Raw genomic sequence first — 55,962 nt, forward strand, 5'->3', positions numbered from 1 at the left:
CTATTTAAATAATGCAGGAAATGCAGAAGGAATTCAGAAACTGGAGCAAGACTTTTTAAGAGAAAATAATACGTGGATTACGACATTAGATAAGAACGGGAATTTAAAACATGCAGATGATTTTTATTTTGAAGTAACGATAGATCGTAGGCAACAGAAGAGCTTTGGACAACAAATATTCAAGATTCCCTTAGGTAATCTCGTTAATATAGAGGAGATTGATAATAAATTATCAGAGCAGTTTTTAGGACAAGAAATTTATTTTTCTGGAGTGAGAAAAGAAGATAGTTTTATTCCGTTCTCTTTTTCTTTAGCTAAGCAGAATTTAAGCGGATCTAATAAACCGCTAGAAAAAGCATTTAATGAGAAAATGAAATTAGATGAGGAGAAAAGGAGCGCAGCTAGGGAGCAACTTGTTAAGGAAAAGAGGCCGGCCGTCCAGGAACAAGCTGCCGAAGAACCAAATGTTTATATAGGGGGGCGTGTTACGAAAGTACAGTTCCCAGATGTAAACGGGCCTGTGAATCCAATTTATAAAAATGGCATCTTCTTAGATAACATAAAAGAATTTCAAACTGATTTATTATTAAAAGAGAACAAACACATACAATATACAACACAAACAATGGACTATGAAAAAAATGATATAAAATATAAATTATTAATTAAACCAATAACAGATAAAGACGGATCAGTGACATATATATATGCAATGGCATCTTTGCAACCAGTCGATGAGGCTGTACAAATGGTGCAAGATTATTACATTTACATTATTGCGTTTGTAGTCGTTCTTATATTTCTAGCTTCGTTCTATTACTCAAAACAAATTGCAAAACCATTACTAGTAATAAATGATACAACGAAGAAAATAGCTCATTTAGATTTCACAGAAAAAATACCGATTACTTCAAAAGATGAGATTGGTGATTTATCACAAAATATTAATACACTATCTAATAAACTACATTCACATATTGGACAGCTTGAACAAGATATTGAGAAGGAAAGAAAATTAGAAAATACGAGAAAAGAATTTATTTCAGGTGTTTCACATGAATTAAAAACACCGTTAAGTATTATGAAAAGCTGTATTTCTATTTTAAAAGATGGGGTAGCGGAGCATAAAAAAGAGTACTATTTTCAAGCGATGGAGCGAGAAGTAGACAAGATGGATACTTTAATTTTGGATATGCTTGAGTTAGCAAAATTTGAGTCCGGCACATATAAAATGAAAAAAGATTCATTTTATATTGATACAGTAATTGAAGACATATGCGAACAGCTTTCCGTGGAGATAGAGAAAAAAGAACTTCATGTTCATAAAAATATATGTTCAGTTGAAGTAATTGCAAATCAAAATCGTATTGAACAAGTCATCGTGAACTTCATTACGAATGCAATACGTTATACACCAAATAAAGAAGATATTATTATTTCCACAATAGACGAGACGAATCATATAAAAGTGTGTATTGAAAATAAAGGTGCTCACATTGAAGAAGAACAATTAGATAAAATTTGGGAGCGTTTTTATAGAGTGGATGCAGCTCGCCAGCGTTCACAAGGTGGAACGGGGCTTGGGCTGGCCATTTCTAAAAATATTTTAGAATTGCACGATGCTGAATATGGGGCAAAGAATACAGAAGATGGTGTGTTATTTTACTTCTATTTACCGAAAAAAGCGTAGATGATACAATCTACGCTTTTTTAATTTAATTTCATATTATCTTTACTTAATCTTTATTTTTAAGCGATATAATCGGGTTAGAAAAAGAGGTTATGTAAGGAGTAGATTAGCCGTGAATAGCAATTTACTAGGTGTGATGGTATTTATTTTTCTTTGTGCTTTTATTGTATTTATTATTGATATTACTCATTGAGAGCTTTGATAAAAAAAGAGCGCTAATTAAGCGCCCTTTTTTTGTGAATTCATTTGATAAGCACCAATGCTTTTGAATAAGCGTGGTGAAGTTGTAAATAAAAGAATTAGTAACACAGTACATAATATGAAAGAACCGATCATTGTACTGCCGTTTACAATTAATGAATATAAAACAGCTGATTGTCCTTTCGGCGCGTATTGTCCCCAAAAAATAATACCAGCAATAAAGTGACAGAAATAACGTGCAAAGCTACCGATAAATGTCGCAAGGATAATATATACGAGTGCTTTTTTTCCATTGTTTTGTTTTGATGTAGGTTTATCTTTGCGACTGCCAAAACTTGAATGTTCTGCATTACTGTTGTTTGAAGCAAGAGCTTTTTGAATTGGACGATAGAATAATCCAGCAAAGCCGATAAATGCAAAGGCTATGAAGTATTCAATGAATGCTTGCACTGGCGTTAAAATGTAAGCATCACCTACGACAATTTGTAAAAGTCCCCAAATTAACCCTCCTAAGAAAGCCATTTTGAAGCCCCAGCGGTATGCGATAATAAAAATAGGAATCATAGCAAATGAAATGGAACCGCCTGTTGGAAGTTTAATTGATAATGGTAAAATATCGATAATCAAGGCGAAGGCTGCAAGAATTGCAGATTCGATCATCGCTTGTAAATTGGTGTTACGCATGTTGTCTCCCCCTAAATCCAAGTTACACAAAAAAGAATAGATATCATAGGAGGATACGAAATACGTAAATAAAAAAGAGGTATGTATTTCGGACGTTTGCACAATCCCTGCGTTAGCATTAACTAACAGGTTCGAAGGGTCGGAACGAAGTGTTCCCTCTCAGCGGCAAGGCTCCCCCTGTGATAACGAGATTCTTTATTTGCTATTGTTTATTGTAAGCGAAATGGATGAGAATGGCAAATGAACCTTGTATGACAATAATTGAAATATAATTGTATTGAAATGTTAATAAATATGAAGCAAAAAGATATAGTCCAAATGAAATAGAGTATGATATAATTTTCTTGAAAATAATTATCATTCTCTTCTGAGGGGGAAGGTTATGAGCTTAGTAGATATTAAAATTGGTGAGAAAGTGTTAGTACAAAGTATTCAGTCGCTAGATAATTTACTAAAGAGAAGACTGGCTGCTTTCGGTCTCGCGGAAGGAAGCGAACTTCGCCTGAAACAGAAAGCGATGTTTAAAGGTCCTTGTACATTGGAGTGTCGTGGACAGCTAATTAGTATTCGTCATTGTGACGCGAAAATGATAAAGGTGGAATTAGCGTGAATAAGGTTGCTTTGCTAGGGAATCCGAATACAGGGAAAACATCATTATTTAATGCGCTCACTGGTTCTTATGAATATGTAGGGAACTGGAGCGGTGTAACAGTAGAAAAGAAGGTTGGTAAATTAAAAGGTAAGCAAGGAACATTAATTGATTTACCAGGCGTTTATGATTTAAATCCAGTTTCACGTGATGAAGGTGTCGTTACGAATTTTCTACTAACAGACGAATTTCATCATATGTTAAATATAGTGGATTCTTCGCAATTTGAGCGAAATATGCATTTAACATTACAATTACTTGAATTTGGTAAGCCAGTTTCAATTGGTTTAAATATGATTGATGTGGCAAAGCAAAGAGGAATTGTTATTGATGTAAAACGATTATCAGAAATATTAGGTGTAACAGTCGTTCCTGTCGTTGCAAGAAGCGGAAAAGGCTGTGAAGAATTACTTGCTACTCTTCATGAAGAGAAACAAAAAGAGAAAAAGCCATTCGTTATTTCATATGGTGTACAAATGGATGAAGGAATCGGAGAGGTAATCGCTCTTTTAGAGACAGCGAATTATGAGCATCCAAGATGGTTAGCCCTTCAATTTTTAAGCAATAACGAAGTAGTAGAAAAAGAAATGAAAGCATTACCAATTTATAAGGAACTTATAGCCATTCGATCTCGTTTAGAAGGAAAACTTGATTGTACGTTGGAGGAACATATTTACAAGACTCGTGAAGCGTATATTGAAAAGTTAAAAACAAATGTCATTCAGCATGAGAAAGAAGGAAAAATTCCTTTTTCGGAAACAATCGATAAGTTAATTACACATAAAATTTTAGGACTTCCAATCTTTTTAGCAGTTATGTTTTTTATTTTTCAAGTTACGTTTACGTGGATTGGTACACCTTTATCTGATATGCTTGATGGATTTTTTGGCGGGCAACTTACTGATTGGGTTACAGCTGGTCTCGCAAGTGTTGGGGCTTCTGACTTTATTCAAGCGCTCGTTACAGAAGGTATTATTGCCGGTGTTGGTGCGGTATTAGTATTCGTTCCACAAATCTTTGCACTATTCTTCTTTATTTCATTATTAGAAGACTCAGGATATATGGCGCGAATTGCAGTTGTTATGGATAGAATTATGGAGTTTTTCGGCTTAAACGGAAAAGCATTTATCCCGATGATTATCGGCTTTGGATGTAACGTTCCAGGTATTATGGCAGCGAGAACGATTGAACAGGAGAAAGAACGTTTACTTACAATTTTAGTAACACCATTTATGTCTTGTTCAGCACGTTTACCTGTATATGCATTATTTGCGGGAGTTTTCTTCCCTCATAGTCAGGCGACTGTTGTATTTTCTTTATATGTTGCAGGTATTGTTCTTGCGTTACTCGTTACAAAAATTATGTCTCTTACAATTTTAAAAGCGGAAAAGTCAATTTTTGTAATTGAACTACCTCCTTACCGTGTGCCACAAGCGAAAACACTATGGCTGAGCACGTGGGAGAAAGGTAAAGGATTTGTTCGTAAAGCAGGTACATTTATCTTCGGTGGTTCTGTTGTCATTTGGTTATTAAATTATGCAGGTCCATCAGGATTTGGTGTTGATATGGGAGACAGTTTCTTAGCGATGATTGGTGGTTTTATCGCTCCACTATTCGCACCGCTCGGCTTTGGAACTTGGCAAGCTGGGGCATCCCTTTTAACAGGATTTTTGGCAAAAGAAGTTGTCGTTTCAACAATGGCGATTATTTATGCGGTTAAAGAAGATGTGCTAGGAAATGTAATGGGAGCGCATTATACTGCTTTATCAGCGTACGCATTTATGTTCTTTGTTTTATTATATGTTCCGTGCTTAGCGACAGTAGCTGTTATTAGACGTGAAACAGGATCGGTAAAATGGACAATTTTCTCTGTCGTTTATCCACTTGTTGTTGCTTATGTATTAACGCTCATTATATACCAAGTTGGATCCTTACTCGGATTCTAGAAGGAGATGTATTACAATGATGGTCAATATTATAATTGGAGCTATCATTTTTGGCTATGCAGCATATACGTTAGTTAATTTTGCAAAGAGAAGTAAAAAAGGAAAATGCGCAGCATGTTCTTTAAATAAGTCATGTCAGTCGCAAACTTGTAGTCCAGATATGGAGCAAATTGCTCATAAATAGAAAAAAAGCTTTGCGGATTTCGCAAAGCTTTTTCTATTTATTTTTTAATTGTAACAAGTTGAGCTCCTTCTACACCATTTTTTCCAGGGAATTCTTTACTAGGATCCTTATCGAATTTTAGTACGCCTACAGATTTTTCTTCACCTTTTACATTTCCGTAAGTTGCATCGTCAACGATTGCGAACATATCAGCATATGCGCGGCCACTTCCGATAATTGTGTTACCTTCATAGCTTAATTTTGCCCCATCAAGTGTAGCATTTTCTACCTTCTCTTTTGCAAATAGTACGCCTTGCTCTGCTGTTACAGCTGGTAATTTATCAATTGCTTTTGTGTCGTCATTTTTATCAACTTTTCTAAGTAGTTCTTTCTTAACAAGTTCTTCGCCAGTTTTCTTATCCATTACAAGAACCTTTTTATCTTCAAGTGTTGTAAGTTTCATTTTATACATATCTTTTTCTTTTACTTCTTTTTTATTTTTATCCGCAATTTGCTGAACTTGCTCTTCTGTTCCGTATAATACAAAGCCGTTCGCTTTTTCTCCTAATAAAGAACAACCTGATAATGCTCCAAATGAAATTGCTGCTGCCAATCCGATTCCTACTAATTTTTTCATGATGATTTCTCCTTTTATATGTTTTATAGTAAATACCGTTTCTGTATTAGTCCTGAAATTATGAGAAGCTTTTTTGTTATTCCGTTGCTTCTGGTATTAGTGTATAAGAAATATGGAGATGCAACTATCGAGTTAGCTTACAGTAACATTACAATGATGTAATTTAGTGAAAGTATGTAAAAATAAGTTAATTTCGAGAAAAGAAATAATAAGAATATAGTAGGAATACAATATTCTATCTAGAATGTCATATTATATTGGATGTATTTTGGAAATAACATGTAAGGATATCTTAGTTTTGTTATAATAAACACATAGGTTGTAAAAATGAATATTCTTACTGTAAAGGGAGATTTTTAATTTTTCTAAGTAGTAAATTTGAAATATGAGGTATATCATAGGAGGAATTTGAATGTCTGTATTTAAACGATTACGAGATTTAACAATGTCAAATGTGTATTCATTAATTGAAAAAGCTGAGGATCCAGTTAAGATGACGGATCAATATTTACGTGATATGCAAGCGGATGTACAAGAAGCTGAGAAAAGTGTAGCTGCTCAAATCGCACTTGAGAAAAAGTTCAAGTTATTATTCGAAGAGCAAGAAGCACTTGTGAAAAAACGTGAAGAGCAGGCACATATGGCTGTTCAAGCTAGTAACTTAGATCTTGCGCGTCGTGCTCTTGAAGAAAAACAAAATGCAGAGCAAAAGATGAATGAATATAAAGCGAGCTATGAACAAAATAAAGCTGCTGCTGATAACCTTCGTGCGAAGCTAGAAGAAATGCGTAAGCAATTAACAGAGCTGAAAAATAAACGTGAAACACTTGTAGCACGTGTAAATGCAGCGAAAGCACAAAAGAATATTAATCAGGCGATGTCTGGATTTGATGCAAATACAGCAAAAGCTGGTTTAAGCCGTATGGAAGAGAAAGCTCTTCAATTAGAGGCTGAGGCAGAAGCGAGCGGTGAAATTTACAAAAAAGAAAAATCATTAGATGATGAATTCGCAAGCTTAAACAAAAATTCTGCTGTTGACGATGAATTAGCTCGTATTATGAAGCAGTATGAGAAATAATATAGAATAGAGACAAATGGACCGACATGTCTAAATATATTCATGTCGGTTTTCTATTATATTTTAGAGGAGGTTTTGCAATGACATGGATGAATGTGTTAGCTATGCTCGTATGGACAGGGGCGAGTGCGGTACTTTTATTTGCAATTATGTGGGTTGATTCGATTTTTACAAAATACAATGATTTAAAAGAAATAAAAAATGGGAACACAGCTGTGACAACACGTTTCGTTATGAAGCTATTCGCTCAAGGATACATCTTGTCACAATCAATAACGAAAGCGAATGATTTATGGCAAGCGCTTCTTGCCTCAGCAGTTTCATTCGTTATTTTATTAATTGTAGAAATGTTTATTGAATTTGTTTTAAGAAAAATGGTAGGTCTTGATTTAGAAGAAGGAACGAAAGAAGGCAGCGTAGCACATGCGATGTTAGCTGGTTCATTACATATCGTTGGTGCACTTATTTTAGGTGCTTGTTTATAAAGAAAAAAGGAGGGGTAGATTGTGAGCTTATTTAAACGTATTAAAAATATAATGAAAAGCCCGGAGCAACCGAAACCAGAAAAGAGTCTTTTAACGTTAGCTCCTGGCGATATGATTGAAGTTTCGTTAGTAATGTACGAATTGATTGGGAAAACGAGCATGCATTCTCGTAAGGAGATTGTTTTAACCCTGCAGGACGGGAAAGACATTCGCTATTTAAAAATTGAAGACCGTGAAAATACGTATTACAAATTATATACACCAATTGACGGTCGTTTAGATTCAATCGATGAAATTCCGACGACAATTGAAATGGATGATACAGAGTACCATATGGAAGAGCAATATAATGGACGTGTTGTTGTAATGGGGAAAACACCATTCGCTGCTTCGGAGGAACAGTACGTATGGGAATTCCAGTCTGATAATCGTAAATTATTGCGTATTGAATGGCAAAATGGTCGCACAATGATGTATGAGGGAGAAACAATTATTCCTGCTGATGTACAAATCATAAGAGCAACATAAGGGGGGCGTAATCATGTCAAACCGATTGTTTACCATGATTAAATCGTTCGTAATCCCTATACTTGCTATCGTTACATTACTTGTTATTGCGGGTTATGCTTTATCAGGCTGTCAAAGTGGTCAAGCGAAGTCAATTCAAGACCGCTATCCGCTTGAGTCTGTCGCAAAGGAAGGTAAACAAGAATCTTACGTGTATAGGGCCGCCAATCGGTCAGTTCCTGAAGTCGCAAAGGAGCTCATAGCCGAAAGGAAACCGAAGCAAGCATCTAAAGAAGACGAAAATCAAATGTTCCTCGTTTATTCTGATAAAATGTATAATCTTCAAAAGGATAAAGAGAAGCCATCTGATACGTTAATTGAAATAAGTAATGAAGAATTTGTCCGTCAAAATTACCAACCATCCTTCTTACAAGGATATATTATGGGGAGTATAATAAACGATATATTCGGTTCACGAAAATCATCATATGGTGATTATCGCGGATATAACGACAGACAAAATCATAAACCGGTTATTCCGGAAAGACCACCTACGAAAGAAGAAAAGAAAACCCCGCCTCCAATTACGAAGGAAGGGAAAGGATCGATTATTAAGCGAGGCGATAATGTTGATTCGAAACCATCAGTAGGTGATACAGGTAGTATTACGGAAAAAGGAAGTAATACCCCGCCACCGTCTACTGGAAGCAAAGGGACAATCACGAAAACGCCAGGTGGCTCGAGTGGATCTGATGTGAAGCCGAAATCATCCATTAAAACTCCGCCAAAGAATACGTCTCCCCCGAAAACGAGGGTTGGCGGCTCAGGAAAAATTACGAAAAGAAGATAATGTAGGGACCGAGAAGCAGAATTTGCTTTTCGGTCTTTTTATTATGGAAATTAATTCTTTATAACTGGTGCAATTAATATATAAGGAGGGATTAGTATGACTATGTATAAAAGGTTTAGTGCAATTATGTTCCTCGTATTAGTTGTAAGTCTGTTTATTAGTACAACGATGGGATTTCACTTTGTAGTAGGTATTTTATGGATAGTATGTACATGTACTCTATTTCTGTGTATTCCGCTTCGTTTTCAACATGAAGTGACCGCCTTTCAAAAATACGTAAAATGGATTAAGAGTGGAGGAAGATGGGGGTAGTAAAATTATATCAGCGATTATTGGGATATATCGACTTACCGACAAAAACTGAAAACACTAGCAACCTAATAATAAAACGAGGCTGTTCCAAATTTTCTTTTGGAACAGCCTCGTTTGTTATAACTATTAATGAATATCATGTTTCTTGAAATTACCGCCTTTTACTTCTGCTACGTCATAAACTGTAATAAAGGCATTTGGATCAATTTCCTGAATAAGTTCTTTCATTTTACTTTCTTCTAAACGGTTAATTACACAAGAAATTTCTTTGAATTTCTCTCTTGAATAACCACCATAAACTTCATTGTATGTTGCGCTTCGGCCTAAACGATCGCGAATCGTTTCCACCATTAGCTCAGGCTCTTTTGTAATGATTTTAAATGTTTTTGATCCACTTAAACCAACCTCAACAATATGAATTACTTTAGAAGCGATAAAGTAAGCAATTGCCGAAAGGATAGCTCCTTGAAGACCAAATACTGTTGAAACAAAAATAAAGACAAACATATTTAAGAATAAAATAAGGTCACTTGTTCCAAAAGGTAATTTACGAGAAAGTAATACTGCTAGCATATCGATTCCATCTAATGCACCACCGTTACGTAATGCAAGTCCCATACCAAAACCGATAACAATACCACCAACAACAGTAACTAAAAGTGTGTCGCCTTCAATAATGGTTGGTATTCCGTGCATGACAACGGTACCTACTGCTAATGAAGCAATCCCGATAATGGAATAAATTGCAAAGCTTTTACCAATTTGCTTATATCCTAACCAAACGAAAGGAATGTTAATAACTGCGATTAGAGCTCCTAATGGCAATCCAAATAATCTTGAACTAACGATACTTAAACCAGTCACACCACCGTCTGATACGTTATTTGGAATTAAGACAGCTTCTAATCCGTACGCTGTGATAAATGCCCCAATAATAATCATCAAAGCTTTTGAAGCAATCTTCAGCTTATTGGGCTTACTCTTGATCATTTTTTTCATATAATTTCCTCGTTTCAAACTAGTTTCTTTTTCTTGCATGTTTGTTAATCAGTTCGACTCATGCCTAACAACCATTTTAACATTATATTTGAAAAAATTCTCCTTTAATGGGTGTATACAGGGAATATTATCAACATATTACTATGTAAATAATTCTGAAGTTCATGCAAGGGTATTTTTCAAAATGATGGGGCTATTAGGAAAATATAATACTCATTACAGCTAGGAATAAAGAGAATCCTAGAATAGTTCCACACACTTTCATATGTCGTTTACGCCCCATAACGACGATCGCAACATATTCGCGAATCATTGCGTTAGGCCAGTAATAAAATGCTGTTTTTGAGCCGATTCCTTGGCTATTAAGACCGGCTTGTCTCGCATATATACCAGCGCGGAAAAGATGGAAATTGTTCGTTGTAAAGATGCTTTTATACTTACCTTCAGGTTTTAATGAATCCATAATTTCTTTAGAAAACAACATATTTTGATATGTGTTTACAGAGCGATTTTCTTGAACCGTATGTTCAAGAGGAATACCTTTTTCAACAGCATACTTTTGCATCGCTTCTGCTTCTGGAAGATTTTCATCTGGACCTTGTCCACCAGAAAAAATGATTGTTGGTGGTGTAGTAATAGCTACTTGTTTCCAGTAAAAGTCGATTGCTTTATTAATACGACTTGCTAGAAGAGGAGGTACTTTATCATTAATTAAGCCACTGCCAAGAACGATGATAAAATCTTGATTACGTCGTGGTCTATTAAATTGGTATAAAAAATATGCTGTTAAGAAATTGGATAAATGTATAAAGAAATATACGGTTATAAGAGAAATACCAGCAAAAATAGGTTGGAAATGCGGTGAAAATAAGCTCGTTGGATTTATGATAGGGAGTAGTATAAATAATAAAATCCCTAGAGCTGCAATTAAAGTTAAAGAGTTTGTGAAGCGTCTGCCTTCTCGCTTCATTAAAATCCTTGCATTAAGAAATAACCCAAACATTAAAGCGACAATACCAAAAGGTATCATTAGGATAAGTGCTATCATAGGAAGAATTACAATGAAATGCAAATTGTTATTGCCGTATTCAAAAGATGCAATAACACAAAATATAAGAAATGAGCAGAAAAAGGCATTAAATAAAAAGCCATTTATTATTTTTCGTGGATCTTTTAAATAAGAGAAAAGAAAAATAATAAACAATATAAGAGGAATAATTCCGAAATACATAAATGTTGTACACCTCAATCTTTATAATGTTTTTATAGCACCTTTAATATTACATGATATTGAAGTTATTAATGATAAAAATAACGATTCGGAATTTTCTCAATAAATAATATAGATAAATATGATAAAATATATTCAAAGCGATATATTAAAAGTAAAATGGTTGAGAAGGCACTCTGTAGAGTGTCTTTTTTCTTTTGGGTATGTAATTATGCATATTGTGTTTATTTTCAGGGAAAGAGGATTAAAATATAAGTTGTGGATACATGCTATAAAGCAGAATTTTATATAAACATTTACCTCTACTCTTTTTGTATCTAACAATCTTGTAACAATTAATGATTCTGTTTTCTAGTGTGTGTTTACGAAAAGTGGGATGGGCTGTATATAAACAGGGGAAAGAGCGTCTTTTTGAAAGGCGCCTTTTTGCTATTTAGTGCAGATAGTTATCACCATTAAAATAGTGGAAAACATCTATACTAAACATTGGCAATCTTCCGTATAAAGATTATCAATTTACTATATATTCCATCAGTAGTAAGCTACATATGAAAGGCTTTCTTTTTCAAAATATTACCCCTAATAAATTTTTGAAAAAGTCAACTGTCTCCATACTAGCTATTCATGATTAGAGAAAAAGCACTCTTCTGGGTGCTTTTTCTCATATAAATAAGCTATTTTTATAGGCATTGTTCATACACTGAAAGTAACGAAATGAAAGTAGGTGACAAAATGCCAGCTGTTGTTGAAGGAGTTATTATTGAAAACTGTAACGGAACAGTTAATTTAGGTGATAAATATAATGTGCAGCCAATTGAAAAAACGAAAGCGTATAATGGATCGGGGTCATCAAATACTGGATTTAATGTGAGAACATTTAATGGTATTAGTACAGCGGATGTAAGTGATAGCGATGTGTATGACCAAGTAATTCAATCTACGTTATAACTTTTATATGTAAAATTGCATAAAGTGATGTGTTTGCCCTGTGATACAATTTAGCTGTGAGCTGTTAGTGATTCTTCTTTATCATAGTTGTTAGATTAGAAATGTAACATCTTATCGAAAATCATACGTATAAGAAAAAAGACACTTCGCTTGAAGTGTCTTTTTTCATCTTAGTGATACCCTTTAGCAGAGTCTTTATGAATTTTATTTTTAAATATGCTGTAGCTCCAAAGTTGATATCCAATAACGATTGGTACCATGACCATTGCAACGAAGAACATAATTTTTAAGTTTAATTGACTACCTGCTGCGTTGTATAACGTTGTGCTATAAGCGTCGTTAATACGTGATGGTAACATTCTTGGGAACATACCTGCAAAGCCAGTTGTCATAAACATTGCGATTGTTAAGCAAACGAATGTGAATGCAAGGCCGATTTTATGTTTGTACACCATAATAAGTGCTAGTACACTCATTAACATTGCAAGTACTGGAAGAATGAATAGTACAGGATATTCCGTAAAGTTTTGGAATAAATTTGTGCGATTTGCAGTTGCTACATAGAAAATAGCTAAAATGATAGCAGCTGCCATTGAAAATGGTCTTGCGATTTTATAAGCACGATCGGATACTTCACCAGTTGTTTTAATCATAACCCAAAGGGCACCAGATACGACGAATATAGCGGTGAAGAAAAGACCACCTAAAATGCCGTAATGGTTTAGTAAGCTAAGTAAATTTCCTTCATAACCATCTTTTCCGATTTGTAGTCCGTAATATAGGTTAGCGAATGTAACACCGAATAAGAAGGCGATTAGGAAACTACCAATTGCAAATGCCCATTTACAAGTTTTTTGCCATATTGGTGAATCGTCTTTATGCATAAACTCAAGTCCAGCAGCACGAGCAAATAGTGCAAGTAATACTAAAAATAGTGGTGTATACAGGTAACTAAACATATTTGCATATGTGATTGGGAAGGCAGCGAATGTTGCACCACCAGCTGTAATTAGCCATACTTCATTACCACCCCAGAATGGTCCAATTGCTTCTTGTAATTGATTTCGTTCTTGTCTATCTTTCGCAACGAACGGGAAAATCATCCCGTTACCGAGTGCGTAGCCGTCAAGAATAAAGTAAACTGTCCAAATCACACCCCATAAACCGAACCAGATGATTGCAAGCATATCATGAGACATGAGCCACACCTCCCTCAGTATTATGTTCTTCTAATGCAGCTGGTCCTTTTTTCGCGAACTTCAGCATTAAGTATACGTCTGCAATTAAGAGTAAAGTGTAGAACAATATTAAACTAATTAATGAGAACCAAATTTGTGGAACTGATATAGGTGATACAGATTCTGCTGTACGCATCAATTTATATACTGTCCATGGTTGACGACCTACTTCAGCAACAATCCAACCAGCGTTAATTGCGATATATGGAAGTAAGACAGACCACATTGTAATTTTTAAATAACGTTTTGAGTTTTCTAGTTTTCCTTTTCGGTTTAAATAGAAACCGAACCAAGTTAATGCCATAAAGAACATGCCAAGTGCAACCATTAAGCGGAAGCTATAGTACACGAGGTTAACGTTTGGACGATCTTCTTTCGGAATATCTTTTAAACCAACAATTTCTCCATCAAATGAGTTTGTATAGAAGAAACTTCCGAGTTTTGGAATTGTAAGCAGTTCAAAGTTTTTTTCACTTTTCACATCAGGAATTTGAATGATTGAGAAGCCTTGTCCTTTTCCAGTTTCCCAAACAGCCTCCATCGCAGCTCCTTTTGCTGGTTGATACTTAGCTGCTGATACACCGGATTGATGCCCCATAAAAGGTGTAATAGTTGCAGCGAATAACCCTAGCATTAAACCAAACTTAAATGATTTTTTGAAGAATTCCACTTCATTTTTACGTAGTAAGTGATAGGCGCTAATTGCCATAACGAAGAAAGCACCAACAATATAACAACCAATTACAGTATGGAAGAACATATTCCATGCATATGGATTTGTAACAAGAGCCCAGAAGTCATTTAATTCAGCGCGGCCGTTACGTACTACGTAACCAACAGGATTTTGCATAAATCCGTTTGCCGTAATAATCCAAAGGGCAGAAATGTTTGTTCCAAGTGCAACCATCCACATACAGAAAGCACGGAACTTTGGTGAGATTTTGTCTTTACCGAATAACCATATTCCCATGAAAGTAGATTCTAAGAAGAAGGCAACGAGTGCTTCGATTGCGAGAGGTGATCCGAAAATATCTCCCATATATTTGGAATACTCAGACCAGTTTGTTCCAAATTGGAATTCCATCGTAATCCCAGTTATAATCCCCATTACGAAGTTAATTGTAAATAGTTTTCCCCAGAAATTTGCCATTTTGCGGTATGTTGGATTCAATGTGCGGGCGTATTGAGTCTCCATACATGCTACTAAAATAACAAGTCCGATTGTCAAAGGTACAAATAAAAAGTGATAAAAAATAGTAATTGCAAATTGAAAACGACTCAGTAACAGAACGTCGGACATAATAAATATTCACTCCTTTTTACATTATCTACAGTTAGTTTATAGTGAAAATAGGGGGGGAGTATGTGTGACTTGTTACAAAGCTGTGTGTATATTTTGAAAGAATTATGTCGGTTATCTGAAAATATATTGTTTTTATAATAAGACAATATCCTTTTTGAGTTTTTCATATTTTGGTACACTATTTATGTAGTGTAAATGAGAGAAAAGAGGGTTTTTTACTATGAAGTCATTAGAAGAGATTTTGCAGTACAATGAAAAATTCGTTGAAGAGAAGAAATATGAAGAGTTTGTAGCTGGGAAATTTCCAAATAAAAGAATGGTAATTATCTCTTGTATGGATACACGTCTTGTTGAACTATTACCGAAAGCAATGAATATGCGTAACGGTGATGTAAAAATTATTAAAGTAGCAGGCGCTGTTATTTCTCATCCATTCGGAAGTATTATGCGTAGTATTTTAGTTGCTGTATATGAGCTTGGTGCTGACGAAGTATGTGTTGTTGGTCATCACGATTGTGGTATGGCAAAAATTCAAGCAAGCAGCACAATCGAAAAAATGAAAGAACGCGGTGTAACAGAAGAAAAGTTAGATACGCTTCGTTATTCTGGAATCGATTTAGAAAAATTCTTGCGAGGATTCTCTAGTGTAGAAGAAAGTGTAGAACATAGTGTATCAGTACTTCGCAACCATCCGTTACTACCTGAAGAAGTACCTGTTCACGGTCTTGTTATTCACCCTGATACAGGAAAATTAGATTTAGTTGTGAATGGCTACGAAGCTTAAGAATTTACATTGTCATCCTTTTTATCTGGGACAGGATCAAATCCTCCTGGATGGAAAGGGTGACATTTTAATATACGCTTACATGTAAGCCAAAATCCTTTGAGTGCACCATGTTTTTGAAACGCTTCTAATCCATAATGAGAACAAGTCGGATGAAAGCGACATGTTGGTGGCGTCATTGGAGAAATGAACTTCTGATAAAAGCGTATAATACCGATAAAAATCTGTTTCATAATGGTCTCCTTTTCAGCATAGTCTTAAAGTATTATAGCACGACCATACATAATTCTTTACTAATGTCGATTTCCGTTATATCATATTGGATATAACGGAATTAAATTAAAAGCGGGAGAGATGTTGTATGCCATCAGTAGAAAGCTTTGAATTAGACCATACGATTGTAAAGGCGCCTTATGTAAGACATTGCGGAGTTCACAATGTAGGTAGTGACGGTATTGTAAATAAATTTGATATTCGTTTTTGCCAACCGAATAAACAAGCGATGAAGCCAGATGTTATTCATACGTTAGAGCATTTATTAGCATTTAATTTACGTAAACATATTGATCGTTATCCGCATTTTGATATTATCGACATTTCACCAATGGGCTGCCAAACAGGATACTATCTTGTTGTAAGCGGGACACCAACAGTTCGTGAAATCATTGATTTATTAGAACTAACATTAAAAGACGCGGTTCAAATTACAGAAATTCCAGCTGCAAATGAAACGCAGTGTGGCCAAGCGAAGCTTCACGACTTAGAAGGAGCGAAACGCTTAATGAATTTCTGGTTAAGCCAAGATAAAGATGAACTTGAGAAAGTATTTGGATAAAAGAAAAACTGCCTGTGAAAGGGCAGTTTTTTATTTTTCCTCTGTCGATAATTCCTATTTCCGTTAAACGAACGCACCTGTAGCCAAAATGAAAAATATAATTGGGCAAGAATATTGATGTGAGTTTATTGGAAAGCGAAATGAAAATAGCATTTGACATAACACCTTTAGGTGTTATAATAAAAAACGAAACCAAATGGTGTTATTTTTAGTTTTTTTAGGAGGTAAAAGGAATGGACAAGCAAGGACAAGAAATGTTTTTAAATTTTATTTTACAAAGAGTTCAAGAAGATAAGCAGAATGAAGCAAAAGCAATACTTATAGAAAACTTCAAGAAACAAGATGAAGGTGCGTTCTCAAAAGAGGATATTGAACAATTTATACCTAAAATGATTAGTCTACTAAAACCAGAAAAATTAGAGGAAGTAAAAGCTGTAGTAAAACAGTTTTCTGGAAATTACGGTAATTAATAAGAAGAAACAATCTAAACATAATGTTTTCTAATAAGCTGTACACTCCATATTCTTTTAAACCTTGAAGTCAAAAGGGAGGATATGAAGCACGTTATATGCTTAAACAAGAACCATTAGTTACTATACAAAGTTGGCTGTACTATTAGAAGGATAAGCTATCTGCTCTAAGAACGTCTGTAGAGGAAGATAACAATTAGTTATAAGAGAACCGAATTTGTGTTGTTTAACACTTATTGGTTCTCTTATTTGTTTTGGTCGTATTCTTTCAACTGCCCTGTTCTTCTTTTCTTATGGAAGTATATCAGAAATTCCAGCGAAGAAAGTGATTGTTGCAACGATAAAACAAGAGATAGCTTTCGATTTTTGCTTTTGTTGTATTTCATCAATTCCACAAGGGATAAATATGATGCTTAAAAGGATAAATACGTAGGGGAAAAGAATAGAGATTTGTGCAAAGAGGCTAAATAGAGCAAGAATAAAAGAGATAGCAGCTATTAAGATTCGAAGGTTTGTTAGCGTAGTATCCTCCTTAGAAAAATAGGCCTATGAAAAGAATGGCAAACATAGTGTTATCGAATGAAAATAATCATAATAGCAACGATTAAAGTGAATACGCCAGAAAAGAAGGAGATTGTACTATTTACTTTATTTTGTTTCTGCTTTTCTTCTGCGCTCATGATGAAAGTCATAATAGATAAGGCGATAAACATATAGGGCATCGTAACAAGCGGGTTTGTGAACATTCCATATAGGGCAAGAGAGATGACAGTAAGAGCGGATATAATGCGAAAAGTTTTTAGCATACTATTCCCAACCTTTTTTGTTTTTTAGATTATCCTCAAATTTATTAACTGTTTGTAAAAGCAAAATTGGTGAAAGGTAATAGTCAGAAGGTGATTAAAATTACATGTTACATTTAGCGAAAGTAGGTCGATATTAAAACGAAGAACATAAGACTAGAAACGAAAAAATACGGAATACTCATTGATTTTCGTCCAGATTTCAGTTCATTAATTCCCATAAGAATAAAGAAACAGCTGAAAGTAAATTGTATGTATGGGAGAAGTATGAAATTATCGGTAATAAGAGAATAAGTGCAAAGGGAGAGTATGAAAAGCATGAGAAAAATCCGTAATCCAGTTAGCATTGTACACCGCCTTTAAATAGCCTATTTAACGAAATATTTCTGAGAAACCAATAAATAAAGCAGCTGCTCCTGCTAAAAGGGCAAGTGCACTACCTCCTTTTTGCTGTTTTAATATTTCTTCTATACCAATGATGAAAGCCATAACTCCTAAAAAGATAAACATATAAGGCATAATTTCTCTATTACCAGTAAAAAAGCTATAGATTGCTATAGATAAAGCAATAAGTGATAAAGTAATCCGTAATCCTTTTAGCATAAAAGACCTCCTTCTATTTTATATAAGTGATGATGAGAACAAGCCAAATGAAAGCACCGGCAACAATACAAATAAATCCTGTTCCTGAATCTTTCTTTTTTATTTGTTCAATTGCAATGAGAAACATTAAAGCTCCTAATAAAAATTGTGAAAGAGGTAGAAAGTTATTTTGACCTGTATATAGTCCAATTGCCGACATAATTATCACAGTGAGTGCGATTGCGATACGAAGTATACGAAACATATTATGAATTCTCCTTCTTATTTTCTGCATAAGGATTATCTTCAGGTTTATCGATAGAATGTTTATAAGCGTAGCCTTTATTAATCGTCATGACGGAGAGTACTAGGATGACTAGGACGATTATAATGCCGATAATTAATATTTTGAGCATGAAATCCCCTCCTTTTCTTTATTTTACATAATTTTGTAATTGATGAAAACAATAGAAATTAAAAGGATGAAAGAAGGGTGTTACATGGAGAATAAAAAAACATATTATATATCAGTTGGAAATGGCCAAATTTCGCAAGTGAAGATGGCGGATACGTATAATTTTGAGATTTATGCAAATGACGAAGAGATTACAGAGTTAAGAGAGTATTTTGATCAAGCATATGAAGAGGACTTAGGTTCGTTTGTACGCTCCCACGTTCCATTCGTTGAGTATCATCACGATTCGAATAATGACCGATATGATGAACAACTACAAAAAGCATATAAAATGATTTATGATCTAGGGAATCATGAAACGAAAGAATTAGTCGCGCAAATGGGAATAATCAACGGATTGTAATTGGATAATATTATGCAGAAAAGCGAGAATATGCTACAATTTGTGGTAGGAAAAACTTGTAACCATCAATAGGGGAGTAATGGCATGTACAAATTTAAAGATTATTACCACAACACTGTACAATTATCGTTTGAACGTTACCCATTTTCTCCTGAGCCAAAGCATGTTTGGGTTGTATGCCGGTACGGGGATCAATGGTTATTAACGCATCATTTACGCCGCGGTCTTGAATTTCCAGGTGGTAAAGTCGAACTCGGGGAAACACCGGAAGAAGCGGCAGTTCGAGAAGTTCATGAAGAAACCGGCGGCATAGTTTCTGATTTAACTTACTTAGGACAATATAAAGTATCCGGAAAAGACAAAATAATCATTAAAAACATTTATTTTGCAACAATTAGTGCAGTAGAGCAGCATACGCATTACGAAGAAACGAAAGGGTCTGTTTTATTAAAAGACATTCCTGATAACATTAAAACTGATAGGAAATTTAGCTTTATTATGCGCGATGATGTATTAGCGCGTACGATGAAACATATAGAAGAAATCGGCTGTTTTACAAAGTAAAATGGCCGGTTTCTTTTTTTGCCCCCAAAAATGGTGTGAATATACCTTTGCATTCAGGAATCAAAGCCTCCGCTTATTATTGTCAGTTTCTGTCGGTAAATCGATATATTTTAAAAATCACTGATATATTTGGAGTTGTGGTCGATATATTCGGAAAATCGCTAATATAATTTCATTTACTATCATATCGTTTTCTGGATGATCTCCAACATAAAGACATTCTTCAGCTTTTACACTTAGCTTTTGCAAAGCTCGTTCGAAAATTTCTCGGTGTGGTTTCTTCATTTTTTCTGCTTCTGAAATGAGAATTGTATTTGTATAGGTATGTATGTTTAAGGCACGAAGATTATTTGTTTGAAAGTCAGTAAAGCCGTTTGTAATAATACCAATTTTTATATTGTGCTGAGTTAGTTGCTGAAGTAATTCATGCATGTTTTGGAAAGGAATGCAGTGATGTTGAAAGTTTGTAGTGTAGTCATGTAGCAGTTGCTCTTGTGTTAAAGTGGTAATGTTGTATTCGGAAAGGAGAGTAGCATATACTTTATCTTTCCAAGTGTAGCCATTATTATCGAGTTCAAGAAAACGAGAACAATACTCGGCTTGTTCTATGTTTATAAAATGAAGAGAAAAGCGATTGTATTGGTCGTGAATAAATTGCTTTAAAGATTGACGACGATCTAATAGTGTCCCATCTAAGTCGAAAAGTACTGCACGAATCATAAGTAACCTCCTTAAAAAATAGGGATATTTTCATAAGTAATTATCGCATATTTGTTAGAAAATGATTATTATATTTTTGTAGAATGAAACGACGGAGGTTTATATGAAGGAACTGTATGGAAGGTTAGTTTGTTTTATTATTTCAATTGGCTTAGTGGCTGGATGTGATATGACGAAGCAAACTTCGAAAAGAGAGAAGAAAGATGTGTGCGAAACGACAGAAGAATGCACGCAAATAGGAGATAAAACACTTCAAAAAGTATATAAAAAGATAGATGGACTTTCAGAACTTGAAGTACCAGAAGATTATGATGTAGAAGAACATGTAAGTAATGATAGGAAAGAAGCAGAGAAGAAAAAAGAGGATGATGAAAATTATTTCTTTTTAGCTTCTTATTATATTGATGGTGATGAAATTATAGATCCTTATTTCGACAAACTAGATCGTGAACGATTGAATAAGGCTTTTGCGGAGGATAAGGAAGCGAAAGAAGAAGTATTAAAGCAACGTAAAGATAGGGATTATCATGAATCGTTATGGGAGATGTATAGCACTCTTATTCCAGCTAAGTATCGCACTGACATAAAAGAGTTTGACATGGTAACAGATGGTTACGACGGAATTGTCGCCCACGTTATGCCAAGTATGGAGTATCCGAAAGAGTGGACCATTAGTTTAGATACGCTTGATTCTGCAGTAAATATCGATCAAGTGATAAAAACGTTAATACATGAGACGGCTCATGTATTGACGCTGGGACATAAACAAATACCAGTAAACGAAAAGTACTTAAAAGCTTTTGAAGAAGATAAAGATATTTCATCATACCAAAATAAATGTAAATCTCTTTTCTTACAAGAAGGATGTGCGAAGGAGAGCTCTTATATAAATCAATTCCATAATTTGTTCTGGAAACAAATTGAGCTGGAGTGGACAGAAAAGAAAGTGGAAGAAAGTGAAGAAGCTCAAATGGAATTCTTTAAGGAAAAGCATGATGATTTTGTTTCACTGTATGGGACGACAAATGTAGCAGAAGATATTGCGGATACATTTACAGCGTTTATTTTACAAGATTCAAAAAAGGTGAAAGAAGGATCAGAGTTAAAGTATAAGAAAATCGCCTTCTTCTATCAATTCCCTGAGCTTGTAAAAATGAGAGCAGAAGTGTTATCGGGATTATATAATATTTCGAGGGATATAGAGCAGTCATAGTGTAGTTTTCACTATTTGTCGGTAAGTCGATATAATTGGATTTATGTTCGATATATTTTTAGTCGATCAAATGAAAACGCGAGGACGTTTCGTTCTTTGCGTTTTTTTATGTTGATAAAATTGAAAATTCAGTCTTTTTATAAAAAGAAGCAGGAACTGAAGCTTTAAAATAGAATTAGTATAAAAATGTCACAAATTAGACACAATTATAATGCGCATATTATAGGGGCTATAAGTTTACTCTAGAGGAGGTAATGAAGCGTATGAAAACGATTCTTGCTGTTGCTGGTCTCATTTGGGTAATGTCTCATGGTTTTCCGATTTTTGAAGGAGAGCAAATTCGTAGTGCATTAAATAAACAGTTTAATGATTATCATATTATTGATCGAAAAGATAATGTCGTTACGGTGCGTGTGAAAGATTGTTTCCATACAGTTACAGTTGCTAATGGCAATGTCACAAATGATTCAAAAATGTGCGATAAAAGATAAAAGAAAGAAGCTGACTCTGGCGTATGGCTTTGAGTTAGCTTCTTTTTCGTTTTCCAACAAGGATTTTTTCAAATGCTTCGACAAATACATACATAAGAGTTGCAAGGACGCAAGTGAGCAATACGCTGAGTAAGACGAGTGTGAAGTTAAAGACTTGGAATCCGTAGCTAATTAAATAGCCAAGTCCTTGTTTAGAAACGAGGAGCTCTCCGAAAATAACACCGACCCATGATAAGCCAACGTTCACTTTTAACGTTGAAATAATGGCAGGGAAGGATGAAGGGAGAATAACGTGCTTATAGCATTGCCATTTATTTGCGCCAAATGTGTGCATTACTTTTATATAGTTGGAATCGACTTCTTGAAATGCGCTGTAAATAACGAGAATGGTAATGATGATGGAGATGATTACCCCCATTGCGATAGAAGATGAAATGTTTGGGCCGAAAATGACAATAATAATTGGGCCGAGTGCTACTTTTGGCATTGCATTTAGGACAACGAGATATGGATCAAGTACGCGAGCTAAAAGGGGCATCCACCAAAGGAAAGTGGCGATAATAGCTCCGAGTACTGTTCCGAGAATGAAGCCTACTCCTGTTTCGAGTAATGTCGTCCATATGTGAATCCAAAGTGAACCGTCAATCCATTTCGTTAAGAAGAGATCCCAAATACTCGAAGGAGAGCTAAAGAGTAAAGGATCAATCCACTCTTTCTTGCTAGCTATTTCCCATAGTGCAAAGAAAAGAACAAGAAGTAAAAGTTGTAAAGAGCGAGCTAACCATGCACGTTGTCTTTCTTTTTTTCGAAACTGTTCATGTAGTTGTTTTATATTATCCAAGTCGTTCCAACTCCTTCCATATTTCTTGGAAGAGGGCTGGGAAGTCATGGTGGTGGCGTGCTTCTAACGGCGATAAGGAACGGATACTATCTGGGACGATGAATGTTTTTGCAATCTTTCCAGGGTTCGCTTGCAGCAAATAAATACGATCGCTCATCGCAATTGCTTCTTCAATATCATGTGTCACAAGTAGTGATGTTTTCTTATATTTACGTAGTAATGTGAAGACGAGTTCTTCTAGTTTTAATTTTGTTTGATAATCGAGAGCGGAAAATGGTTCATCTAGCAATAAAATTTTTGGATCGGTCGCTAATGTTCGAACGAGTGCAGCACGTTGGCGCATGCCGCCGGATAGTTCACGAGGATATTGCTGTTCTATATCATGTAAGCCGACTTGTTTTAAAAGCTTTAATGTATGTTCTTTCGTATTTTCATCATAAATTTTCCGAATATGAAGTCCGAGCATAATATTTTCTTCAATTGTTTTCCACGGAAACAAGTAATCTTGCTGGAGCATATAGCCCATAGATGGGGTCATAGTTGTAATCAGCTCACCATCTAAAAATACGGTCCCTTCAATTGGATCGAGTAGCCCTGCAATAATAGAGAGAAGCGTTGTTTTTCCGCAACCACTCGGACCAAGGATAGAAATAAATTCCCCCTCTTCCACTTGCAAACTCATATCTTTAAGAATAAGTTTGGCATTTTTTTTTGCAAAAAAGCAGTGAGAAACGTTACGTATTTGTAAAAAACTCATATATTTCGCCTCTATTTCTTAATGACGCTTTCAGCAATTTTTGTATTGACGAGCGTTTCATGTGGAACTTCTTTTTGTAATTCGCCAGCTTCTTTCATAATCGTTTGGAGCTGTTTCCATTCTTCAGCATCTAATAATGGATTTGTCGCATAAGAATGTTGTTTTTTGTAGCGCTCAATTACTTTTATTGAAATGTCTTTTGAAGTGTCTTTAAATAGTGGAGAAACAGCATCAGCAATCTCTTCAGGACTATGTGTATCAACCCATTGCTGCGCTTTATATAGCGCACGCGTGAATTTTTCTGCAGCAGCTTTATCTTTCTTTAAGAAACTTTCTTTTGCCATAAACGTTGTATAAGGAACAGTGCCAGATTCAGCTCCGAAAGAAGCGACAATATAACCTTTTCCTTCTTTTTCAAATATACTTGCAGTCGGTTCAAAGAGCTGTACAAATTCTCCTGTACCAGATGCAAAGGCATTTGCAATATTAGCAAACTCGATATTTTGAATTAAGTTCGTATCTTTGTGAGGATCAATGCCATTTTTCTTTAAAACATATTCTCCAACCATTTGTGGCATGCCGCCTTTACGCTGTCCTAAAAACGTAACGCCCTTTACGTCATTCCAATTAAAAGTGTCTAATTTTTTACGTGAAACTAAAAATGTGCCATCTGTTTGTGTTAACTGTGCAAAATTAATGATAGGATCTTTTGCTCCTTGTTGATGAACATAAATGGACGTTTCTGAACCAACGAGAGCAATATCAATTCCGCCGGATAATAGGGTAGTCATCGTTTTATCCCCGCCAGCGGTTGTTTGTAAGTCAATATTTAAGCCTTCATCTTTAAAAAAACCTTTTTCAATTCCAACATATAATGGTGCGTAGAACAGAGAGTGGGTAACTTCGCCAACTCGAATTTTTTGAGCTTGTTCTTTCGTACTTTCTTTTGTGCTACTACAAGCAGCAAATGTGAAAACAGCTAGTAACATGATGCAAAAAACGGTTATTAATTTTTTCACTATATGGCACCTCCTAGAAGTTAATCTATAAGCATGATATGTAGGTTAGTGCCCATATGTGAGTATATAGCAGGAATTTTTTGGGTAGTACAGAAGTACAAATATAAGGGGTGATAAAATGGAGTACGAATACGATGATAGCATACATTTACATCTTGATTATTTCGGAACTGAATGTGATATGGAATCGATTGCTTATAAGAGGAAGCATGAAGACGTATGGGATGTGTATTTTAATTTTGGAGTATACGGTATTCAGAAAGATGATGTAGAGGCAGGAATGTTTATGGACGAATATGCCGGTTATTACGTTTTTTCTGTACATGCTCGTGATTTGAGCTGGGAATTTGGAAGTGCTCAGTTTGAGGAATGGGTTTTGAGGAACCATATAGTAGAGAAAACACTTCAAAAATAGGAGGAATTTCGTGGTTGAATTTCTCATCTTATTATTCATTTGCGTAGTTGGAATTTTCATCATGCAAGTGCTCATTTACCGATTTGCAAAGAAAAATATTCATAAATACAAAGAAGTGAAGTGGATTCATATGTGGCTAGATATGACTATGAAAAAGGGTCCGAGATTAGATTTTTTTGATTTTGTACTTATAGTAATCGTGAGTATCATATGGAAAATATGGATGCTTCCTCTTATATAGTAAACATGCTAATCATTTCAACATTTTCCCTTGCATAATAAATAACGAAAAGAACCTGTCATATGACAGGTTTTTTCTATAGTAATAGTTTTCCGAAACTCGTGCCGACAAGATCACAAATTTCGGTCGGTTCACATGTAGTTATCCAATTAGATAAAGATTATAGTAAAATTGTGAGCGTTGTTGTGAAAGATATTTTTACAAACATGGAAACACATACGTACGGAATTAAAGTTCGATTACAAGATGGACAAATTGGTCGTGTTCAAAGTGTTGGATAATAAAAAAGAGGTCGTCCATCTTTGGACGACCTCTTTTTTATTATGCTTGGTTAGTGCGGAAAAATGGAAGCTTCTGCACAGCGTAAACTAACCCATATGCAAGAATTAAGCACATAAGAGGGTTAATGAAAAATCCGTAGCGATTAATTGCTAAGAATAAGTTTGAGAAGATGATGTAAATAACAGAACTTGCTACTAGCATCATAACGCGTTTATGTTTAAATGAATTTAGCATGAGGCAGAAACTGCTCAAGAATGTACCAATGATGAAGACTCTATGACACATTTGCATAAATTTATGAATATGGTATTGGTCTACAGCAGGAGCTGTTTTGAATAACTCAATTGTTTTCCCAACAGTGAACCAAGAGAACCAATATGTGAAGTCCGTCTTAAATCCATTTTTGATTAAATCTTTTGCGTAGGCACCTTTATCCTCTAAGCCTTGGGCTCTCATTTGGTTAACCACATTTTCATAGCCGATTTTGTTAAATGGATCTGCGCCGGCAATTAATGGGTCCGCACCTTGTGTTGAGAATAAAATAAATTGATGAAACGCTAAATAGTTACGAACAACCCAAGCACCGATAATAAAGAATGGGCCAATGAGCCATAATAATCCAATCCGAATTGATTCTTTAAATCCATATGTGAACAAGACGGCAAGAACAGGAATGAGCATCATTGGAGCAGGGTTTGGACGGAACATAAGTAAAATAGCAACAACAATTCCAAACCATATATGGAATTTTGCTTTATTGTATTTCCATGCGAGAACAAATACATACACGCTTAACGATAATAAGAATATTGAAGGAACTTCTGTTAGTAATGTACGGAAGTATGTATAGTTACTTGGATAAATAGCATATAAAATACTTGCGACAATTCCATAAATATTCTTTTCAAATAACTCTTTTCCTATTAAGAATACTAGTAACACTGTGCCGAGATTCAATAGCATATTAATGACAGTTGCCACGTAATAGTAAGGAAGTGATGTAACATCAGAAATAATCATAGCGCCAGCTAATAATAGTGGCTGACCTGGTGTGATGTATGCATTTTTTCCAGGAACTTCACTAGGCTCCATATAAACATATCCAAAGACACCGTGTTTTAGTAACTGTTCAGCTGTTAACGAATAGTTGAACGCATCATATGCACCATAGGTTACTTTGACTGCTTCTCCATTTAACCCTGGCTGTTTTACTAGACAAAAAACATGCAACAGGAAAGAAAGCGCCAAAATTACATATACCGCTTTAGGCAAATTTTTAAACTTATTTAACAAAAATGAGCAGCTCCTTTTTTATTAATTCTTTCTTGTTTTCATGATAAAACCTTAATAGTATTAAGGTTTTCCAAAACATAGTTATTATATCATAAAGTGGAGGGGAGTAATTTGATTTTTCAATACTCCATAGTTTAAATTCTAAAATTTAACTGATTATTAAGGGATAATTAAGAAAATATATTTATAGTAAAAGCAAGTTGGAAGACGAAATACACGTTATATGTTATTTTTATAGAAAGCGTTTTTACGATGCGAGGTGAAATTAATAGATAGAAAAGAGGGAATGAAGTGAAGTATGGTTCCACACTTTATCATCTTCCGAGAAGAAATATATTAATTTCTACCATGTTAAGTGGCATGGTAACCTTACTAGTAACAACTGTGCTGTTTATGATTTTAAAGTTTTTTAATTTAGATATGATTAAAGATATTTTTAATCATAAGTTGATTTTAAGGAGTATGATGATTTTAATATGGGGTGCACTCTTATATTTTGTGTATTCAAATAAAAAAGAGACGTTCATAATTAAATCGTCCCTTCGAGTGTATCTTATATTATTTTTTATAGCGCATGTAGTAACTTTATTTTATATTGTGTTACAAGTTAATATGAACTTCGTAGAAGCGATAAATTGGATTTACTATTATAATATGCAGTTTATATTTAGCTTACTAGTAATTTATGCAATATATGTTTTTGTATATAGTGTGCTAGGGAAATTTTTTCTGAGTGTTATTTTAACGAGTTGCACGTTAGTCATTTTAGGTATTGTAAACCATTTAAAGCTTATTTTTAGAGGGGACCCACTATATCCTTCTGATTTTACACAGATTGGACATATGCAATCTGTTATACCGATGGTGATGGATTATTTTAGTTGGGGTTATATTCTTCTCGTTATTGTAAGTGTTGTTGCCTGTATTTTGGTGGGTATGTATGTGAGGAAATATATTCAAAATGTAAAAGTTCATGCAGGCGTACGAGTTCTATTTATAATAGGATCCGTTTTTGTTTTATATGCGTATGGTAATTTTACGAATACGTTTATGAATAAATGGTTTCAAAAGTCGGATATAGAGTTCGTTTTGTGGAATCAAAATGAAAATTATGCTTCAAATGGTTTTGTGTTAGGCTTTATAAGTAATTTAGATACGACAGTCATTGAAAAGCCGAAAGACTATTCAAAAGAAAATATGCTTCAAATAGCAAAAGACATAAAGAAACAATATGGTAGCAATATAGGGGCGCAGAAGCAAAAAGAGAAACCAAATATTATTTTTGTAATGAGTGAGTCGTTTTGGGATCCAACGAAATTAACGAATCTTTCCTTTAGTGAAGATCCTTTACCGAATTTGCATCATTATATAGGAAGTTTTCCTGGTGGACAAACTATTTCGCCGACATTTGGAGGAAATACTGCGAACGTTGAATTTGAGGCGTTAACGAGTTATTCAATGAGTTTGTTAAAGCCAGGATCTATACCATATCAGCAAGTCGTTACAAATAAAGTGGAAATTCCATCCATTACTCGAACGTTGAAAGAAGAAGGGTATTACACAAGCGCTATTCATTCGTTCGGTCGCTCATTCTTTAAACGGGATGATGTATATAAAGTGTTAGGATTTGATAAGTTTAATGCACAAGATACGATGGAAAATGTAGAAGTTGATGGAGATTATATTAGCGATTTATCTATGAGTAAAGAGATAATAGCTGAATTAGAGAAGCAAAAGAAACCTACGTTTGTTCATGCAGTTACGATGCAAAATCATTTTCCATTTACAGAAGGAAGATTTGGCGAAAATCAAATAGAGATTAGTGGATTAGAAAATGAAGAATCGAAAGCTGAATTAGAGACTTATACAGAAGGATTAAGACGTTCAGATGAAGCTCTGCAATATTTAATAGAGCAACTAGATAATTTAGATAGACCTACATTATTAGTATTCTTTGGCGATCATCTCCCATCACTAGGAACAAATAAATCTCTTTATAAAGAGACTGGTTATATAACAAATGAAAAAACACCAAGTGAACGATTAGCGATGGCACAAACGCCGTTATTAATGTACGCAAATTTTGATATACCAAATGACAATTTAGGCCTAGTAAGTCCAATTTATTTTTCAAATCTTGTCCTTGATTATGCTGGATTAAATAAGGTACCGTTCTATCAATTTTTATCGAAGTTATATGAAGAAATTCCCGTACTTCGTGACGAATTGAAGATAGGAAAAGACGGAGAAGCAATAAAAAGTTTAACAGCGAAACAAAAAGAAATGTTAAAGCAATATGAGCTTATTCAATATGACTTACTTATTGGAAAGCAATATAGTAAGGATATATTATTTAAATAAGCGACAAAAAGAACTTGTATACGATACAAGTTCTTTTTTCATAGTATTTAACGGGGTAAACAGACAAGCTGGGTTTAGGGAGTATTACTTGTACATTTAGTATAAATTAAAATAGAATCGTTTAAGTGATTGATTTGTGAGAAATATGTGAATTTTTATCCGTTTTAATATTATATGAGTAGAAAGTTATAATAAAAGCCCCTCTGGATTTAGGAACTAGAATATGTATTAGGAGGAGTAATCTTTATAACGGACAATGAGGTTATAATCGGACGTGGATGAAATATATGTTTTACATATTTTATCCATTTCATATTTGGATTCTGTACATAATTTGACAATTTGTTTAACACGTAAAAAAACTCTTTTGCATTTCTAAGAGAGTTTTTATTTGGGTGTCCATGGATTGATTTTCCTCATTTGTTCAATTTATCTTTGTTTGTCTATGAAAATCATTTATTATAATAAATGGTATTCTTCGAGATATGATTTTGAAGGGGTGTTGAAGTGGGAGAGAGCTTTCTATCTGCTAAAGAAGAAAAGAAAAATGCTAAGATTTTCTTATGGGTACTGCATGTCATTGTGATTGTATATGAGGTTGCATATGCGATTATATTAGAAGATAAAATGCCTTTAGAAAATTGGCATAAAGGGATATTGAAGATTGCATACATCATGATTATATTAGGTATCGGTGTTTACTTATTTGAGAGAGGAAAAGCACATTTAGTTAAATATACATATTTATTTGCATACATGATTGCAGAGATTTTCAATATTGGATGGTATGCTTTTCATAATACAATAGCATTTGATGAAGGGAATGTAATCGAATTTATTTTCATTTTCTTCGTGCCAATATTTTTAAGTAAACGATATTTATTTATCTTAGCGCCATTTCTTATAGGAAAATATATGATATACCTATTTGTATTTGGAGAACTGAATCGGTTTATACCTCTTGTTATGAATATGTTGTTGCTTTTCGTGTCATATATTATTTTAAATCGATTTGTACAATATTTTTCAGCAGTCAAGAAAAGTATTGCCGAGGCTAGTCAGGCACAAAAATTGGCGGTTATCGGAAAAATGGCAGCGACAGTCGGACATGAAATTAAAAATCCACTTGCTTCATTAAAAGGGTTTACGCAATTACAAAAAGAGAAGCACGAAAAAGATGCGACTTATGGACAAATGATTCTTGAAATAGAAAATATGAATAATATGATTAGTGAATTAATGGAGGTTGCTACATGTAAACCTTCTGTTTATGAAAAACATATTGTAAGTGATGTTCTAGTACAAGCAGTAGAAAAAATGCATGAAAAAATGGACGAGTTAAATATAAATTTCACCTTTAATGAAGAGCATAATAGAAGTGAGATTGAATGTGATAAACGAAAATTAAAAGGTGTATTTTTGTATGTTATTAAAAATGCTCTAGAGGCAATGGAACATGGTGGAACATTGCAAATACAAGTTGAAGATAAAAAAAGAGATTATGTAGTAATAAGTATAGTAGATAGTGGTTTCGGGATAAAAAAAGAGAATTTAGGAAGAGTTACAGAGGCTTTTTATACAACGAAGCAAGATAAAATTGGATTAGGCCTTACGTTAGCAGAGCGAATTATTACAGAGAACCTTGGAGAATTACATATTTCTAGTGAAGTAAAGAAAGGAACGAGAGTAGAAATACTGCTTCCGAAAAAACTTGAGCGCAGTGTAACACAAGAGTAAGAGGTGTTGTAAAAGGAGCTATCATATGGATAAAGGCTATATATTTGAAAAAGAAGAAATAAAGGCGTTAAAAATATTTTTAAGCTTATTCTTCGTCATATTTTTTGTGTATGATTTTGCTGAAAAGGCTATGGTCCTTTTATCAGTGGAAGATCAAAAGCCCGCAGATGTTTTTGGAGAAGGATTAGGTCTATGGTTCTATAGTTTGATGATCTTATTATTCTTTACTGGAATTTACTTTATGAAGCAGAAAAATCCATATATTGTGAAGTATATTATTTTAATTGGCTATAATATATTGGATTTTATTAATAACTTCATTATTTATTACGGAAGTGCTACTGAATTTGATGGTGGAAATATAGTAGAAGGGTTCTTTATTTTATTTGCACCGATCTTTGTGAATAAAAGGTATTTTTGGTTAGTTGCCGGAGTCCTTGTCGGAAAATATGCACTGATGGGATTCGTTGTTCAATCCTTTATTGTCCTTATTCCAATGGCATTATGCAGCGGTTTTGCTATTATATGTTGGATTATATTTTTAAGATTCCAATCTTACGTTCGCACACTTGAAATGATGGATAAAGAAATACAAAAGGTAGAAAAATTAGCGACTGTTGGAAAAATGGCAACAGTAATTGGCGATAAGATTAAAAGACCGCTAGCAAAGTTAAAAAAACTTGTGAATAAGCAAGCGGAAAAACATCCAGAAGATAAGATTTATAGTGAGATTATGAAGCAGGAAGTGGATCGTATTAATACAATCGCTACAGAACTAAGTGGGTTTGAGAAATCTAAATCAATAGAATCAGAAACTCATAATATAAAAGAAATCATCTCTTATGTTATTCGAGTTATGGAAAAACCGGCTTTAGAACAAGGGGTAAACATACAGGCTATTTATAGTAAGGATATACCCTCAATCACATGCGATGAAAAACGATTGAAGCAAGTATTTTTTAATTTAATAAAAAATGCGATTGAAGCAATGTCAGTTGGCGGAACTATTACTGTAAAAGTTACAGTAGAAGATGTAATTGTTATTCAAATTATAGATGAGGGATGCGGTATTCCCAAAGATAAAATTCCGAAGCTAAATGAAGCTTTTTACACAACGAAAGAAACTGGAACGGGCTTAGGTTTAGTAGTTACAGAAAAAATTATTAAAGATCACCACGGTAAATTGAACTTTGAAAGTGAAGTTGGAGTTGGAACGACGGTAGAGATTATGTTGCCGATTTAATGATAGTGCAAGAGATAAATAGAAAACATCACTTTGTCAAAAGTGATGTTTTTTTATTGGTTTATCCTGCGTTAAGGTCCAATTGGTTCAACTAATAATCAGTGATGAGAGTTTCAAAATGAAACAATATACATAGACGACTCAATATATGGCTTTTAATGTGCAAAACAGGCTGGGACAAAATTTTGTTTAGCGTTATGGAGGGCAAAGAGAAGGAAAGGATTTGAAGGGGCTAATCATGTTTTTAAAGTAACATATGCAATTTTAAGTGTAGTAAAGAGAGGTAGCTAAAGTAAGATACCTCTTTAAAAATTATAACCACCATTTTTCCTGCGGCAACAAAGTAATGCTCACATCAAAATTTTCTTTAAACCAATCGTGTATCAATGTCTTTTTCACTAAAAATTCAGAGGCAGAGTGCGATACACCGATGAGTGACATATTTGTTTCTTTTACGTAATCCATAATAAGTGAGTACTTATGCTTACCGTATTCGTTATCAATATGACAATGGATTTCCCCCGCAATGTAAGCTTCAGCACCTTTTTCTTCGGCTTCTTTCATTAAAGATACGACATCACCGCAGCCAGCAATAATTGCAATTTTTGTAATGGAGTCATGTTGTTTACCTTCAAAGTCTGTATACGGAATGTTGAAGAGTTTTTTTAGATGTTTTTGGAGTTTTTCTGTTGATGTTTCATCTATTTCGCAAATAAGGCCGACTGGTTGTTGCTCTGGACCACCGTGAGCAAATCCGTCAATTACATTAGCTTGAAGTGCTTTTGCAATTGAAATACTAGTTCCATATGTTTGATGAAAATCCATTGGACCGTGACATGTATATATAGAAAGTTGTTTTTCTTTTATTGCGTGCAAATATTTCGATGGAATTGGAACAAATCCTCGCCCTGATTTCCCGAGCGGATCACCGCATTCCATCACAAGTGGATGGTGCATGAAGAGTAAATCACCTGTCATAGATTGTGAAATGAATTTTTCAAGAACACCATCTGTAGGGAAGACAGCCAAAAATACTGTGTTTACATTTTCAGCCCCTCGTATCATAAGACCATTAAATTGTTCAACAAAATTTGCTTCAAAAAATTGTTTCCATGGAAACTGGATTTGATCATATGTAGTTGGAATGAAACGACTAAAGGAACTGTCTTTTCCGTATTTTTCAATTTGGAATAAATGATTAAGCGATCGCTCTATTTCTTTTAAGGCTGGCATTGTAATTCCTCCTTTATCATTGCCATTTTAACATTAGTCTTAATTTTCTGTATACAAGAATTAAGAAAAATAGTGGTACAATATATGAATGATATGAGAAGAGAGGATGTAGATTCACGTATGTACGTTACTGTAACAGATGCAGCATATAAAAAGATTATGGATACGATTCCAAGTGAAGCGAAATATATAAAGTTATTTTATGATAATGAAGGTTGCGGTTGTGTCATGAGCGGGATTATTGATTTAGTAGCCGTTTCAGAGAAAGATGAGCGCGATGTAAATATTGAATCAAGTGCACTAAACTTTATTGCAGATCGCACAAAGCTTGTATTTATGGATGATAAGTTAACGGTTGATTTACATGAATCTGGAGGGCACTTTCTACTGAAGAGTCCGAGCCAGTTTTATAATCCGAATATGAAGCTACATATTCGAGTATAACAAAGACAGAGAGGCGTATCATATACGCCTCTCTGTCTTTGTTTTTTTCACATAATGAAATGTACATGTGATTGAATTTTCTGTATAATTTTCTTTGCGGAGGGGATTACGCATGAGAAAATGGGGAATTGAATTATTAATTTTAAGTGTTGTTATTATATGGGGCGTCAATTATACGATTGCGAAATACGGACTTTTAGAGTTTACAGCGATTGAGTTTACGGCACTTCGAATGATGGCAGCGGCACCGTTATTATTATTACTTACGTTCTTTATTGAAAAGTCACTTTACATGGAGCGAAAGGATATACCAAGATTAATCATCGTTAGCGTTGTAGGTATTGTACTGTATCAAACGTTATTTATGGAAACTGTCAAATATACATCCGCTACAAATGCCTCTTTACTCATTTCTATTTCACCTATTTTTACAACTTTATTTGCTATTTCGCTTAAACAAGAAAAGTTTTCTTCTCGAAAGTTAATCGGTTCTATTATTGCTTGCGGTGGTACTGTGCTTGTTCTGTTGGCGGGACATTCACTTGTTAGTTCCTCTTACGGAAACGGAATTGGACTTATTACATCAATATGCTGGGGACTTTACCCTGTTTTAGCAGGTCCTCTTATAAAAAAATATTCTGCTCTTCGTGTTACGGCATGGTCAGCAGTTGTTGGAGCAATTCCGCTTGCTGTGTTAAGTGGACCACACGTTTTTTCAATGCCATTTCATATTGCAAATGGGATGACATGGTTTGCCTTGCTTTATTCTATTTTCTTTGTAACGGTATTCGGTTTAGTTATGTGGTATGTTGGTGTACAAAAAATTGGTGCGTCGCACACGATGGTATATATGTATATTACACCGCTTGTAGCGGTTTTATTTGCAGCTCTATGGGCAAAAGAATATATTTCATTACAGCAAATTATCGGTGGAATCATCATTTTCTTCGGTCTATGGTTTGTGAAGTCAGAGAAAGTAGAAGCGCAGTCTACCGTGCAAGAATCTATATCAAAATAGGAAAACAGATCACCTATGATCTGCTTTCCTATTTTTTTATTTTAGGTAAAAATACGAGAAATAAAATGGCAGTAATAAGTGGAATTAAATTAAGAAAAGGAATGCGGAAGAGTGTAATAAGAATAATTCCTGGAAGAAGAACACCGAGGACAGCATAGAAGATACTATGATTTTTCGTGTACCAATATAATGAAAGGCCAATAAGGGCAGGGACAATGAGGTGAATGAGAGCCATTAAAAAATAAATCATTAGACGCCCCCTTTATTTATGTGCTTATTACATCATATCCGTATGTTCATAGATTGATATCATTTTTTTCATAAATGGACGAAAAATGTTTTGAAAAACGTCACATTTATCGGTGATTCTATACTAGGAATCTTGTATAATATTATTTTCTAAAAACATTTTAGTAACGTAAACATTGTGTTTATGTTGTTTTTAATTTGGATGAAATAGGTATGTAAATGAATTTTTAAGTAGTATGGACTCGAACTAAGTGAGTTATACAGCTTTGTTGGATAGATAAAAACTATTGAAGAGGAGTACAGCATGATTAGTATGTCATTAAGGTCGTTTAAAATTCAAGCGTATTATCTACTAGGTATTATGTTACTAGGTTGGGCGATAACACCATTTTCAGCTCATTTTTTAGGTGCTGGAATTGGACTTATTGTAAGCATGTATTGTGTTTGGATTTTAGGAAGGCGTATTGAGAAGCTTGGAGATAGCATTGTAAAGAAAACAAAGGCGCCGACACTTGGTATGTTTAATCGTTTTGCAGCTGCAATTCTTGGTGCCATTATTATGTATGAAATTGAGCACCATATGGTTATGTGGGCATTTGCAGTTGGTATTATGGGCGGTTATTTTTTAATTGTTATTAATTTAGGCTACTATAGTATGAAAGATGAAAAAGAATTAACGAAATAGATAAAAAAGCTAAAAAAGCTTCTTTTTAGATGGAATAGAGGATCCGGCGGTGGATAGAAGCGGTCAGAGCCTTTTTTTGCCCCATGCCGTGTGAAAACAGAAAGAGTAAGTGAGCGAGAAATCTGTTTATATTTTTGAAGACTTGATTTGTATGTGAGAAAATCCAAGTATATAAATTGAAAACTGGTTTTGGAACCTTTTAGGTGGAATAGAGGATCCGGCGGTGGATAGAAGCGGTCAGAGCCTTTTTTTGCCCCATGCCGCGTGAAAACAGAAAGAGTAAGTGAGCGAGAAATCTGTTTATATTTTTGAAGACTTGATTTGTATGTGGATAAATTGAAGAATATATAGAAAGAAGCTTACGTGAAAAACGTAAGCTTCTTTTTTATGTAAGTATGTGTAACCGTTAAGCCGCATTGGGTTTTGTCGGTGAGTACGCGAAACTTTGTGATTACACAATACTTATTCATATGAGTAAAGGGTTATTCAACAGAAAAGTTAAATTTAAGCGATTGGACCGCCTAAGTTAATAATATCTTCAGAAACGCTATCGAATTTTTTGAAGTTTGCTTTAAACTCGTTCGCAAGCTCAATTGCTTTCGCTTTGTAAGCAGCTTTATCAGCCCAAGTTTGTTCAGGCATTAATACTTCGTCAGGTACACCTGGAACGTGACGAGGTACTTCTAGACCGAAGATGTCGTGTTTTGCAGTTTCTGCTTTCGCAAGTTCACCGCTTAGTGCTGCTTGAATCATTGCACGAGTGTAACCTAAGTTCATGCGTTTACCAACGCCGTATTCGCCACCAGTCCAGCCAGTGTTTACTAAGAATACTTTTGCATCATGTTTCTCGATTTTTTCACCAAGCATTTCAGCATAGCGAGATGCATCAAGCGGTAAGAACGGTGAACCGAAGCAAGTTGAGAATGTAGCTTGCGGAGATGTAACGCCGCGCTCTGTTCCTGCTAGTTTACTAGTGTAACCGCTTAAGAAATGGTACATAGCTTGTTCTTTTGATAACTTACTGATTGGAGGCAATACGCCAGATGCGTCAGCAGTTAAGAAAATAATTGTATTTGGATGTCCTGCAACACTTGGCAGTACGATATTGTCAATCGCATGCATAGGGTATGCAGCACGTGTATTTTCTGTTAAAGTAGTATCGTTATAGTCTGCGATGCGTGTTTGGTCATTAATGACAACGTTTTCTAAAACTGAACCGAATTTAATTGCATCAAAGATTTGTGGTTCTTTCTCATGAGAAAGGTTTACACATTTTGCATAGCAACCACCCTCAATATTGAATACACCGTTATCAGACCAACCGTGTTCATCGTCACCGATTAATTTACGGTTTGGATCAGCAGATAATGTTGTTTTACCTGTTCCAGATAAACCGAAGAATAGTGCCACGTCGCCTTCTTCGCCTACGTTTGCAGAGCAATGCATAGAAAGAATATCTTGTTCTGGAAGTAAGAAGTTCATAATAGAGAAGATTGATTTTTTCATTTCTCCAGCGTATTCTGTACCACCGATTAGTACGATACGTTTTTCGAATGAAACCATAATGAATGCTTCAGAATTTGTACCGTCAACTGCTGGATCAGCTTTAAAGTTTGGTGCAGAAACAATTGTGAACTCCGATTCGTGAGTTGTTAATTCTTCTTCAGTTGGACGGATAAATAATTGATGCACGAATAAATTATGCCATGCGTATTCGTTAACAACTTGAATTGGTAGACGATAGTTGCGATCAGCGCCTGCAAATCCTTTGAATACGAATAACTCTTCTTTTTCTTTTAAGTATTCTAAAACTTTAGTATATAATTTATTAAAATGTTCTTCAGAAATCGGTTGATTCACAGCTCCCCAAGCAATTTTGTCAGCAACCGATGCTTCTTTCACAATAAATTTATCTTTAGGAGAACGTCCTGTATATTTTCCTGTTGAAGCAGAAACGGCACCAGTAGAAGTTAATTTCCCTTCATTTCGCATTAATACTTTTTCCACTAATTGCGGAACACTTAGTTGAATCTGTGCATTGCTTCCGTTCAATAATTCATGTAAACCAATTTGGACATTCACAGTACTCATAATTTATATACCATCCTTTTCATTTAATGAAATATTTCTCGTAATCCCCATCAAGAGTATAACACAATCATATAAATAATGTATACTATTTATTTGTTTTTGTTTGTGTGAATGCATCATTTCCTTATTAATATTTCATTCTATGCTTATTGAGAAAAACTTTCAGGAAAATGTGAATATTAATTGACAAATGAATATCATTTCTTTAGTATAGGTTGGGACGGATACTCTCTTATCCCGAGCTGGCGGAGGGACAGGCCCGATGAAGCCCAGCAACCTCACTTGTGATGGTAAATAACAAGTGAATAGGTGCTAAAACCTGTGCGAGGCTAATGGTCTCGAACGATAAGAGCAAAGGGCAAAAAGCAGTATGCAAGTAGCAAATTAAACCTTTCCTCTATGTTAAGTAGGAAAGGTTTTTCTGTATGCTTGTGTGGGAGAATAAATGTATGTCGCAGTTTGTGGCAAATTAAGGATGAGTTCCGTACAATATATACAATTACTGTAGGGAGGTTTACCACATGACAAAAAAACGTCATCTGTTCACATCTGAGTCTGTAACTGAAGGACATCCAGATAAAATTTGTGACCAAATTTCTGATTCAATTTTAGATGCGATCTTATCAAAAGACGCAAATGCACGTGTGGCTTGTGAAACAACTGTAACAACTGGTTTAGTATTGGTAGCGGGGGAAATTACGACTTCTACTTACGTAGATATTCCGAAAATCGTTCGTGAAACAATTCAAGGCATTGGTTACACACGTGCAAAATACGGATTCGATGCAGAAACTTGTGCTGTTTTAACATCTATCGATGAGCAATCTGCTGACATCGCTATGGGTGTTGACCAAGCGCTAGAAGCACGCGAAGGTCAAATGACTGACGCTGAGATTGAGGCAATTGGTGCAGGAGACCAAGGTTTAATGTTTGGTTTCGCATGTAATGAAACACAAGAATTAATGCCACTTCCAATCTCGCTTGCTCACAAATTAGCTCGTCGTTTAACTGAAGTACGTAAAGATGACACATTATCATACTTACGTCCAGATGGAAAAACGCAAGTTACAGTTGAGTATGATGAAAATGGTAAACCTGTACGTGTAGATACAATTGTAATTTCTACACAGCATCATCCAGATGTTACATGGGAAGAAATCGATCGCGATTTAAAAGAGCATGTAATTAAAGCTGTAGTTCCAGCAGAATTAATGGATGGAGAAACGAAATTCTTCATTAACCCAACTGGTCGCTTCGTAATCGGTGGACCACAAGGTGATGCTGGTTTAACAGGACGTAAAATCATCGTTGATACTTACGGTGGATACGCTCGCCACGGTGGCGGTGCATTCTCTGGTAAAGATGCAACGAAAGTTGACCGTTCAGCAGCATATGCAGCTCGTTATGTTGCGAAAAATATCGTAGCAGCTGGTCTTGCTGATAAAGCGGAAGTACAACTTGCATACGCAATTGGCGTAGCGCAACCAGTATCAATTTCAGTTGATACATTCGGCACTGGTAAAGTATCTGAAGATGTATTAGTAGAACTAGTTCGTAACAACTTCGATCTTCGCCCAGCTGGTATTATTAAAATGCTAGACTTACGTCGCCCGATTTACAAACAAACAGCAGCTTACGGACACTTCGGACGTACTGATGTAGATTTATCATGGGAACGTACAGACAAAGCAGCTGCTTTAAAAGAGCAAGCTAGTCTATAATATATGAAAAAAAGCTTTGCGCGGTGTGAGCGCAAAGCTTTTTTTATTTGGTTTCATTTACTACTTGAATGCATGAACTACAATACACTTCACCGTCTAGTTCAATATACTTTTTCATATTTGTCATCCCACTTGCCGGAAATGGTATATGAACCCATGCTTTTTCATACGTTTGTATTTCTTTTTTGCATGATTGACAAACGGTTGGCTTTTTATGAAACATGCGAGATCACCCTTTCATTTGACGTGCTTTGCCCGCGCAAAATGCACTACATAGTAAAAAGAGTGTTGCGAAAATAGTGCTCATTAATGTAGCGTATGGGATTGCACCTTTCAAGGAAAATCCGACAGTGATGGAAGCGATAAATAAGAGAATAAATGTTGTTGTTAATTTTTTATAAAGTTCCATAATATGTAGACCTCCACTTTATTTTGTAGTGCAAGTTTTAACATTGAATTCTACTATGCAGAAAATATAAGGAAAGTTAAAGAGTAGCTAATGATGTGAAGTTTAAGAGTATAAGAAAGTATATTGTTTTATCTTCCTTTTTGTGGTTGTACATACTTATATTGTATCATGACGTATCAGTGGCTTCATACATAATTGTGTAAAGGTATGTATGATAAAATGAAGAAAAGTCTTTAAGGAAGGAAGGATACAAAATGAGCGCAATCGAACATAAAAAACAAGCACCAAAAGAGGTACGCTGCAAAATTGTTACGATTTCTGATACGCGTACGGAAGAGACTGATAAGAGCGGGCAATTATTACATGCATTATTAATAGAAGCGGGACATAAAGTGACTGCTTATGAGATTGTGAAAGATGATAAAGAAAGTATTCAGCAGGCTGTGTTAGCTGGTTATCATCAAGAAGATGTTGATGTTGTGCTAACGAATGGCGGTACTGGTATTACGAAGCGTGATGTAACGATTGAGGCAGTATCAGCGTTATTGGATAAAGAGATTGTTGGATTTGGTGAGCTGTTCCGCATGATTAGTTACTTAGAAGATATCGGAAGTAGTGCAATGTTAAGTAGAGCAATTGGCGGTACAATCGGGCGTAAAGTAGTCTTTTCGATGCCAGGGTCTAGCGGAGCTGTTCGTCTTGCGATGAATAAATTGATTTTGCCTGAATTAGGTCATATTACATTTGAGCTGCACCGCCAATGAAAAGGTGTACTGGAATTGTATTAGCAGGAGGCATGTCGAGTAGATTCGGAGAACCGAAAGCGTTAGCGATTTGGAAAGGGACTACTTTTGTTGAGCATATTGTGAAAGTAATGGAAAGTACTTTGCAAGAAATTGTAGTCATTAGTCATGTTGATATAAAAGAGCGATTGGAGCAATTAATACAAGTTCCTGTTATAGAAGATATTCCGCACTATAAAGGGAACGGGCCGCTTGCTGGAATTGTATCAGGAATGGAATACATAGATTCAGACTGGTATATCATAATGCCTTGTGATGCGCCGAATGTTTCAAAAGAATGGTTTGCAATTTTAATAGAGCAAACGAGCGATGAGTATGATGCGATCGTTCCTATAATTGAAGGTAGAAAACAGCCGCTATTGGCAGCGTATCATAAACGAGTTAAAGGGAAAATTGATAAACTGCTTCAGGAAGAAAAAAGAAGTATGGGACAGCTTTTATCACAATGTAATGTGAAATATGTTGCCGGAGAAGATGTGCAAGCGAATTCGTATTGGTTTATAAATGTGAATACGAAAGAAGAATATGTACAGGCTCAAAAAGACCTTTCAAATGAATGAAAGGTTTTTTGATATACAGAAATTGGGGAACAATTACTGTATAAAGGTATGTGAGTAAGTTGATTTCAAGGGAGATTTCTTAAAATCATTATACAGTAAAAATACTATATAACCATATATTAATTTTTATGGGTTTTTATTACAAGTCTGTTTAGTTATGTATTATTCTGTTATAATGGCTATAGATACAAGATTATGCTTCACCTTATGTATCATTTATTAAACTAAAATTTACGATTGTGTAGTAAACTCCCTACGGTTCATTGTAGGGAGTTTATTTTATAATTAAGCTAGTAGCTCTGCCTTGTTTCGGTGAAGGACTTCTTCATATTGGTTAAGTAAATTAAGAAAGATTTCATCCCAACTTTGTGATCTCGCATAAGACGAGGCGGCTAACCCCATTTGTTTCAATTTTTCTTCATTGTTTAATAAATAATAAATAGATGATAAAAAGGAGGCCTCATTTTTTGGATCACATAGAAATCCAGTTTTTTCATCTTTAATAATATTTTTAACCCCACCACTATTCGCACCAATGACAGGTGTACCACATGCGAGTGATTCAAGTACGACGTTCCCAAATGTTTCAGTAGCAGATGGAAATACCATCAGATCGGAAGAAGCATAGGCTTCAGCCAAATCCTCACCTTGTAAATATCCAGTAAAGGTTACATTTGTTTTTGGAACATTTTCATGCAAGATCTTTGCAAGAGGGCCATCTCCAGCGATGAGCCAATGAATATCGTTACGTTCTTTATTGGTCATATGAATAAGTGTTTGAAGAGTGTCGATATCTTTTTCAGGAGCAAGGCGTCCGACGTAGGAAAGAACATACTTCGCTGTAATATTATATTTTTTTCGGAATAGGTCTTTATTGTAAGTTGGATGAAAGAGAGAGCAATCTACACCGCGTCCCCAAATATAGAGGTTTTGAAATCCTTTATTCTTTAATTGATATAATGTTTCAGGGGAAGGAACAAAGTTCTTTTGCATATGGCTATGAAACCATTTTAAATAGTTCCATAGCATAGTGGAGAGAAATTCAATTTTATAATAACGTAAATAGGCGTCAAAATCAGTATGATAAGAACCGACAACTGGGATGTTTAATCTTTTTGCATAATATAACCCACAAAGTCCCATGTTGAAAGGTGTGGCAATGTGAATGATATCAGGTTTAAAAGCAAGAAGTTCCCGTTTAATGCGCGGAGTAGGAAAAGAAAAGCGGCATTCTGGATATAATATTGTTAACGGGAGACTTCTCATTTTGTTCACATTAGCTACGAAATTATCTTCAGCCGTATGCTGAGGGGCGAAAACAGAATAGGCGATATTTTCTTTCTGAAAATATCGTGTTAACCGTGCCAATGTTTTCGCGACACCGTTGACTTGTGGTGTAAATGTATCGGTAAATATGGCGACTCTCATCATATCGCTCCTTTACGTGAAAAGTGGAATGAATTGATAAAAAGAGATGATGCCAGAGCAGGTGCCAAGGCACATACCTACAAATACATCTGATGGATAATGAAGCCCTAAATAAATACGGGAGATACCGACGCATAGTGCTAGTGGCAGTAGAAAAATAAGTAAGCTTGGGTTATAGCAAATAAATGGAACGAAAACAGAGAAAGCAGCTGTCGTATGACCAGATGGAAAAGAATGATCTTTTAAAGGATGTACTGGATATTTCGCATCTTGAATTGTTAAATAAGGGCGTTTTCTTGGGTACCATTTTTTTAATATTTGTACGGGAATATGGCTAATTGCTAAAGAAATGGCAGTTGCAATTGCAGCTTGATATAGAGCGCCTTTTGCAAACAATAAAAAGGAAAGTGTAAGCGCGATGGAGAAGCTTGCACCACCGATATGAGTAATGTTACGGAAAAAGATATTTAATGTTTTTTGATCAAAGTAGCGGTTAATTCCTTTGAAAATGTAACATTCTATTTTATATAATTCACTGACCTTCATGAGATTTTTCCTCCCTCATTTACATATATATGGAGATATTAGCTCCTATTCTAATAAGGTTTTGTTGAGGGAATAATAATGTTTTGTAAAGAAAAAGTTAGATTTTTTTATGAAAAAAGCTGCCAGTCTTATGGCAGCGGTAAAATTATTTTTGTAACGATTTATAATATTGTCCTTTTTCAACGTATTGTGTGCGGATACGTTCCATATCTTTACGGTCTTCTTCTGTTAATTCGCGAATGACCTTCGCAGGACGACCGAAAGCTAACGTATTAGGAGGGATTTTCTTTCCTTGTGAAACGAGACTTCCAGCACCGATGAAAGCTCCTTCACCAATTTCAGCACCATCTAATATGATAGATCCCATTCCAATTAAAGCATCTTTTTCAATTTTACAGCTATGTAAAATAACTTGATGCCCAACTGTAACATCATCTTCTAAAATAAGAGGATACTGAGGGCTTTGGTGAAGCGTACATTGATCTTGCACATTTACTCTATTTCCAATCATCGTTGGTGATACATCACCACGAATGACTGTATTAAACCAAATACTAGATTCCTCACCAATTGTCACATCGCCTGTAATAGTAACATAGTCAGCGATAAAAGCACTACTCGCAATTTTCGGATTTTTTTCTTTGTAAGGATATATCATGTAAAGCCTTCCTTTCCTAGAGACTACTTTTAGTGTATCAAATTATGAAAAAGAGTGAAATGGAGGAGTTTCGTATGTGGAACTATGAAGCGGAAGAAGCGAAAGCCGTCATTATTATAGTGCATGGTGCTATGGAATATCACGGGCGTTATGAAGCAGTTGCAGAAATGTGGAATCATATCGGTTATCACGTCGTTATGGGAGATCTTCCAGCACACGGAACAACTTCAAGGAATAGAGGACATATCGATTCATTTGATGAATACATAGAAGAAATAAAGTTATGGGTGAAAGAAGCAAGAAAGTATAGATTGCCCATTTTTTTATTTGGTCATAGTATGGGAGGACTTGTCGTTATTCGTATGATGCAAGAAACAAAAAGAGAGGACATAGATGGAATCGTACTAAGCTCGCCTTGTTTAGGCGTATTAGCTGCACCTTCCGCTTCGCTTCGTGCAGCTTCGAAAATATTAAATGTTGTTGCCCCGAAGTTACAATTTGCAACAAATCTCACTGTAGAAATGTCAACTCGCAATCATGAAGTGAGAGATGCGATGGAAAATGATTCATTGTTCTTGCGCAAAGTATCAGTACGTTGGTATAGTGAGTTGATTAAGTCTATCGAGATTGCTCATGAAAAAATAGATGAGTTTCCAGATGTTCCGCTCTTGCTAATGCAGGCATGTGAGGATAAACTTGTAGATAAAACACGTGTCCGTACATGGTTTGATAATGTTAAAATTAGTGATAAGGCGTATAAAGAATGGCCTAATTGCTATCATGAGTTATTAAATGAGTATGAACGTGATGAAATTTTGAATTATATTCAGTCATTTACTGAAATGCATGTCAATAATATAGTAAAAACAAACAAATAAATCATTATTTGTATATTGAATAGAGGAGATGAAGGAAGAAGTGAACGTACCGAGTAATCCCATAACGCTCATGGCGAAAGTATACCGTGATGTGTTTCCGGTTGTACACCATGAGCTAGCGATGTGGAAAGAGCGTGCCTACCATATTCCGAATGACGAGCTTCATAGTCAGGCAATCGCAAGTATTGAGCATAAAACGTTTCATTGTGAGGGCGGTGGCATTTTAGCGTTATTAGCAAATGAACACCGAGAGGAATGTATTCGTTTTATCGTAGCGTATCAAACGATTAGTGACTACTTAGATAATTTATGTGATCGTAGTACATCACTTGATCCGAAAGACTTTGCGGCTCTTCATGAGTCGATGTTAACGGCGTTAAGTCCTGAAGTTGAAGGGGGCGGTAATTATTATCGTTACCGTGATGATCAAGATGATGGTGGTTATTTAGACGAACTTGTTGAAACATGCCAAGATGTTTTAAAGAAAACGAAGCACTATGAAAAAATTGCTCCTATTCTTCATGAGCTTGCTTGTTATTATTGTGATTTGCAAATTCATAAACATGTGAAATTAGAAGAAAGAGAACCACGTCTAAAAACATGGTTTGAAGCTCATAAAGAAAATTTACCACCGATGAGCTGGTTTGAATTTTCGGCGTGTGCAGGATCAACGTTAGGAATCTTTTGTCTTGTAGCATATGCATTTCATGATGAATTACATGACGAAGATATTGCGAAAATTAGACAAGGGTATTTCCCGTATGTACAAGGACTTCACATTTTACTTGATTATTTCATCGATCAAGAAGAAGACCGTATCGGTGGAGATTTGAATTTCTGTAGTTATTATGAAAACGAACAAGTAATATTAGAACGCATGAAGCACTTTGTAGAAAAAGCAGAAAAGAGCATTGGTGATTTGCCTCATGCGAAGTTTCATCGTCTTATTAGCCGAGGTTTACTTGGTATTTATTTATCAGATCAAAAAGTATCCGCTGAAAAGAATATGCAAAAAATGGCACGGCGCATTGTAAAGTACGGGGGACTGACCTCACGATTCTTCTATTGGAACGGGAAGATGTACCGAAAGAAAATGGCGCAGTGATGAAAAAAACCACTCAGGGAGAGTGGTTTTTTTATTATGATCGTATTTTTGAAAATACGTATATGAGAAGTTCAATTGTGAAGATAACTAAAACAGATAGTCCGAATAAAGGCATGACAGCGCCTAGTATAACCATCATGATAAAGAAAACGAATACGCTTTTCTTATCTCTTTGCTTTGGAGGTGCTGCTAATTTTCCTTTCGGTTTTCTTGCTAACCACATTTTTATTCCGTAATAAATGAGAAGTAATAAAGATAATGTCGTTAATAAGCATAATATTTTATTAGGCCATCCGAATAAATGTCCTTCATGAAGAGGGATACCGTAAGAGAACCATTTTGCAAATAATCCGTAGTCACGATAGTCTGTTTTTGAAATAAGCTCTCCACTATACTGATCAAAGTAGGCAGTAATTTCTTCATTCGGTGCTACGTGCATGCCTGTAATACCAGAACCACTCGATTTCGAAACAGTGAATACAGCTTTCGGATTAGCTGGTAGTGAAATAACATATGGCTTCTTTATTTGAATCCCTTTTTGTAACTCATCAACTGATATTCCTTTCTGTTCATTCGAGTTAGACTCAGGAGGAGTTTCCTGTCTTGTTGCCCATGGTAATTCTTTAAACTTTGATTCAGGTGGTGACATATATAACTTCGGATATCCGAGTGATTCATTTGACGTTGCGATTTTATAAATTTGATTGCCCATAAATCCTGACCAAGGTAATCCAGTTGCGACTAGCAGAACGAGAGGAATTGTAAATATAATACCGATAATAGAATGACGTCGTTTTGCTCGTTCGCGTTTATTGGATGATGGCGTGTTTTTAAATTGGCGTATACTCATATACAACCCAGTTACAATTAAAAAGATTGTCCAGCATGCAGAGAGTTCTACTAAATAATTGACAACTGTACCGCCGACTAAGAGGGAACTATGCAATTCACGCATAATATTGGCAAACGTTTCACTTGCGTTTTGATCCCCGACAATTTGATTGTTGCTATCTAAATACACATATTTTTGTGTTCCTGTATATTCATTTGCGATTGTGAGCCTCGTATTGTAATCTCCATTAAACTCACTAATTTTCGTCACATTATAATGTGGATACTTTTTCTCTGTTAATGAAATAGAATCAGCCATTGAAATAGATTCAGTTTGGGCGCTCTTCCCAAAATATAAATCTTTATAGATGAAATCTTCAACTTCCTCTCGAAATAAATACCCAATCCCGCTCAGTGACAAAGTAATAAGAAGCGGCGTAATAAAAAGCCCAGCATAAAAATGCCATCGCCAAAAAATGTAATGAAGCGAACGATTCAGTTTCATACTTCAGTTCCCCTAACCTTCCCTATATGAATAAATTACTTATTTAATATAGCGAGATTAAGTGTGATTACTTTGAAAGAATTGTGAAAAAAGTTAAAAGTTTTAGGGGAAGGATGGATCGCTTGGTCGAATTTCGTCGGTAAATCGATATGTCAGGAAAATCGTTGATATATTTATCAGTGTGACATGCAATACTCGATGCACATCTTAGTTGAGCGGATAAGTTCCTCATTTCCTTTTTGTAACCGAATTTGAAGCGCCTTTTGAAAATAAGATAAGGCGGTATGTAAGTCGCCTTCATCTAACTTACTTTTTCCGTAATGTTGGTAGAGGAAATCCTCATAAGTAGGGAAGTTTGGCAGTGTGGGTAGAAGTTCAGTAAAGAGTGCGTTCGCCTTATAAAAATCCCGTTCCCAATGATATGTATGTGCAAGTCGTAGTTTGTTAATAAAGAGCCCTTGGTTATTCTCTAATTTTGTGAAATAGGTAATTGCCTCATGTAAGTAATATTTACTTTCAGAAAAGTTACCAACGATTCTTTCATAAACGCCGATTAATCCGCAGTTTTTTCCGTATAACGGATCTTCTTGTAAATGCTCTTTCAAAAATGCAATCCCCTGCTTCATTTCAGCAAGGGATAATGGTTTTTCTCTAAGACTGTTGTCAAATGTATAACCCATTTCAAAAGGTATATTCATTAGGTCCTCCTTATATTTGCTAAATACATCCTAACAACGGCATCAGCAAGACATTGAGAGGAATCTACAAAATCTTCATTTGCAACTACATTCAAATCAGTACATGCGATAATAGCGGTATCTACTTCATTTTTTAAATGTAAAACGAGCGCACTCCATAATTTGCGAGCTTCTTCAACTTCCCCACATTTAATACAAGTAATAATTTGATTAATCATTTCCTGCCATTTTTCATTATGAATGTACTCTATATCACGCTTTGTAATCCCATCTTGATAAATCCCAGCTTGAACAGTAGCTTGCGTTGCGAGAAGAGCGACTCTTTTCGTGTTATCAGGAATTGCTTGTAACGTCTCATCGACTATATTCAAAATAGGAATGGAAAGGGAATGCTGTAATTCCTTGAAATAAAGATGCGCCGTATTGCAAGGCATAGCGATAAAGTCTACTCCAGTACTTTCAAGTTTTTGTGCCCCTTCAATAATCGCTTTTTTCATCATCGCATGATCAATAGGGCGATCCATATAAAACGGTGTTGGGCACGAATAAATCATCATATGAGGAAAGTCCATATCATGCTTTGCTCCGTATATTGCTTGGCATTGTGCTACAACTGTATCGACGAATGGTCCAGTTGATTTTGGACCCATTCCTGCTAGTATTCCAATCATTGTTTAGTCCCCTTTAATATTGTATATATCCATTATATAGGAGAATAAGAAAAAGACGTGCAGTGAATGCACGTCTTTTTTTGTTATGTTTTGTCGAAGAATCGATATATCGAAAAAATCGTTGATATCTTATCGCTTCTCAATCGCCACAATAAATGGCGGGTTATTTTGCTGGTTAATGAAGCCGTATCTTAGTACGTGAGCTTGTTTTTGGTCTAGTTCTTCTGCAAATTTGAGAACAGCGTCGCGTTCTACTTGTCCTTCTGGGTGTCCGTGGTAAATGACAAGGACAATGATACCTTCAGGTGCCATTACTTCTAATAGTTGTTCGATGGCCGAGATTGTTGAGTTTGGCTTTGTAACGATGTGCTTGTCACCGCCTGGGAGGTAACCTAAGTTGAAAATTGCTCCTGTTACCTTTCCTTTTGCATCTTCCGGTAGTACGGATAAGAGTGTATCGTGACTATCGTGAACTAAAACAGTACGTTCGAAAAGCTCTTTTTCTTTTAGACGGATAGTAGAGCTTTCAATCGCTTCTTTTTGAATATCAAAGCCAAATACTTTTCCGTTATCTCCAACGATTTCAGCTAGGAAACAAGTGTCATGTCCATTTCCAAGTGTTGCATCTACTGCATAATCGCCTTCTTTAACAGCCGTTTGCAGCAGTGTGCGTGCAAACGGTAATACGCGTTCTAATTTCATTGTTGTTTCTCCTCATTTGCATATTTTCCTTGCCAGCTTCCGCGGCGTACAAATTCTGCATCGATGGAATTTAATACTTCCCATTTATTTAAGCTCCACATTGGGCCGATCATTAAATCGGGCGGACCGTCACCTGTGATGCGGTGCACAATTACGTCTTCAGGAATGATTTCAAGTTGATCGACAACGAGACTTACGTAATCTTCAAGTGAAAGGAATTCTAATTGTCCTTTTTCATATTGCTTCACCATGGGTGTTCCTTTTAATAAATGAAGCAAATGGATTTTAATTCCTTGTACGTCAAGCTTTGCTACTTCACGAGCTGTTTCCATCATCATGTCGTAATTTTCAAGTGGAAGACCGTTAATAATATGAGAGCAAACTCTAATGCCATGCTTGCGTAATTTATTAACACCTTCTACATAAGATGGATAATCGTGAGCACGATTAATAAGATTTGCAGTACGTTCATGAACAGTTTGTAGTCCGAGTTCAACCCAAAGGTATGTGCGTTTATTTAAGTCCGCTAAATATTCAACAACATCGTCAGGTAAGCAATCTGGACGAGTCGCAATAGAAAGACCGACAACGTCTTTTTCTGCTAGAAGCGGTTCGAATTTTTCTTTTAACACTTCAAGTGGCGCGTGAGTATTTGTGTACGCCTGGAAATAAGCGATACATTTTCCGTCTTTCCACTTTGAGCGCATTTTTTCTTTCATTTCATGATATTGCGTTATAACATCATCGCGGCGATCCCCAGCGAAGTCACCAGACCCAGCAGCACTACAAAATGTGCAGCCGCCGTAAGCGACTGTACCGTCACGGTTCGGGCAATCAAAGCCAGCATCTAATGAAACTTTAAAGATTTTCTCACCAAATTCATTTCGTAAGTGATAATTCCATGTATGATAACGTTTATTGTCGTTTGTATATGGAAAAGGGTTTTGAACCTTCATTACTTTCCCTCCTAAGACGAGTCAAAATGAAACAAAATCCATTATAACATACTCATAAGGTTCATATGGAAGGGACACACTAAAGGAGAATTGAAGCAAGGAGGGACAAGTATGGCAGAGCGTCAATCACTTGAATCGTATATTACACAAGCTGAACAAGCAGTGGAATATGCGAAAGAACAATTAGATCTTGGTATGAGACAAGAGCATTACAATACGATGGAGTATTCGGATGCTCAGTTGCAATTAGAACAAGCATATAATGACTTACAAACGATGCAGCAACATGCGAATGATGAGCAACGTGAGCAGTTAAATAGAGCACGTATGGCAATTCGCCAATTGCAACATCAAATGATTATTACACCGCACTAATAAGGAGTGAATGTAATGGCGAAACGTTCAGATCAAAATAACCCAGAGCAAAAAACGCAAAATGGACATAACACTGAGTTTTCAAATGAACTTGATCCGATTGTTCAGGTGAAACAACGCAACAGTAAAAAAGGACAGCCTCAAAAATCAAAACAATCAGAGTAAACCAGGTCGCAGTATGACCTGGTTTTATTTTGCCCTGCTATTTGCGGGCAGTAAGACTCCTACCTCAAAATTCGGCGAATATGAGGTAGCTAGGGGAGTCGGGCTACCCGTAAAAGCCCGATTGGTGTGGGCTAATAATCAGTGGGGGATGAACAAAAAAACCACTGATAAAAGTTTCACTTTATTAGGTTAGTTTTTGTCGGTAAATCGATATATTTTAAAAATCGTTAATGAAGGAAATGAATTTGTTTTAAAAGGATAAAAAACTGAGCTTACACGCTCAGTTTTTTTTCTTACAAAAGTGTAAGGTAAATGTAATGTTAACAAATAGCAGTTCACCTCCAAAAAGCGCAAAATAGGTAATGGAAAAACAAGCGTAGGAGGATATATATGACGAAACCAGTTGTAGACGTGAAAAACGTTCAAAAAGTGTACGGTAAAAAAGGTGAGAACCAATCACATGCGTTAAAAGGTGTATCATTCTCAATTCAAGAGGGTGAGTTTGTTGGTATTATGGGACCATCTGGTTCTGGTAAAACGACATTATTAAATGTAATTTCAACGTTAGATAAAGCAACAGGCGGCGTTGTTGAAATTGCGGGTACGGACATTACGAAAATGAAGCAAGGTGAGCTTTCTGATTTCCGTTCGCAAAAATTAGGATTCATCTTCCAAGATTTTAACTTATTAGAGAACTTATCTATTTATGAAAACATTGCACTTCCACTTTCCCTTCAAGGTGTTCCATCACGTAATATTGGCCCGAAAGTAGAAAGAGTAGCGGATATGTTAGGGATTTCGGAAATTCTTCAAAAATATCCATCTGAAGTATCTGGTGGACAAAAACAGCGTTCAGCAGCAGCGCGTGCACTTGTGCATGAGCCGGCAATTATTTTAGGGGACGAGCCAACAGGAGCTCTTGATTCTAAAAATGCAGCAAGTTTACTTGATGCGATGACAAACTTAAATGAAGAACAAGGTGTATCAATTATGATGGTTACGCATGATCCATATAGTGCAAGTTACTGTCAACGTATTTTATTCATTCAAGATGGTGAGCTATATAAAGAAATTCACCGTGGTGGTACGCGTGAAGAGTTCTACAAAGAAATTTTAGATGTGCTTGCAGACATAGGCACACAAAATGCGTAAGAAAGGAGGTCTAGGGCATGTTATTTAAACTTTCCATGTCAGGGCTAAAAAGTAAGCTGAAAGATTATATCGTCTTACTTGTTGGTCTTGTCATGTCCATTTCAATTTTTTATATGTTCCAAACATTAGCGTTAAACGAAGCCTTCCTTAAGGAAAATTCTACTATTGGCCAAATTGGATTTGTATTCCAAGCAGGTTCATTTTTACTAGCTATTATAACGTTCTTCTATATTTTGTATGCGAACTCTTTCTTACTATCTCTTCGTCAAAAAGAGTTTGGTATGTATATGATGTTAGGAGCAAAAAAGCATAAAGTTACATTACTTATGTTTATTGAAACAATCGTATTAGGTGCTGCGTCTCTTGCGATTGGTATTATAGTTGGTGTAGGACTTGCAGAAGGTATCGGACAGTTATTAATGAAACAATTAGAATTTGCTGGTAAAGGCTATAAAGCATTTTATTTACCATCAATGACTGTTACTTGCATCTTCTTCTTTGCACTATTTGTATTATCGGCAATTATGAACAGTATTAAATTATCACGTATTTCTGTACTGCAACTTGTACATGCAGACGCACAAACAGAACGTGTTGCGGTAAAAGGGAAAATGACAGGTGTAGTTGCATTCCTTGCGGTTATTTTATTAGGAATTGGTTATGCATCTATGATTTATATGGAAAAATTAAGAGAGATGGGCATTCTTATTGCATTAATTACAACAACAGCTGGTACTTACATGTTATTTGGATCACTTCTCCCAGTTATTATTAAAAAATTAAAGAGTAATAAAAAACGTAGTGAAAAAGGACTTAACGCTTTTACTTTTGCACAATTAAACTTCCGTATTAATAGCTTAACAAAAGTGCTTGCGACAGTAGCGATGTTAGTTGCTCTTGGAGCTGGTGCAATTTCAGGTGGTATGGCGTTTAAAAATAACGTTATAAAAATGGTTGATGGTTTAGTAATATACGATTCAGTTGTTCATAACCCTACAGCTGAAGAAAAGAAAATTCTAGACGGTATTCCATTTAAAGAGAAAAGTGAATATCGTTACAAAGTTGATGATAAATACGTTTATTATGTAAAAGAAGATTTAGAGAAAAATCGACCTTTAGTAAAAGATATGGAAAATATGAAGTCGATGAAGGATTTAGTGAATACGAAAAAAGTTTCAGAGGAACTACCAGTAGGTGCAGTTTCTAGAGAAATGAATGAAAAAGATGCGAATGCTAAAGAACTTCCAAAAGAATGGGTTGATGCTTTTAGTACAATCCATCCATATTATATATATGAAGATCATGCAATTAAAATTGTAGATCAAAAAATGTACGATGGGATAAATGGTAAAGAAAGTATAGCATTTATCGGAAAAACAGATGATTTTGTAGCATATACAAAAGAATGGAAAAAACTTGACGAGTTGCAGCTAGTTAAATATAAAAATGTAAAAGCTGAGCAAATGAGCAGTAAATATCAGGCGTACGATATGTTCTATGGCGTTGCGAGTGGAACAGTGTTTATGGGCTTCTTCCTTGGAATTGCTTTCTTAGCGATGATGGCAAGTTGCTTAATGTTTAAAATTCTTTCTGGTGCATCAAAAGATATTACACGTTATCAAATGCTTCGTAAAATCGGGGTGCGCCGTGAATTATTAACGAAATCAATTTATAAAGAGTTATTCTTAGTATTCTTATTCCCGGCGATTATAGGTATCGCCCACGTATTAGTTGGTATGAATATTTTCGGATTTATTTTAATCGATCCGTACTTCCGTATTTGGGTGCCAATCGTAATTTTCGTAGTTATTTACACGATTTATTACTTCATTACAGTTCAATTGTATAAAGGAATTGTTCTTCCGAAAGAAGATTAATAAAAAACCGAGCGAAGCTGCTCGGTTTTTATTATTTTCAGAAAAAATACTTTAATGTTACTAAAATATCTAATATAATATAAATAAGTAACATAATATAAGAGTATCATCAGCTGGGAAATGAAAGGAGGAATCCGATCTGTAGAAAGAAGCTGAACTTTTATCCCCCCATTTCTTTTCTAACCACACCGTATTTGTACAATCGTAAATTTCCAAATGAAAAATTGTCGGGACCTCAGCAGTATATTGTAAAAATAATGGATAATACATGGAAATCTCATAGCGTGATAAGGTAAAATGAACAGGATAATGAGAAAATTACCGTTCATAAGATGAGGAGAATACATGTATGGAAGTTGTAGAGGCATTAAAAGATATAAATCAAATTGAGGCTATGAAAAAGTATTTAAAAGAGCACTCACAGCGAGATTATCTTTTATTTGTTATTGGGATTAACACAGGATTAAAAATTACAGAACTACTTAGCATGAAATTTGAAGATGTATTAAATGAAGATGGGACTGTTAAAGACTTTTATTCTCTTCCTGTGAAAGATGAAAAATTTAAACAAGATATTTATTTAAATACAAAGGTAAAAGAAGCCCTTTTAGAGTACGTACAATCTTTTGATGCTCAAAGGGAGAACTACGTATTTCAATCTAATAAAACGACAAATTCAATTACGCGCCAACAAGCATATCGTGTGATTCATCGTGCTGCGGAAGCGGTTGGGATTGTTGGAAAGATTGGAACGAACTCAATGAGAAAAACATTTGGGTTTCACGCGTACAAAAGAGGAATAGCGATTGCGTTGTTGCAAAAACATTTCCATCACGCGACTCCATCAGAGACGCTCAAGTATTTAGGTATCTCAAAGGATGAGAAGTTTAAAACGGAGATTGATGTAGATTTATAAAAGCCGTAACTAAACAACTTTAGGAGGCGGAAAATATGAATATTAGGGAAAGTGAACTACCGGGTATTGGATGTAAGTTTGAAGTAATCACAAAAGGTAATGAAAAAATGGTTATTGTGATTCATGATGATGGTCGAAGAGAAATGTATCATTTTGATGCTGATCATGAGGAGAGTATTTCAAGTATTTCCCTTCGCGATTCTGAAGCGAGACAAATTGCGGCTATATTAGGTGGAATGGTATATAGACCACAAGCTTTAGACACGATTGAGATAGCTTTTGAAGGATTATCAATTGAGTGGTTTAAGGTGGAAAATAACGCACCAGTAGTACAAAAAACAATTGGTAGTGTACATGTCCGAAAAACATATAACGTAACGATCATTGCTATTTTGAAAAAGAATATGAAGAAGTTCTTGAATCCAGGCCCAGATTCTATCATTGAAGCTGGTGATATGCTCGTATTATCGGGCGAAAGACATGAAGTGAAAAGAATTATTAATGAGTTACTTTCAGCAGGAGGTGATTCATAATCGATGGATACTTTAATCTTTGAAGTTGGAACTGCGTTAGTATTAGTCGCTTTTGCAGCTATCCTCGCTGCAAAGTTAAAGTTTTCGATTATTCCGTTTCTCATTATATTCGGTATGCTAGTGGGGCCACACGCCCCGGATTTGGGGCTTATCGATTTAAGGTTTATTGAAAGCGGAGAAGTAATATCCTTCCTCGGCCGTGTTGGCGTCATATTCCTTCTATTCTACTTAGGCTTAGAATTCTCAATTAAAAAATTAATTAAATCAGGAAAGTCGATTGCTTTTGGGGGAACCGTTCATATATCGCTTAATTTCATATTAGGTTTGATTTATGGATATATAATGGGCTTCCCCTTATTAGAA

General features: G+C 35.3%; 66 protein-coding genes, 2 pseudogenes and 2 riboswitches (2 of these 70 running past the window's edge). Of the genes and pseudogenes, 38 read left to right on the forward strand and 30 right to left on the reverse strand.

Annotated elements, in window-relative coordinates:
* On the forward strand, positions 1-1,690 hold the 3' portion of the coding sequence (locus MR109_RS19925; protein ID WP_242273618.1) for a sensor histidine kinase. It extends 161 nt beyond the left edge of the window; the window shows 1,690 of its 1,851 coding nt (coding positions 162-1,851); its start codon lies off the left edge, out of view; its stop codon occupies positions 1,688-1,690.
* A 219-nt stretch (positions 1,691-1,909) separates the two neighbouring features.
* Here the strand turns inward: MR109_RS19925 and thiT are convergent, their stop codons facing one another.
* The gene (gene thiT / locus MR109_RS19930) at positions 1,910-2,575 is read right to left on the reverse strand and encodes an energy-coupled thiamine transporter ThiT (protein WP_071718164.1); all 666 of its coding nucleotides are present in this window, start codon (positions 2,573-2,575) and stop codon (positions 1,910-1,912) included.
* 86 nt (positions 2,576-2,661) lie between these two features.
* Positions 2,662-2,763, reverse strand: a riboswitch (TPP riboswitch).
* A gap of 194 nt (positions 2,764-2,957) precedes the next feature.
* On the opposite strand from thiT, the gene MR109_RS19935 reads away from it, so the two are divergent.
* From MR109_RS19935 to MR109_RS19945, 3 genes are read left to right on the forward strand one after another with little or no spacing between them, the layout of a single operon-like run.
* The gene (locus MR109_RS19935) at positions 2,958-3,185 is read left to right on the forward strand and encodes a FeoA family protein (protein WP_025148865.1); all 228 of its coding nucleotides are present in this window, start codon (positions 2,958-2,960) and stop codon (positions 3,183-3,185) included.
* Positions 3,182-5,170, forward strand: coding sequence for a ferrous iron transport protein B (gene feoB / locus MR109_RS19940; RefSeq protein ID WP_025148866.1), 1,989 nt, complete (start codon positions 3,182-3,184; stop codon positions 5,168-5,170). Before MR109_RS19935 ends, feoB begins: the two co-directional genes overlap by 4 nt.
* Before the next feature lie 16 nt (positions 5,171-5,186).
* Positions 5,187-5,354 carry a FeoB-associated Cys-rich membrane protein gene (locus MR109_RS19945; protein WP_000989587.1) on the forward strand — a complete coding sequence of 56 codons (168 nt, stop codon included), beginning with the start codon at positions 5,187-5,189 and terminating at the stop codon, positions 5,352-5,354.
* Positions 5,355-5,391: 37 nt separating this feature from the next.
* Here the strand turns inward: MR109_RS19945 and MR109_RS19950 are convergent, their stop codons facing one another.
* On the reverse strand, positions 5,392-5,970 hold the full coding sequence (locus tag MR109_RS19950; RefSeq protein WP_098474973.1) for a lipoprotein BA_5634 family protein: 579 nt from the start codon (positions 5,968-5,970) through the stop codon (positions 5,392-5,394).
* A 412-nt stretch (positions 5,971-6,382) separates the two neighbouring features.
* Here MR109_RS19950 and MR109_RS19955 point away from each other — a divergent pair, with 412 nt between their 5' ends.
* From MR109_RS19955 to MR109_RS19975, 5 genes are all read left to right on the forward strand, one after another.
* Positions 6,383-7,048 (forward strand): PspA/IM30 family protein, encoded by a 666-nt coding sequence (locus MR109_RS19955; protein ID WP_002173920.1) that lies wholly within the window; start codon positions 6,383-6,385, stop codon positions 7,046-7,048.
* Positions 7,049-7,128: 80 nt separating this feature from the next.
* Positions 7,129-7,533, forward strand: a complete 405-nt coding sequence (locus tag MR109_RS19960) for a DUF350 domain-containing protein (protein WP_048374404.1) — start codon at positions 7,129-7,131, stop codon at positions 7,531-7,533.
* 21 nt (positions 7,534-7,554) lie between these two features.
* Positions 7,555-8,061 (forward strand): DUF4178 domain-containing protein, encoded by a 507-nt coding sequence (locus MR109_RS19965; RefSeq protein WP_048374405.1) that lies wholly within the window; start codon positions 7,555-7,557, stop codon positions 8,059-8,061.
* 13 nt (positions 8,062-8,074) lie between these two features.
* Complete coding sequence (locus MR109_RS19970) at positions 8,075-8,890, forward strand: DUF4247 domain-containing protein (RefSeq protein WP_025148870.1); 816 nt, start codon at positions 8,075-8,077, stop codon at positions 8,888-8,890.
* Positions 8,891-8,986: 96 nt separating this feature from the next.
* Entirely contained in the window at positions 8,987-9,202 is a 216-nt protein-coding gene (locus MR109_RS19975) for a hypothetical protein (protein ID WP_242273620.1), read from the forward strand.
* A gap of 126 nt (positions 9,203-9,328) precedes the next feature.
* Here MR109_RS19975 and MR109_RS19980 read toward each other — a convergent pair whose 3' ends face one another.
* The gene (locus MR109_RS19980) at positions 9,329-10,201 is read right to left on the reverse strand and encodes a YitT family protein (protein WP_098304253.1); all 873 of its coding nucleotides are present in this window, start codon (positions 10,199-10,201) and stop codon (positions 9,329-9,331) included.
* A 196-nt stretch (positions 10,202-10,397) separates the two neighbouring features.
* On the reverse strand, positions 10,398-11,432 hold the full coding sequence (locus MR109_RS19985) for a YdcF family protein (RefSeq protein WP_242273621.1): 1,035 nt from the start codon (positions 11,430-11,432) through the stop codon (positions 10,398-10,400).
* Between the two features lie 714 nt (positions 11,433-12,146).
* Here MR109_RS19985 and MR109_RS19990 point away from each other — a divergent pair.
* The gene (locus tag MR109_RS19990) at positions 12,147-12,380 is read left to right on the forward strand and encodes a spore germination protein (RefSeq protein WP_025148874.1); all 234 of its coding nucleotides are present in this window, start codon (positions 12,147-12,149) and stop codon (positions 12,378-12,380) included.
* Positions 12,381-12,550: 170 nt separating this feature from the next.
* Here the strand turns inward: MR109_RS19990 and cydB are convergent, their stop codons facing one another.
* Entirely contained in the window at positions 12,551-13,579 is a 1,029-nt protein-coding gene (cydB, locus tag MR109_RS19995; RefSeq protein WP_025148875.1) for a cytochrome d ubiquinol oxidase subunit II, read from the reverse strand.
* Positions 13,569-14,918 carry a cytochrome ubiquinol oxidase subunit I gene (cydA, locus tag MR109_RS20000; RefSeq protein WP_098474977.1) on the reverse strand — a complete coding sequence of 450 codons (1,350 nt, stop codon included), beginning with the start codon at positions 14,916-14,918 and terminating at the stop codon, positions 13,569-13,571. Before cydA ends, cydB begins: the two co-directional genes overlap by 11 nt.
* A gap of 223 nt (positions 14,919-15,141) precedes the next feature.
* Here cydA and MR109_RS20005 point away from each other — a divergent pair, with 223 nt between their 5' ends.
* Positions 15,142-15,705, forward strand: a complete 564-nt coding sequence (locus MR109_RS20005) for a beta-class carbonic anhydrase (RefSeq protein WP_025148877.1) — start codon at positions 15,142-15,144, stop codon at positions 15,703-15,705.
* Here the strand turns inward: MR109_RS20005 and yidD are convergent.
* Positions 15,702-15,938, reverse strand: coding sequence for a membrane protein insertion efficiency factor YidD (gene yidD / locus MR109_RS20010; RefSeq protein ID WP_098474978.1), 237 nt, complete (start codon positions 15,936-15,938; stop codon positions 15,702-15,704). The genes MR109_RS20005 and yidD overlap by 4 nt on opposite strands.
* 128 nt (positions 15,939-16,066) lie before the next feature.
* Here yidD and luxS point away from each other — a divergent pair, with 128 nt between their 5' ends.
* Both luxS and MR109_RS20020 read left to right on the forward strand, forming a co-directional pair.
* The gene (gene luxS, locus MR109_RS20015) at positions 16,067-16,540 is read left to right on the forward strand and encodes an S-ribosylhomocysteine lyase LuxS (protein WP_025148878.1); all 474 of its coding nucleotides are present in this window, start codon (positions 16,067-16,069) and stop codon (positions 16,538-16,540) included.
* 233 nt (positions 16,541-16,773) lie between these two features.
* Complete coding sequence (locus MR109_RS20020) at positions 16,774-17,010, forward strand: hypothetical protein (RefSeq protein ID WP_098474979.1); 237 nt, start codon at positions 16,774-16,776, stop codon at positions 17,008-17,010.
* A gap of 291 nt (positions 17,011-17,301) precedes the next feature.
* Here MR109_RS20020 and MR109_RS20025 read toward each other — a convergent pair whose 3' ends face one another.
* The 5 genes from MR109_RS20025 to ytzI all read right to left on the reverse strand — a co-directional run bounded on the left by MR109_RS20025 (position 17,302) and on the right by ytzI (position 18,811).
* Positions 17,302-17,514: a DUF3953 domain-containing protein gene (locus MR109_RS20025; protein ID WP_242273662.1), complete on the reverse strand. Its 213-nt coding sequence runs from the start codon at positions 17,512-17,514 to the stop codon at positions 17,302-17,304.
* Between the two features lie 68 nt (positions 17,515-17,582).
* On the reverse strand, positions 17,583-17,816 hold the full coding sequence (locus tag MR109_RS20030) for a DUF3953 domain-containing protein (protein ID WP_242273624.1): 234 nt from the start codon (positions 17,814-17,816) through the stop codon (positions 17,583-17,585).
* Positions 17,817-18,185: 369 nt separating this feature from the next.
* Positions 18,186-18,416, reverse strand: coding sequence for a DUF3953 domain-containing protein (locus tag MR109_RS20035; protein WP_242273625.1), 231 nt, complete (start codon positions 18,414-18,416; stop codon positions 18,186-18,188).
* Positions 18,417-18,429: 13 nt separating this feature from the next.
* Complete coding sequence (locus MR109_RS20040; protein ID WP_242273626.1) at positions 18,430-18,660, reverse strand: DUF3953 domain-containing protein; 231 nt, start codon at positions 18,658-18,660, stop codon at positions 18,430-18,432.
* A 1-nt stretch (position 18,661) separates the two neighbouring features.
* The gene (gene ytzI / locus MR109_RS20045) at positions 18,662-18,811 is read right to left on the reverse strand and encodes a YtzI protein (RefSeq protein WP_242273627.1); all 150 of its coding nucleotides are present in this window, start codon (positions 18,809-18,811) and stop codon (positions 18,662-18,664) included.
* An 84-nt stretch (positions 18,812-18,895) separates the two neighbouring features.
* Here ytzI and MR109_RS20050 point away from each other — a divergent pair, with 84 nt between their 5' ends.
* Positions 18,896-19,213, forward strand: coding sequence for a hydrolase (locus MR109_RS20050; protein ID WP_242273628.1), 318 nt, complete (start codon positions 18,896-18,898; stop codon positions 19,211-19,213).
* Positions 19,214-19,297: 84 nt separating this feature from the next.
* Positions 19,298-19,777 carry an antimutator 8-oxo-(dGTP/GTP)ase gene (mutTA, locus tag MR109_RS20055; protein ID WP_002015736.1) on the forward strand — a complete coding sequence of 160 codons (480 nt, stop codon included), beginning with the start codon at positions 19,298-19,300 and terminating at the stop codon, positions 19,775-19,777.
* 171 nt (positions 19,778-19,948) lie between these two features.
* On the opposite strand, the pseudogene MR109_RS20060 reads toward mutTA, so the two are convergent.
* Positions 19,949-20,497 (reverse strand): annotated as a pseudogene (locus tag MR109_RS20060) (HAD family hydrolase); the annotation flags it as partial.
* 103 nt (positions 20,498-20,600) lie between these two features.
* On the opposite strand from MR109_RS20060, the gene MR109_RS20065 reads away from it, so the two are divergent.
* Positions 20,601-21,710: a hypothetical protein gene (locus MR109_RS20065; protein WP_098474983.1), complete on the forward strand. Its 1,110-nt coding sequence runs from the start codon at positions 20,601-20,603 to the stop codon at positions 21,708-21,710.
* A gap of 263 nt (positions 21,711-21,973) precedes the next feature.
* Positions 21,974-22,201 (forward strand): hypothetical protein, encoded by a 228-nt coding sequence (locus tag MR109_RS20070; protein WP_002173899.1) that lies wholly within the window; start codon positions 21,974-21,976, stop codon positions 22,199-22,201.
* Positions 22,202-22,235: 34 nt separating this feature from the next.
* Here the strand turns inward: MR109_RS20070 and MR109_RS20075 are convergent, their stop codons facing one another.
* From MR109_RS20075 to MR109_RS20085, 3 genes are read right to left on the reverse strand one after another with little or no spacing between them, the layout of a single operon-like run.
* Positions 22,236-23,042 (reverse strand): ABC transporter permease, encoded by an 807-nt coding sequence (locus tag MR109_RS20075; RefSeq protein ID WP_002173898.1) that lies wholly within the window; start codon positions 23,040-23,042, stop codon positions 22,236-22,238.
* Positions 23,035-23,799, reverse strand: a complete 765-nt coding sequence (locus MR109_RS20080) for an ABC transporter ATP-binding protein (RefSeq protein ID WP_242273629.1) — start codon at positions 23,797-23,799, stop codon at positions 23,035-23,037. Before MR109_RS20080 ends, MR109_RS20075 begins: the two co-directional genes overlap by 8 nt.
* An 11-nt stretch (positions 23,800-23,810) precedes the next feature.
* On the reverse strand, positions 23,811-24,818 hold the full coding sequence (locus tag MR109_RS20085; protein WP_002173896.1) for an ABC transporter substrate-binding protein: 1,008 nt from the start codon (positions 24,816-24,818) through the stop codon (positions 23,811-23,813).
* A gap of 118 nt (positions 24,819-24,936) precedes the next feature.
* Between MR109_RS20085 and MR109_RS20090 the strand changes: the two genes are divergently transcribed.
* From MR109_RS20090 to MR109_RS20100, 3 genes and pseudogenes are all read left to right on the forward strand, one after another.
* On the forward strand, positions 24,937-25,233 hold the full coding sequence (locus tag MR109_RS20090; protein ID WP_002173895.1) for a DUF3986 family protein: 297 nt from the start codon (positions 24,937-24,939) through the stop codon (positions 25,231-25,233).
* Positions 25,234-25,243: 10 nt separating this feature from the next.
* Entirely contained in the window at positions 25,244-25,474 is a 231-nt protein-coding gene (locus MR109_RS20095) for a hypothetical protein (protein WP_025148889.1), read from the forward strand.
* A 104-nt stretch (positions 25,475-25,578) separates the two neighbouring features.
* A pseudogene (locus MR109_RS20100) lies at positions 25,579-25,755 on the forward strand (YwbE family protein); the annotation flags it as partial.
* A gap of 40 nt (positions 25,756-25,795) precedes the next feature.
* Here the strand turns inward: MR109_RS20100 and MR109_RS20105 are convergent.
* Positions 25,796-27,049 carry a glycosyltransferase family 39 protein gene (locus MR109_RS20105; protein ID WP_242273630.1) on the reverse strand — a complete coding sequence of 418 codons (1,254 nt, stop codon included), beginning with the start codon at positions 27,047-27,049 and terminating at the stop codon, positions 25,796-25,798.
* Positions 27,050-27,340: 291 nt separating this feature from the next.
* On the opposite strand from MR109_RS20105, the gene MR109_RS20110 reads away from it, so the two are divergent.
* From MR109_RS20110 to MR109_RS20120, 3 genes are all read left to right on the forward strand, one after another.
* Positions 27,341-29,410 (forward strand): LTA synthase family protein, encoded by a 2,070-nt coding sequence (locus tag MR109_RS20110; protein ID WP_242273631.1) that lies wholly within the window; start codon positions 27,341-27,343, stop codon positions 29,408-29,410.
* Between the two features lie 507 nt (positions 29,411-29,917).
* The gene (locus tag MR109_RS20115; protein WP_242273632.1) at positions 29,918-31,147 is read left to right on the forward strand and encodes an ATP-binding protein; all 1,230 of its coding nucleotides are present in this window, start codon (positions 29,918-29,920) and stop codon (positions 31,145-31,147) included.
* 25 nt (positions 31,148-31,172) lie between these two features.
* Positions 31,173-32,390, forward strand: a complete 1,218-nt coding sequence (locus tag MR109_RS20120) for an ATP-binding protein (RefSeq protein ID WP_242273634.1) — start codon at positions 31,173-31,175, stop codon at positions 32,388-32,390.
* Positions 32,391-32,702: 312 nt separating this feature from the next.
* Here MR109_RS20120 and MR109_RS20125 read toward each other — a convergent pair whose 3' ends face one another.
* Positions 32,703-33,623, reverse strand: coding sequence for a Nif3-like dinuclear metal center hexameric protein (locus MR109_RS20125; RefSeq protein ID WP_242273641.1), 921 nt, complete (start codon positions 33,621-33,623; stop codon positions 32,703-32,705).
* A gap of 120 nt (positions 33,624-33,743) precedes the next feature.
* Between MR109_RS20125 and MR109_RS20130 the strand changes: the two genes are divergently transcribed.
* Positions 33,744-34,067, forward strand: coding sequence for an iron-sulfur cluster biosynthesis family protein (locus MR109_RS20130; protein ID WP_025148896.1), 324 nt, complete (start codon positions 33,744-33,746; stop codon positions 34,065-34,067).
* 112 nt (positions 34,068-34,179) lie between these two features.
* Entirely contained in the window at positions 34,180-35,085 is a 906-nt protein-coding gene (locus tag MR109_RS20135) for a DMT family transporter (RefSeq protein ID WP_071718146.1), read from the forward strand.
* 28 nt (positions 35,086-35,113) lie between these two features.
* Here the strand turns inward: MR109_RS20135 and MR109_RS20140 are convergent, their stop codons facing one another.
* Complete coding sequence (locus MR109_RS20140) at positions 35,114-35,335, reverse strand: hypothetical protein (RefSeq protein WP_000639048.1); 222 nt, start codon at positions 35,333-35,335, stop codon at positions 35,114-35,116.
* A gap of 303 nt (positions 35,336-35,638) precedes the next feature.
* On the opposite strand from MR109_RS20140, the gene MR109_RS20145 reads away from it, so the two are divergent.
* Entirely contained in the window at positions 35,639-36,019 is a 381-nt protein-coding gene (locus MR109_RS20145; protein ID WP_002173884.1) for an ATP synthase subunit I, read from the forward strand.
* A gap of 504 nt (positions 36,020-36,523) precedes the next feature.
* Here MR109_RS20145 and pckA read toward each other — a convergent pair.
* Positions 36,524-38,110: a phosphoenolpyruvate carboxykinase (ATP) gene (pckA, locus tag MR109_RS20150; RefSeq protein ID WP_025148898.1), complete on the reverse strand. Its 1,587-nt coding sequence runs from the start codon at positions 38,108-38,110 to the stop codon at positions 36,524-36,526.
* A gap of 229 nt (positions 38,111-38,339) precedes the next feature.
* Positions 38,340-38,462: riboswitch (SAM riboswitch) on the forward strand.
* Between the two features lie 169 nt (positions 38,463-38,631).
* Between pckA and metK the strand changes: the two genes are divergently transcribed.
* Positions 38,632-39,831, forward strand: coding sequence for a methionine adenosyltransferase (gene metK / locus MR109_RS20155; RefSeq protein ID WP_025148899.1), 1,200 nt, complete (start codon positions 38,632-38,634; stop codon positions 39,829-39,831).
* Between the two features lie 43 nt (positions 39,832-39,874).
* On the opposite strand, the gene MR109_RS20160 is transcribed toward metK, so the two are convergent.
* Positions 39,875-40,054 (reverse strand): hypothetical protein, encoded by a 180-nt coding sequence (locus MR109_RS20160; RefSeq protein ID WP_048374428.1) that lies wholly within the window; start codon positions 40,052-40,054, stop codon positions 39,875-39,877.
* 6 nt (positions 40,055-40,060) lie between these two features.
* Positions 40,061-40,240, reverse strand: coding sequence for a hypothetical protein (locus tag MR109_RS20165; RefSeq protein WP_025148901.1), 180 nt, complete (start codon positions 40,238-40,240; stop codon positions 40,061-40,063).
* A gap of 254 nt (positions 40,241-40,494) precedes the next feature.
* Between MR109_RS20165 and MR109_RS20170 the strand changes: the two genes are divergently transcribed.
* Positions 40,495-41,004: a MogA/MoaB family molybdenum cofactor biosynthesis protein gene (locus tag MR109_RS20170; protein WP_048374429.1), complete on the forward strand. Its 510-nt coding sequence runs from the start codon at positions 40,495-40,497 to the stop codon at positions 41,002-41,004.
* Positions 41,001-41,603, forward strand: a complete 603-nt coding sequence (locus MR109_RS20175; RefSeq protein WP_002173878.1) for a molybdenum cofactor guanylyltransferase — start codon at positions 41,001-41,003, stop codon at positions 41,601-41,603. Before MR109_RS20170 ends, MR109_RS20175 begins: the two co-directional genes overlap by 4 nt.
* Before the next feature lie 285 nt (positions 41,604-41,888).
* Here the strand turns inward: MR109_RS20175 and MR109_RS20180 are convergent, their stop codons facing one another.
* From MR109_RS20180 to MR109_RS20190, 3 genes are all read right to left on the reverse strand, one after another.
* Positions 41,889-43,031, reverse strand: coding sequence for a glycosyltransferase family 4 protein (locus MR109_RS20180; RefSeq protein WP_242273642.1), 1,143 nt, complete (start codon positions 43,029-43,031; stop codon positions 41,889-41,891).
* 12 nt (positions 43,032-43,043) lie between these two features.
* Positions 43,044-43,577: a phosphatase PAP2 family protein gene (locus MR109_RS20185; RefSeq protein ID WP_002173876.1), complete on the reverse strand. Its 534-nt coding sequence runs from the start codon at positions 43,575-43,577 to the stop codon at positions 43,044-43,046.
* Between the two features lie 145 nt (positions 43,578-43,722).
* On the reverse strand, positions 43,723-44,235 hold the full coding sequence (locus MR109_RS20190) for a gamma carbonic anhydrase (RefSeq protein WP_002173875.1): 513 nt from the start codon (positions 44,233-44,235) through the stop codon (positions 43,723-43,725).
* A 74-nt stretch (positions 44,236-44,309) separates the two neighbouring features.
* Between MR109_RS20190 and MR109_RS20195 the strand changes: the two genes are divergently transcribed.
* Entirely contained in the window at positions 44,310-45,113 is an 804-nt protein-coding gene (locus MR109_RS20195) for an alpha/beta hydrolase (RefSeq protein WP_098304272.1), read from the forward strand.
* Between the two features lie 40 nt (positions 45,114-45,153).
* Positions 45,154-46,218 (forward strand): tetraprenyl-beta-curcumene synthase family protein, encoded by a 1,065-nt coding sequence (locus MR109_RS20200; protein ID WP_025148906.1) that lies wholly within the window; start codon positions 45,154-45,156, stop codon positions 46,216-46,218.
* A gap of 34 nt (positions 46,219-46,252) precedes the next feature.
* On the opposite strand, the gene MR109_RS20205 is transcribed toward MR109_RS20200, so the two are convergent.
* The 5 genes from MR109_RS20205 to mnmL form a co-directional block, all read right to left on the reverse strand.
* On the reverse strand, positions 46,253-47,554 hold the full coding sequence (locus MR109_RS20205; RefSeq protein WP_242273643.1) for a PepSY-associated TM helix domain-containing protein: 1,302 nt from the start codon (positions 47,552-47,554) through the stop codon (positions 46,253-46,255).
* A gap of 176 nt (positions 47,555-47,730) precedes the next feature.
* Positions 47,731-48,252, reverse strand: coding sequence for a tetratricopeptide repeat protein (locus MR109_RS20210; RefSeq protein WP_242273644.1), 522 nt, complete (start codon positions 48,250-48,252; stop codon positions 47,731-47,733).
* The gene (locus tag MR109_RS20215; protein WP_242273645.1) at positions 48,252-48,923 is read right to left on the reverse strand and encodes an aspartate/glutamate racemase family protein; all 672 of its coding nucleotides are present in this window, start codon (positions 48,921-48,923) and stop codon (positions 48,252-48,254) included. The genes MR109_RS20210 and MR109_RS20215 overlap by 1 nt, the downstream gene beginning before the upstream one ends.
* Positions 48,924-49,052: 129 nt before the next feature.
* Positions 49,053-49,625 (reverse strand): tRNA 5-(aminomethyl)-2-thiouridylate-methyltransferase MnmM, encoded by a 573-nt coding sequence (gene mnmM / locus MR109_RS20220; RefSeq protein WP_000764484.1) that lies wholly within the window; start codon positions 49,623-49,625, stop codon positions 49,053-49,055.
* Positions 49,622-50,581 carry a tRNA modification radical SAM protein MnmL/YtqA gene (gene mnmL, locus MR109_RS20225; RefSeq protein ID WP_002173869.1) on the reverse strand — a complete coding sequence of 320 codons (960 nt, stop codon included), beginning with the start codon at positions 50,579-50,581 and terminating at the stop codon, positions 49,622-49,624. The genes mnmM and mnmL overlap by 4 nt, the downstream gene beginning before the upstream one ends.
* A gap of 111 nt (positions 50,582-50,692) precedes the next feature.
* Between mnmL and MR109_RS20230 the strand changes: the two genes are divergently transcribed.
* The 7 genes from MR109_RS20230 to MR109_RS20260 all read left to right on the forward strand — a co-directional run.
* Entirely contained in the window at positions 50,693-50,956 is a 264-nt protein-coding gene (locus tag MR109_RS20230; RefSeq protein WP_000840865.1) for a YtzC family protein, read from the forward strand.
* 15 nt (positions 50,957-50,971) lie between these two features.
* Positions 50,972-51,121 carry a glycogen biosynthesis protein GlgD gene (locus MR109_RS20235; protein ID WP_242273647.1) on the forward strand — a complete coding sequence of 50 codons (150 nt, stop codon included), beginning with the start codon at positions 50,972-50,974 and terminating at the stop codon, positions 51,119-51,121.
* Positions 51,122-51,511: 390 nt separating this feature from the next.
* On the forward strand, positions 51,512-52,273 hold the full coding sequence (locus MR109_RS20240; RefSeq protein ID WP_242273649.1) for an ABC transporter ATP-binding protein: 762 nt from the start codon (positions 51,512-51,514) through the stop codon (positions 52,271-52,273).
* Between the two features lie 17 nt (positions 52,274-52,290).
* Positions 52,291-54,150 (forward strand): FtsX-like permease family protein, encoded by a 1,860-nt coding sequence (locus tag MR109_RS20245; protein ID WP_178938751.1) that lies wholly within the window; start codon positions 52,291-52,293, stop codon positions 54,148-54,150.
* 349 nt (positions 54,151-54,499) lie between these two features.
* Complete coding sequence (locus tag MR109_RS20250; protein ID WP_002173865.1) at positions 54,500-55,066, forward strand: tyrosine-type recombinase/integrase; 567 nt, start codon at positions 54,500-54,502, stop codon at positions 55,064-55,066.
* Positions 55,067-55,101: 35 nt separating this feature from the next.
* Positions 55,102-55,599 (forward strand): cation:proton antiporter regulatory subunit, encoded by a 498-nt coding sequence (locus tag MR109_RS20255; RefSeq protein ID WP_242273650.1) that lies wholly within the window; start codon positions 55,102-55,104, stop codon positions 55,597-55,599.
* Positions 55,600-55,602: 3 nt separating this feature from the next.
* Positions 55,603-55,962: the 5' end (the start) of a cation:proton antiporter gene (locus MR109_RS20260; RefSeq protein ID WP_242273652.1), read on the forward strand. 864 nt of this gene lie beyond the right edge of the window; only the first 360 of its 1,224 coding nucleotides appear in the window; it begins with the start codon at positions 55,603-55,605; its stop codon lies off the right edge, out of view.

The sequence above is a fragment of the Bacillus cereus group sp. BfR-BA-01310 genome (genome assembly GCF_022664325.1).
Classification (GTDB): domain Bacteria; phylum Bacillota; class Bacilli; order Bacillales; family Bacillaceae_G; genus Bacillus_A; species Bacillus_A paramycoides.

Excerpts from the sequence above, each read along its gene's own strand:
- MR109_RS20185 (WP_002173876.1), bottom strand. The coding sequence starts at position 43,577 with ATGAAGGTCAGTGAATTATATAAAATAGAATGTTACATTTTCAAAGGA.
- mnmM (WP_000764484.1), bottom strand. The coding sequence starts at position 49,625 with ATGAAATTAGAACGCGTATTACCGTTTGCACGCACACTGCTGCAAACG.
- yidD (WP_098474978.1), bottom strand. The coding sequence starts at position 15,938 with ATGAAACAGATTTTTATCGGTATTATACGCTTTTATCAGAAGTTCATT.
- MR109_RS19955 (WP_002173920.1), top strand. The coding sequence starts at position 6,383 with ATGTCTGTATTTAAACGATTACGAGATTTAACAATGTCAAATGTGTAT.
- MR109_RS20245 (WP_178938751.1), top strand. The coding sequence starts at position 52,291 with ATGTTATTTAAACTTTCCATGTCAGGGCTAAAAAGTAAGCTGAAAGAT.
- MR109_RS20020 (WP_098474979.1), top strand. The coding sequence starts at position 16,774 with ATGGACAAGCAAGGACAAGAAATGTTTTTAAATTTTATTTTACAAAGA.
- MR109_RS20240 (WP_242273649.1), top strand. The coding sequence starts at position 51,512 with ATGACGAAACCAGTTGTAGACGTGAAAAACGTTCAAAAAGTGTACGGT.
- MR109_RS19990 (WP_025148874.1), top strand. The coding sequence starts at position 12,147 with ATGAAAGTAGGTGACAAAATGCCAGCTGTTGTTGAAGGAGTTATTATT.
- MR109_RS19975 (WP_242273620.1), top strand. The coding sequence starts at position 8,987 with ATGACTATGTATAAAAGGTTTAGTGCAATTATGTTCCTCGTATTAGTT.
- cydA (WP_098474977.1), bottom strand. The coding sequence starts at position 14,918 with ATGTCCGACGTTCTGTTACTGAGTCGTTTTCAATTTGCAATTACTATT.
- thiT (WP_071718164.1), bottom strand. The coding sequence starts at position 2,575 with ATGCGTAACACCAATTTACAAGCGATGATCGAATCTGCAATTCTTGCA.
- metK (WP_025148899.1), top strand. The coding sequence starts at position 38,632 with ATGACAAAAAAACGTCATCTGTTCACATCTGAGTCTGTAACTGAAGGA.
- MR109_RS20135 (WP_071718146.1), top strand. The coding sequence starts at position 34,180 with ATGAGAAAATGGGGAATTGAATTATTAATTTTAAGTGTTGTTATTATA.
- MR109_RS19935 (WP_025148865.1), top strand. The coding sequence starts at position 2,958 with ATGAGCTTAGTAGATATTAAAATTGGTGAGAAAGTGTTAGTACAAAGT.
- MR109_RS20040 (WP_242273626.1), bottom strand. The coding sequence starts at position 18,660 with ATGTTTCGTATACTTCGTATCGCAATCGCACTCACTGTGATAATTATG.
- MR109_RS20065 (WP_098474983.1), top strand. The coding sequence starts at position 20,601 with ATGAAGGAACTGTATGGAAGGTTAGTTTGTTTTATTATTTCAATTGGC.
- MR109_RS20175 (WP_002173878.1), top strand. The coding sequence starts at position 41,001 with ATGAAAAGGTGTACTGGAATTGTATTAGCAGGAGGCATGTCGAGTAGA.
- MR109_RS20165 (WP_025148901.1), bottom strand. The coding sequence starts at position 40,240 with ATGGAACTTTATAAAAAATTAACAACAACATTTATTCTCTTATTTATC.
- cydB (WP_025148875.1), bottom strand. The coding sequence starts at position 13,579 with ATGTCTCATGATATGCTTGCAATCATCTGGTTCGGTTTATGGGGTGTG.
- MR109_RS20230 (WP_000840865.1), top strand. The coding sequence starts at position 50,693 with ATGGCAGAGCGTCAATCACTTGAATCGTATATTACACAAGCTGAACAA.
- MR109_RS19980 (WP_098304253.1), bottom strand. The coding sequence starts at position 10,201 with ATGAAAAAAATGATCAAGAGTAAGCCCAATAAGCTGAAGATTGCTTCA.
- MR109_RS20070 (WP_002173899.1), top strand. The coding sequence starts at position 21,974 with ATGAAAACGATTCTTGCTGTTGCTGGTCTCATTTGGGTAATGTCTCAT.
- MR109_RS20170 (WP_048374429.1), top strand. The coding sequence starts at position 40,495 with ATGAGCGCAATCGAACATAAAAAACAAGCACCAAAAGAGGTACGCTGC.
- MR109_RS20130 (WP_025148896.1), top strand. The coding sequence starts at position 33,744 with ATGTACGTTACTGTAACAGATGCAGCATATAAAAAGATTATGGATACG.
- MR109_RS19970 (WP_025148870.1), top strand. The coding sequence starts at position 8,075 with ATGTCAAACCGATTGTTTACCATGATTAAATCGTTCGTAATCCCTATA.
- MR109_RS20180 (WP_242273642.1), bottom strand. The coding sequence starts at position 43,031 with ATGAGAGTCGCCATATTTACCGATACATTTACACCACAAGTCAACGGT.
- MR109_RS20125 (WP_242273641.1), bottom strand. The coding sequence starts at position 33,623 with ATGCCAGCCTTAAAAGAAATAGAGCGATCGCTTAATCATTTATTCCAA.
- MR109_RS19985 (WP_242273621.1), bottom strand. The coding sequence starts at position 11,432 with ATGTATTTCGGAATTATTCCTCTTATATTGTTTATTATTTTTCTTTTC.
- mnmL (WP_002173869.1), bottom strand. The coding sequence starts at position 50,581 with ATGAAGGTTCAAAACCCTTTTCCATATACAAACGACAATAAACGTTAT.
- MR109_RS20195 (WP_098304272.1), top strand. The coding sequence starts at position 44,310 with ATGTGGAACTATGAAGCGGAAGAAGCGAAAGCCGTCATTATTATAGTG.
- luxS (WP_025148878.1), top strand. The coding sequence starts at position 16,067 with ATGCCATCAGTAGAAAGCTTTGAATTAGACCATACGATTGTAAAGGCG.
- MR109_RS20080 (WP_242273629.1), bottom strand. The coding sequence starts at position 23,799 with ATGAGTTTTTTACAAATACGTAACGTTTCTCACTGCTTTTTTGCAAAA.
- MR109_RS19960 (WP_048374404.1), top strand. The coding sequence starts at position 7,129 with ATGACATGGATGAATGTGTTAGCTATGCTCGTATGGACAGGGGCGAGT.
- MR109_RS20190 (WP_002173875.1), bottom strand. The coding sequence starts at position 44,235 with ATGATATATCCTTACAAAGAAAAAAATCCGAAAATTGCGAGTAGTGCT.
- MR109_RS20145 (WP_002173884.1), top strand. The coding sequence starts at position 35,639 with ATGATTAGTATGTCATTAAGGTCGTTTAAAATTCAAGCGTATTATCTA.
- MR109_RS19950 (WP_098474973.1), bottom strand. The coding sequence starts at position 5,970 with ATGAAAAAATTAGTAGGAATCGGATTGGCAGCAGCAATTTCATTTGGA.
- MR109_RS20120 (WP_242273634.1), top strand. The coding sequence starts at position 31,173 with ATGGATAAAGGCTATATATTTGAAAAAGAAGAAATAAAGGCGTTAAAA.
- ytzI (WP_242273627.1), bottom strand. The coding sequence starts at position 18,811 with ATGCTCAAAATATTAATTATCGGCATTATAATCGTCCTAGTCATCCTA.
- MR109_RS20210 (WP_242273644.1), bottom strand. The coding sequence starts at position 48,252 with ATGAATATACCTTTTGAAATGGGTTATACATTTGACAACAGTCTTAGA.
- MR109_RS20215 (WP_242273645.1), bottom strand. The coding sequence starts at position 48,923 with ATGATTGGAATACTAGCAGGAATGGGTCCAAAATCAACTGGACCATTC.
- pckA (WP_025148898.1), bottom strand. The coding sequence starts at position 38,110 with ATGAGTACTGTGAATGTCCAAATTGGTTTACATGAATTATTGAACGGA.
- MR109_RS20250 (WP_002173865.1), top strand. The coding sequence starts at position 54,500 with ATGGAAGTTGTAGAGGCATTAAAAGATATAAATCAAATTGAGGCTATG.
- MR109_RS19945 (WP_000989587.1), top strand. The coding sequence starts at position 5,187 with ATGATGGTCAATATTATAATTGGAGCTATCATTTTTGGCTATGCAGCA.
- MR109_RS20050 (WP_242273628.1), top strand. The coding sequence starts at position 18,896 with ATGGAGAATAAAAAAACATATTATATATCAGTTGGAAATGGCCAAATT.
- MR109_RS20235 (WP_242273647.1), top strand. The coding sequence starts at position 50,972 with ATGGCGAAACGTTCAGATCAAAATAACCCAGAGCAAAAAACGCAAAAT.
- MR109_RS20255 (WP_242273650.1), top strand. The coding sequence starts at position 55,102 with ATGAATATTAGGGAAAGTGAACTACCGGGTATTGGATGTAAGTTTGAA.
- MR109_RS20140 (WP_000639048.1), bottom strand. The coding sequence starts at position 35,335 with ATGATTTATTTTTTAATGGCTCTCATTCACCTCATTGTCCCTGCCCTT.
- MR109_RS20160 (WP_048374428.1), bottom strand. The coding sequence starts at position 40,054 with ATGTTTCATAAAAAGCCAACCGTTTGTCAATCATGCAAAAAAGAAATA.
- MR109_RS20005 (WP_025148877.1), top strand. The coding sequence starts at position 15,142 with ATGAAGTCATTAGAAGAGATTTTGCAGTACAATGAAAAATTCGTTGAA.
- MR109_RS20035 (WP_242273625.1), bottom strand. The coding sequence starts at position 18,416 with ATGCTAAAAGGATTACGGATTACTTTATCACTTATTGCTTTATCTATA.
- MR109_RS20205 (WP_242273643.1), bottom strand. The coding sequence starts at position 47,554 with ATGAAACTGAATCGTTCGCTTCATTACATTTTTTGGCGATGGCATTTT.
- mutTA (WP_002015736.1), top strand. The coding sequence starts at position 19,298 with ATGTACAAATTTAAAGATTATTACCACAACACTGTACAATTATCGTTT.
- MR109_RS20090 (WP_002173895.1), top strand. The coding sequence starts at position 24,937 with ATGGAGTACGAATACGATGATAGCATACATTTACATCTTGATTATTTC.
- MR109_RS20030 (WP_242273624.1), bottom strand. The coding sequence starts at position 17,816 with ATGCTAAAAACTTTTCGCATTATATCCGCTCTTACTGTCATCTCTCTT.